The organism is Janthinobacterium sp. SUN120 (assembly GCF_030397735.1).
Lineage (GTDB): Bacteria > Pseudomonadota > Gammaproteobacteria > Burkholderiales > Burkholderiaceae_D > Janthinobacterium > Janthinobacterium kumbetense.
Window position 1 is genome coordinate 459,835 of record NZ_JAPUBW010000001.1, and the last position, 57,671, is coordinate 517,505.

The 57,671-nt window shown below is 52.9% G+C and carries 51 protein-coding genes and 2 pseudogenes (1 of these 53 running past the window's edge); 34 read left to right on the forward strand and 19 right to left on the reverse strand.

Features of this window, described 5'->3' with window-relative positions:
• Both O0879_RS02020 and O0879_RS02025 read left to right on the forward strand, forming a co-directional pair.
• On the forward strand, nucleotides 1-663 hold the 3' portion of the coding sequence (locus O0879_RS02020; RefSeq protein WP_289914403.1) for a depolymerase. It extends 375 nt beyond the left edge of the window; the window shows 663 of its 1,038 coding nt (coding positions 376-1,038); its start codon lies beyond the left edge, outside the window; its stop codon occupies nucleotides 661-663.
• A 442-nt stretch (nucleotides 664-1,105) separates the two neighbouring features.
• The gene (locus O0879_RS02025; RefSeq protein WP_289914404.1) at nucleotides 1,106-2,050 is read left to right on the forward strand and encodes a hypothetical protein; all 945 of its coding nucleotides are present in this window, start codon (nucleotides 1,106-1,108) and stop codon (nucleotides 2,048-2,050) included.
• 88 nt (nucleotides 2,051-2,138) lie between these two features.
• Here the strand turns inward: O0879_RS02025 and O0879_RS02030 are convergent, their stop codons facing one another.
• The 3 genes from O0879_RS02030 to O0879_RS02040 form a co-directional block, all read right to left on the reverse strand.
• Nucleotides 2,139-3,830, reverse strand: coding sequence for a serine/threonine protein kinase (locus O0879_RS02030; protein WP_289914405.1), 1,692 nt, complete (start codon nucleotides 3,828-3,830; stop codon nucleotides 2,139-2,141).
• A 7-nt stretch (nucleotides 3,831-3,837) separates the two neighbouring features.
• Nucleotides 3,838-4,386, reverse strand: coding sequence for a hypothetical protein (locus tag O0879_RS02035; protein WP_219890559.1), 549 nt, complete (start codon nucleotides 4,384-4,386; stop codon nucleotides 3,838-3,840).
• Nucleotides 4,387-4,574: 188 nt separating this feature from the next.
• Complete coding sequence (locus O0879_RS02040) at nucleotides 4,575-5,411, reverse strand: vWA domain-containing protein (RefSeq protein WP_289914406.1); 837 nt, start codon at nucleotides 5,409-5,411, stop codon at nucleotides 4,575-4,577.
• Nucleotides 5,412-6,291: 880 nt separating this feature from the next.
• Between O0879_RS02040 and O0879_RS02045 the strand changes: the two genes are divergently transcribed.
• Together O0879_RS02045 and O0879_RS02050 are read left to right on the forward strand one after the other, a co-directional pair.
• Entirely contained in the window at nucleotides 6,292-6,621 is a 330-nt protein-coding gene (locus tag O0879_RS02045; protein ID WP_289916130.1) for a GNAT family N-acetyltransferase, read from the forward strand.
• 502 nt (nucleotides 6,622-7,123) lie between these two features.
• A complete protein-coding gene (locus tag O0879_RS02050) occupies nucleotides 7,124-7,585 on the forward strand; it encodes a GNAT family N-acetyltransferase (RefSeq protein WP_289914407.1) in 462 nt (153 codons plus the stop codon).
• Nucleotides 7,586-7,791: 206 nt separating this feature from the next.
• On the opposite strand, the gene O0879_RS02055 is transcribed toward O0879_RS02050, so the two are convergent.
• Nucleotides 7,792-7,995 carry a cold-shock protein gene (locus tag O0879_RS02055; protein ID WP_289914408.1) on the reverse strand — a complete coding sequence of 68 codons (204 nt, stop codon included), beginning with the start codon at nucleotides 7,993-7,995 and terminating at the stop codon, nucleotides 7,792-7,794.
• Nucleotides 7,996-8,475: 480 nt separating this feature from the next.
• Between O0879_RS02055 and O0879_RS02060 the strand changes: the two genes are divergently transcribed.
• The 6 genes from O0879_RS02060 to O0879_RS02085 all read left to right on the forward strand — a co-directional run bounded on the left by O0879_RS02060 (nucleotide 8,476) and on the right by O0879_RS02085 (nucleotide 13,722).
• Complete coding sequence (locus tag O0879_RS02060) at nucleotides 8,476-9,669, forward strand: hypothetical protein (RefSeq protein ID WP_289914409.1); 1,194 nt, start codon at nucleotides 8,476-8,478, stop codon at nucleotides 9,667-9,669.
• Between the two features lie 388 nt (nucleotides 9,670-10,057).
• Nucleotides 10,058-10,603, forward strand: a complete 546-nt coding sequence (locus tag O0879_RS02065; RefSeq protein WP_289914410.1) for an HNH endonuclease — start codon at nucleotides 10,058-10,060, stop codon at nucleotides 10,601-10,603.
• 209 nt (nucleotides 10,604-10,812) lie between these two features.
• Nucleotides 10,813-11,250 (forward strand): GNAT family N-acetyltransferase, encoded by a 438-nt coding sequence (locus tag O0879_RS02070; protein ID WP_289914411.1) that lies wholly within the window; start codon nucleotides 10,813-10,815, stop codon nucleotides 11,248-11,250.
• A 54-nt stretch (nucleotides 11,251-11,304) separates the two neighbouring features.
• Nucleotides 11,305-12,129: a ThiF family adenylyltransferase gene (locus tag O0879_RS02075; protein ID WP_289914412.1), complete on the forward strand. Its 825-nt coding sequence runs from the start codon at nucleotides 11,305-11,307 to the stop codon at nucleotides 12,127-12,129.
• The gene (locus O0879_RS02080) at nucleotides 12,126-12,608 is read left to right on the forward strand and encodes a Mov34/MPN/PAD-1 family protein (protein ID WP_289914413.1); all 483 of its coding nucleotides are present in this window, start codon (nucleotides 12,126-12,128) and stop codon (nucleotides 12,606-12,608) included. Before O0879_RS02075 ends, O0879_RS02080 begins: the two co-directional genes overlap by 4 nt.
• The gene (locus O0879_RS02085; RefSeq protein ID WP_289914414.1) at nucleotides 12,601-13,722 is read left to right on the forward strand and encodes an HNH endonuclease; all 1,122 of its coding nucleotides are present in this window, start codon (nucleotides 12,601-12,603) and stop codon (nucleotides 13,720-13,722) included. The genes O0879_RS02080 and O0879_RS02085 overlap by 8 nt, the downstream gene beginning before the upstream one ends.
• A 663-nt stretch (nucleotides 13,723-14,385) precedes the next feature.
• On the opposite strand, the gene O0879_RS02090 is transcribed toward O0879_RS02085, so the two are convergent.
• Nucleotides 14,386-14,733 (reverse strand): hypothetical protein, encoded by a 348-nt coding sequence (locus O0879_RS02090; RefSeq protein ID WP_289914415.1) that lies wholly within the window; start codon nucleotides 14,731-14,733, stop codon nucleotides 14,386-14,388.
• A 1,731-nt stretch (nucleotides 14,734-16,464) separates the two neighbouring features.
• On the opposite strand from O0879_RS02090, the gene O0879_RS02095 reads away from it, so the two are divergent.
• From O0879_RS02095 to O0879_RS02135, 10 genes and pseudogenes are all read left to right on the forward strand, one after another.
• Nucleotides 16,465-16,830 carry a hypothetical protein gene (locus O0879_RS02095; RefSeq protein ID WP_289914416.1) on the forward strand — a complete coding sequence of 122 codons (366 nt, stop codon included), beginning with the start codon at nucleotides 16,465-16,467 and terminating at the stop codon, nucleotides 16,828-16,830.
• A gap of 1,475 nt (nucleotides 16,831-18,305) precedes the next feature.
• Nucleotides 18,306-18,590 carry a hypothetical protein gene (locus O0879_RS02100; protein WP_289914417.1) on the forward strand — a complete coding sequence of 95 codons (285 nt, stop codon included), beginning with the start codon at nucleotides 18,306-18,308 and terminating at the stop codon, nucleotides 18,588-18,590.
• A 173-nt stretch (nucleotides 18,591-18,763) separates the two neighbouring features.
• A complete protein-coding gene (locus tag O0879_RS02105) occupies nucleotides 18,764-24,550 on the forward strand; it encodes an NACHT domain-containing protein (protein ID WP_289914418.1) in 5,787 nt (1,928 codons plus the stop codon).
• A 55-nt stretch (nucleotides 24,551-24,605) separates the two neighbouring features.
• Nucleotides 24,606-25,574, forward strand: a complete 969-nt coding sequence (locus tag O0879_RS02110) for a DUF4917 family protein (RefSeq protein WP_289914419.1) — start codon at nucleotides 24,606-24,608, stop codon at nucleotides 25,572-25,574.
• A gap of 47 nt (nucleotides 25,575-25,621) precedes the next feature.
• A complete protein-coding gene (locus O0879_RS02115; protein ID WP_289914420.1) occupies nucleotides 25,622-26,833 on the forward strand; it encodes a HEPN-associated N-terminal domain-containing protein in 1,212 nt (403 codons plus the stop codon).
• A gap of 1 nt (nucleotide 26,834) precedes the next feature.
• Nucleotides 26,835-27,059, forward strand: a pseudogene (locus tag O0879_RS02120) (hypothetical protein); the annotation flags it as partial.
• A 517-nt stretch (nucleotides 27,060-27,576) separates the two neighbouring features.
• Nucleotides 27,577-28,398 carry a hypothetical protein gene (locus O0879_RS02125; RefSeq protein ID WP_289914421.1) on the forward strand — a complete coding sequence of 274 codons (822 nt, stop codon included), beginning with the start codon at nucleotides 27,577-27,579 and terminating at the stop codon, nucleotides 28,396-28,398.
• A gap of 201 nt (nucleotides 28,399-28,599) precedes the next feature.
• Nucleotides 28,600-28,938, forward strand: coding sequence for a hypothetical protein (locus O0879_RS02130; RefSeq protein WP_289914422.1), 339 nt, complete (start codon nucleotides 28,600-28,602; stop codon nucleotides 28,936-28,938).
• A gap of 222 nt (nucleotides 28,939-29,160) precedes the next feature.
• The gene (locus O0879_RS28565; RefSeq protein ID WP_354670176.1) at nucleotides 29,161-29,265 is read left to right on the forward strand and encodes a hypothetical protein; all 105 of its coding nucleotides are present in this window, start codon (nucleotides 29,161-29,163) and stop codon (nucleotides 29,263-29,265) included.
• A gap of 481 nt (nucleotides 29,266-29,746) precedes the next feature.
• Nucleotides 29,747-29,986 (forward strand): hypothetical protein, encoded by a 240-nt coding sequence (locus O0879_RS02135; RefSeq protein WP_289914423.1) that lies wholly within the window; start codon nucleotides 29,747-29,749, stop codon nucleotides 29,984-29,986.
• Between the two features lie 236 nt (nucleotides 29,987-30,222).
• Here O0879_RS02135 and O0879_RS02140 read toward each other — a convergent pair whose 3' ends face one another.
• Both O0879_RS02140 and O0879_RS02145 read right to left on the reverse strand, forming a co-directional pair.
• Nucleotides 30,223-30,627, reverse strand: coding sequence for a hypothetical protein (locus O0879_RS02140; protein ID WP_289914424.1), 405 nt, complete (start codon nucleotides 30,625-30,627; stop codon nucleotides 30,223-30,225).
• Nucleotides 30,628-31,099: 472 nt separating this feature from the next.
• Entirely contained in the window at nucleotides 31,100-31,468 is a 369-nt protein-coding gene (locus tag O0879_RS02145) for a hypothetical protein (RefSeq protein WP_289914425.1), read from the reverse strand.
• A gap of 295 nt (nucleotides 31,469-31,763) precedes the next feature.
• Between O0879_RS02145 and O0879_RS02150 the strand changes: the two genes are divergently transcribed.
• Nucleotides 31,764-35,951: an ATP-binding protein gene (locus O0879_RS02150; RefSeq protein ID WP_289914426.1), complete on the forward strand. Its 4,188-nt coding sequence runs from the start codon at nucleotides 31,764-31,766 to the stop codon at nucleotides 35,949-35,951.
• A 604-nt stretch (nucleotides 35,952-36,555) separates the two neighbouring features.
• Here O0879_RS02150 and O0879_RS02155 read toward each other — a convergent pair.
• Nucleotides 36,556-37,218 (reverse strand): SOS response-associated peptidase family protein, encoded by a 663-nt coding sequence (locus tag O0879_RS02155; protein ID WP_289914427.1) that lies wholly within the window; start codon nucleotides 37,216-37,218, stop codon nucleotides 36,556-36,558.
• Between the two features lie 235 nt (nucleotides 37,219-37,453).
• On the opposite strand from O0879_RS02155, the gene O0879_RS02160 reads away from it, so the two are divergent.
• The gene (locus O0879_RS02160; protein ID WP_289914428.1) at nucleotides 37,454-37,936 is read left to right on the forward strand and encodes a GIY-YIG nuclease family protein; all 483 of its coding nucleotides are present in this window, start codon (nucleotides 37,454-37,456) and stop codon (nucleotides 37,934-37,936) included.
• A gap of 259 nt (nucleotides 37,937-38,195) precedes the next feature.
• Nucleotides 38,196-38,906, forward strand: a complete 711-nt coding sequence (locus tag O0879_RS02165; RefSeq protein WP_289914429.1) for a DUF2971 domain-containing protein — start codon at nucleotides 38,196-38,198, stop codon at nucleotides 38,904-38,906.
• 122 nt (nucleotides 38,907-39,028) lie between these two features.
• Here the strand turns inward: O0879_RS02165 and O0879_RS02170 are convergent.
• Nucleotides 39,029-39,391, reverse strand: a pseudogene (locus tag O0879_RS02170) (OB-fold nucleic acid binding domain-containing protein); the annotation flags it as partial.
• 33 nt (nucleotides 39,392-39,424) lie between these two features.
• Here O0879_RS02170 and O0879_RS02175 point away from each other — a divergent pair.
• Nucleotides 39,425-39,745, forward strand: a complete 321-nt coding sequence (locus O0879_RS02175; protein WP_289916131.1) for a hypothetical protein — start codon at nucleotides 39,425-39,427, stop codon at nucleotides 39,743-39,745.
• Between the two features lie 425 nt (nucleotides 39,746-40,170).
• Nucleotides 40,171-40,299, forward strand: coding sequence for a hypothetical protein (locus tag O0879_RS02180; RefSeq protein WP_289914430.1), 129 nt, complete (start codon nucleotides 40,171-40,173; stop codon nucleotides 40,297-40,299).
• A gap of 291 nt (nucleotides 40,300-40,590) precedes the next feature.
• On the opposite strand, the gene O0879_RS02185 is transcribed toward O0879_RS02180, so the two are convergent.
• The 3 genes from O0879_RS02185 to O0879_RS02195 form a co-directional block, all read right to left on the reverse strand.
• Nucleotides 40,591-41,346, reverse strand: a complete 756-nt coding sequence (locus O0879_RS02185) for a RusA family crossover junction endodeoxyribonuclease (RefSeq protein WP_289914431.1) — start codon at nucleotides 41,344-41,346, stop codon at nucleotides 40,591-40,593.
• Nucleotides 41,347-41,361: 15 nt separating this feature from the next.
• Nucleotides 41,362-41,796: a lecithin retinol acyltransferase family protein gene (locus O0879_RS02190; protein WP_289914432.1), complete on the reverse strand. Its 435-nt coding sequence runs from the start codon at nucleotides 41,794-41,796 to the stop codon at nucleotides 41,362-41,364.
• A gap of 339 nt (nucleotides 41,797-42,135) precedes the next feature.
• Entirely contained in the window at nucleotides 42,136-42,429 is a 294-nt protein-coding gene (locus O0879_RS02195; RefSeq protein WP_289914433.1) for a hypothetical protein, read from the reverse strand.
• 224 nt (nucleotides 42,430-42,653) lie between these two features.
• Here O0879_RS02195 and O0879_RS02200 point away from each other — a divergent pair, with 224 nt between their 5' ends.
• A complete protein-coding gene (locus O0879_RS02200) occupies nucleotides 42,654-42,947 on the forward strand; it encodes a hypothetical protein (RefSeq protein WP_289914434.1) in 294 nt (97 codons plus the stop codon).
• Between the two features lie 370 nt (nucleotides 42,948-43,317).
• Here O0879_RS02200 and O0879_RS02205 read toward each other — a convergent pair whose 3' ends face one another.
• On the reverse strand, nucleotides 43,318-43,731 hold the full coding sequence (locus O0879_RS02205) for a hypothetical protein (protein WP_289914435.1): 414 nt from the start codon (nucleotides 43,729-43,731) through the stop codon (nucleotides 43,318-43,320).
• A 373-nt stretch (nucleotides 43,732-44,104) separates the two neighbouring features.
• Between O0879_RS02205 and O0879_RS02210 the strand changes: the two genes are divergently transcribed.
• The gene (locus tag O0879_RS02210; protein ID WP_289914436.1) at nucleotides 44,105-44,596 is read left to right on the forward strand and encodes a hypothetical protein; all 492 of its coding nucleotides are present in this window, start codon (nucleotides 44,105-44,107) and stop codon (nucleotides 44,594-44,596) included.
• A 354-nt stretch (nucleotides 44,597-44,950) separates the two neighbouring features.
• On the opposite strand, the gene O0879_RS02215 is transcribed toward O0879_RS02210, so the two are convergent.
• The 3 genes from O0879_RS02215 to O0879_RS02225 all read right to left on the reverse strand — a co-directional run bounded on the left by O0879_RS02215 (nucleotide 44,951) and on the right by O0879_RS02225 (nucleotide 46,462).
• Nucleotides 44,951-45,079: a hypothetical protein gene (locus O0879_RS02215; protein ID WP_289914437.1), complete on the reverse strand. Its 129-nt coding sequence runs from the start codon at nucleotides 45,077-45,079 to the stop codon at nucleotides 44,951-44,953.
• A gap of 694 nt (nucleotides 45,080-45,773) precedes the next feature.
• On the reverse strand, nucleotides 45,774-45,953 hold the full coding sequence (locus O0879_RS02220) for a hypothetical protein (protein ID WP_289914438.1): 180 nt from the start codon (nucleotides 45,951-45,953) through the stop codon (nucleotides 45,774-45,776).
• A 215-nt stretch (nucleotides 45,954-46,168) separates the two neighbouring features.
• Nucleotides 46,169-46,462, reverse strand: coding sequence for an H-NS histone family protein (locus tag O0879_RS02225; protein ID WP_289914439.1), 294 nt, complete (start codon nucleotides 46,460-46,462; stop codon nucleotides 46,169-46,171).
• A 243-nt stretch (nucleotides 46,463-46,705) separates the two neighbouring features.
• On the opposite strand from O0879_RS02225, the gene O0879_RS02230 reads away from it, so the two are divergent.
• Nucleotides 46,706-47,602, forward strand: a complete 897-nt coding sequence (locus tag O0879_RS02230) for an HNH endonuclease (RefSeq protein WP_289914440.1) — start codon at nucleotides 46,706-46,708, stop codon at nucleotides 47,600-47,602.
• Nucleotides 47,603-47,781: 179 nt separating this feature from the next.
• Nucleotides 47,782-48,498, forward strand: coding sequence for a hypothetical protein (locus O0879_RS02235; RefSeq protein ID WP_289914441.1), 717 nt, complete (start codon nucleotides 47,782-47,784; stop codon nucleotides 48,496-48,498).
• Between the two features lie 460 nt (nucleotides 48,499-48,958).
• Here O0879_RS02235 and O0879_RS02240 read toward each other — a convergent pair whose 3' ends face one another.
• On the reverse strand, nucleotides 48,959-49,585 hold the full coding sequence (locus tag O0879_RS02240; RefSeq protein ID WP_289914442.1) for an endonuclease NucS domain-containing protein: 627 nt from the start codon (nucleotides 49,583-49,585) through the stop codon (nucleotides 48,959-48,961).
• Nucleotides 49,586-50,752: 1,167 nt separating this feature from the next.
• On the opposite strand from O0879_RS02240, the gene O0879_RS02245 reads away from it, so the two are divergent.
• Nucleotides 50,753-52,417 carry a DNA internalization-related competence protein ComEC/Rec2 gene (locus O0879_RS02245; RefSeq protein WP_354670177.1) on the forward strand — a complete coding sequence of 555 codons (1,665 nt, stop codon included), beginning with the start codon at nucleotides 50,753-50,755 and terminating at the stop codon, nucleotides 52,415-52,417.
• A 188-nt stretch (nucleotides 52,418-52,605) separates the two neighbouring features.
• Here the strand turns inward: O0879_RS02245 and O0879_RS02250 are convergent, their stop codons facing one another.
• The gene (locus tag O0879_RS02250) at nucleotides 52,606-53,277 is read right to left on the reverse strand and encodes a hypothetical protein (RefSeq protein WP_289914443.1); all 672 of its coding nucleotides are present in this window, start codon (nucleotides 53,275-53,277) and stop codon (nucleotides 52,606-52,608) included.
• A 231-nt stretch (nucleotides 53,278-53,508) separates the two neighbouring features.
• The gene (locus O0879_RS02255; RefSeq protein ID WP_289914444.1) at nucleotides 53,509-54,432 is read right to left on the reverse strand and encodes a LysR family transcriptional regulator; all 924 of its coding nucleotides are present in this window, start codon (nucleotides 54,430-54,432) and stop codon (nucleotides 53,509-53,511) included.
• A gap of 151 nt (nucleotides 54,433-54,583) precedes the next feature.
• Here O0879_RS02255 and O0879_RS02260 point away from each other — a divergent pair, with 151 nt between their 5' ends.
• From O0879_RS02260 to dcd, 4 genes are all read left to right on the forward strand, one after another.
• Nucleotides 54,584-55,345 carry a TSUP family transporter gene (locus tag O0879_RS02260; RefSeq protein ID WP_034756294.1) on the forward strand — a complete coding sequence of 254 codons (762 nt, stop codon included), beginning with the start codon at nucleotides 54,584-54,586 and terminating at the stop codon, nucleotides 55,343-55,345.
• Between the two features lie 21 nt (nucleotides 55,346-55,366).
• Complete coding sequence (locus O0879_RS02265) at nucleotides 55,367-56,062, forward strand: HAD family phosphatase (protein ID WP_251348389.1); 696 nt, start codon at nucleotides 55,367-55,369, stop codon at nucleotides 56,060-56,062.
• A 58-nt stretch (nucleotides 56,063-56,120) separates the two neighbouring features.
• Entirely contained in the window at nucleotides 56,121-56,921 is an 801-nt protein-coding gene (locus O0879_RS02270) for an alpha/beta hydrolase (RefSeq protein ID WP_099667598.1), read from the forward strand.
• A gap of 133 nt (nucleotides 56,922-57,054) precedes the next feature.
• Nucleotides 57,055-57,624: a dCTP deaminase gene (dcd, locus tag O0879_RS02275; protein ID WP_034755486.1), complete on the forward strand. Its 570-nt coding sequence runs from the start codon at nucleotides 57,055-57,057 to the stop codon at nucleotides 57,622-57,624.
• Nucleotides 57,625-57,671: the final 47 nt, after the last annotated feature.

Genomic DNA, 57,671 nt, shown 5'->3' on the forward strand with positions numbered 1-57,671 from the left:
AGTGGCACCAAGGATACTGTGGTGTATCAGTCAGCTGTTAATGCCACGGTCGATTTTTTTAAGGGTGTTGGTGTGCCAAACATGAATCTGGTCTATGTTAATAAAGTGCCGTCCGGGCATGCGTTATTGACACCAAGTTTTGGCAACACCTGTAGTGCAAACAAGGCCCCCTTCGTCAGTAAGTGCACTGTAGGTAAGGCGGCATATGACCAACCCGGTGCAATACTTTCCCATATTTATGGGCCGCTCAATCCTCCGGCCAAGATGCGTACAGGCCGGTTGATAACGTTTAATCAGCGGGAGTTTGCCGATGCATCGACCAGTATGGCTGACGATGCATATGCGTACTTGCCAGCAAGTTGCACCCAAGGTATTAGCTGTAAAGTGCATGTTGCTTTTCATGGTTGCCTTCAGTCGGAGAAGGTTGTTGGCGACGACTTCTACGGAAAAAGCAGTTATAACGAATGGGCCGATAGCAACAACATAATCATGCTTTATCCGCAAGTGAACGATTCGCAACCGCTTAACCCCCAAGGCTGCTGGGATTGGTATGGTTACACTGGGCCAAATTATGCATACAAGAGCGCACCACAGATGAAGGCCGTTCAGGCGATGATTGAGCGGCTCACGTTATCCTCGTCAGGACCCATGGCGATGCACTGAACAGCGAGTGGCGAAGTATTCACACCCGTGATACATCTCATTACAAATGATGATTGGTGAAATATGGCGCAGTGCAGCATAATCAGCCTGTCTCCTCCAGTTCCTCCAAGAATTGGATTCAACCCGCCCCAGTTGGCGGGTTTTTTTTCGCCAAAGATTTCAGCTTCGGGGCGGATGCCAGCAGCCAGCAGGACGTTGGAGGAGTGGCGTCAACCGAACGAGCGCTTGATTACAGCCGTCAAATACTTCTTTTCCTGATTACGCCGTTGGTGTAATATTTTCCTCAGGAGAGAGGTGCATGCGTGCGCTTCTCGAAGGGTGGTTCCTTGGTTCTGGCCGACCAGTACACTATTCATACTCAATTTGATACTGAACTTCCTCGTTAACTACGTTCGATTTCTTAAACGGCCAGGTCATCTAATCGGACGAAGAAAGGTTGACGATGCAATTCACACATCAAACGCTCACCAGCACATCCAAGCGGTTCAGCGATTCCCTCAAAGAGATGGGTCTTGAACTGCCCTTTAGCTCGACTCAAAATACATGGGCTCAAATTGTCGTGGGGAAGAATTTCTCTGCCGCGGTAGCTTGCGCAAATGGACAGGGTCACATCTGCGCGGTGCCTATCACGGAGGAAAGTATCCAGGCGAAGCTTGGTGCGCGGAGTCGGGAGGTTGACAGCCAGGCCGCGGCCGACCTATTTGCGAAGGCAATTCGAGAGGACCTGCCAAAGCTTTCAATCAGCATGGCCAAACTTGTAACGTTTATTGGAGGTCGCGAACAGACCTGCCTCATTAGCGCCTGCTCGGACCAAACGGGGCTAGGAATTATGGACGCAAAAAATGCAGGCTATCTCCCGGTAAGCAATATGCGTTTCATCGGCGCCGAGGAGAACGAAGTAGCTTGGCTCCGTTCAAGCGCTGACTTGGTAGCCACTACCGTCAACACTTTGGCGGGAGTGAACACGCACCAGAGCCTTGAAATATTTGCCGCTAATTCTCGAGCGGGCAATGAGAAAGAGGACGAAGTTTTTGCTCAGCATTTCGGTGCCCGAATTGAACCCTGCAGCCAAGCTATTGTCGAGCAGATTCTGAAGTCCTTTGACCCTTTGTCGGCGAAAGAATGGGCGGTGGACTTTGACGATGTTCGGGACATCGTCTTTGATGTTTTTGAGCGTGAGCGAGGCGACGATGGGCACAATTGGTTGAAGCCAGAATGCGCGCTCGGGGAGGCAATGATTGACCATCTTGCGGCACGGCTCCGTGAAACCTTGAAGTGGCTGAGAGACCAGGCGAACGATGGGGCGGAAAGCGATTCTCCATTAGAGTCGTTAATGCAAACAGCGAAACTGTCGATGCGGAAAATTCTCAGCGTCCAGGTTAATTAACATCGACTCGTTCTATTAGGCTATTCCACGGTGAGTAAGTAAGCTGGCTCGTCATCTTGCCGTGGAACACTCGTTTGCGCAAAGGGAATTATTTAAACAAATTGGAAAGCCACGCGATGATTCCCCCTGACCTTTTCTGAGTGAGCGCTTCGTGTCGCGGTTGCATCGAGGGTGACGGCGGCACGGGGACTACTGGTGGCCTCGGAATGACCGTCGCCCGGGCTTTGGCAGGTGTCGGTGGGTTCTGGTGGCTCGGGCCGCCTGAGCACACTGGCGACGTCACTTTCCCTCTTGACGGGGGCGGAGGTGTTTGCTGCCGCATGCGCTCCAAAGCAAGTTGATTCGCGCTCAAGCTTCTTGGTGCCGCACTCGTGCGTGGCGGCGCCTTTTCTACGACAGGCTTAGAACTCTCTACGGCGAGTTTCTGCAACGTGCTGTTATTCGTTCGCGCTGGAATCAGGTCGGGCTTCTGATAAGGCGTCAACCGGTACTTGGCTTCCTTCTCGGTCAACACGGTCACCTGAGCGAGTGTCGCTGCTGCAATTGTCATGTGGTCATAGGCACCTTTCCGAAAAGCCTGGACCAAGCCGCGAACCGTAACCCAGCGGCCGACCCAAGCTTTGGTGGGCCTTTCCTTGCTTCTAGCTAACGCATCGCTCCATAATGCTATCGTTACGCTTTTTCCTCTCCAGTCGCCGAAATTCAGGAAAGCATATTCTAGGTAATCTGGGCTCACATGAACGATTTTTCCAACTAATTCAATCATTGACCCGATGTTTTCCTGAAATGCGGAGAAATTAGCCGCATCGAGAACGGTGTAGGGACTTATGTAACCGGAGCCAGTCGACGCGGCTATGGACAACTCACTCTCGCTCATCCGCTGCGGGATATTCCTGCGTGAGATGAAATCGTCAAGGCTTGGAATTTGCGCAAACTGCGCTGTACAAACGGTCGCGAAATTTTGGGCATCGCGCTCCAGACCAGGGATTTTGGCTAATTCCGCAAGGATGCGCGAACCGCCGGGATTCGCGAAATCGTTCGCCCTGCAAATGATGACACCGGCGCCGCTTTGTGACGAATCCCAGATGGAGGGCCTCGCGCACAGCGCACGCAAAGACAGGTTTAAAACAATGAAGGAGAACCGGTCTAGTCGAGCACTGAAGTGGGAGGAGTCACGCTTTGGGTGCTGATAGTCCCGATGGCCCAATTCCGCTCCGCCGAGCGACGCTATTTCCGGGACGAACATTCCGTCGTAGTCAATGAGCTGAAGTTGACGACCGCTGTCGGCCACCATGAGGTTGCCCTCCTGGATGTCTCCGTGAGCGATATTTTGCTCCTCAAGATACGCCGCAAGCTTCCCCAAAGACGCAATAAGGTTCGTTAGCTGTGTCGAGTCGTGAAAGTTCGACTCTACGAAGTCGCCTAGCGTTTTCCCCTCGGCCCACGCCATCTTTACGACCGGGTAAACACTTTGGTTCGCCTTGACGCCTGTCGGTTGGAAATCGAACCTTACGAAGTAAGGAGATGCCAAGGACGCGAGTTTCGACGAAATCCCCGCATATCTCCGTTCGATGCCCTTCGCTTCCTTGTGGAAGCAACGCACGGCATACTTAGTGCGATTTGTCTCGAGCGCATAGGTCAGGGCGAATCCACCAGACACGACGATTGGGGTGCCCATTCCAGAGGGCCGAATTCTCCCCGCAGCAAGTTCCGGGTCAGTGAACGCCGTTTTTGGGTACTGCAGAGCAATTTGGTACTGCTCGATGCTTGGGTATGCCATGGTTTGTTCAGGAAGACTCAACAATCAATCGGATGAGCGTTGAATCGTCCAGTTTCAATTTATTCTCCGACCGTAGTCGCAGGGTTAACGCGGAGAACTCTTCCTGTATCGTTACGGCGTCTAGGAGTTCTAGTGCCGATTCCCCGGAGCGCTGATTTTTGAGTAGCCACTGCCCTACAGCATCGGTCATCAGGTAGATTACGTCGTCTGGCAAAATGGTCCAGGTCTTGCTACTGTTCCGCTGGAAGAACCCTGGCTCTTTAACGAAAGAATTGTTCGGCGAAAGAGTCGACAGCAGCATCGGGTTCTCATCGAATTGCTCTGCCTGCTCATACGGGAAAGTGGACAGAAGGAGTCCATCGCGCACATGGACTGCAAGGCTATCGCCTACCGCCAGGACTTCGACCTCGCTGCCATTTTCCGCCAACTGCAGCGCCAGGAGCGTCGCAAAACTTCCGCGTTCAAATGCCATTTGTTTCGACCACGAGAGCGCAGAGAAATCGACCGTGGTGTTGTACGCCGTGATGGCGGTGCTCACCCAATCCCAGTCAAACATTTGGTTGGCCGAGTACTTGTCGACAAGGGCGCGCGCCCAACGCTTTGAGTCGTACGACTCCGAGGCGCCATCAGACAATGCGTAGCAGGAGAGCAATTCGTCGCATGCCCAAGCGTCCTCGTTCAGCTCGGGGCGCTCCAGGTCCTTCGGAACTGAAGCCGCGAAATCTTGACGTAGCCGCACAGGAATTAGCGCAACTGCGATGGGCGTGTTCCGATATCGAAAAAGTCTGCAATCTCGCCGGCCTCGGCATTGAAGATGTAGCCGCGCGATTCGAAAGAAACCTGCTGTCCCTTGTCCTGCACCGCTTTTACAAGATGTTCAGGAAGTTGGCTCGACATACGGAACAAGAGTTTCGCGTACTGGTCAGGTAAGTTCCCTTCACCGGCAGGAAATGACACCGAGCTACCGCCCTGCGCGCTAACGTGGAGGTTCAACAATAATACACTTCCATCGTTAGTCGAGAACTGTCTTAACGTGTCAGCTAGTTGTTCGGGGTCACCGTCCGTGGATTCGCCATCAGTGACGTGCAGGACGGTTGGAGGGTAGCTGTCCGGATGGCTGTCACACCACGCCGCGAGCTCTGCACCTGCGAGACGAATCGCTTGGCACATTGGCGTATCGCCGTTCGCCTGTGGCTCGAACCATACGGGGAATTTTACAGATTGCTCAATGACGCCGCCGGCGCCGTCGTCCACTTTTCGCTTGCGGTCCTCGACCCGAAGGGGGGCGGCCTCAATTGCCGAGATAGGATTCAGGATTTTGGCGCCGAGCGGACCATGCAAACTGTTTTGCGCGTTTCCGTTGCCGTAGCCGATAACGCCCAGCTCGAAGTAGTCACGGACACCATCCGCTTTCGTGCAGCGAGTTACCAAGTTCATAAATGTTCTATTGAGGACGTCGGAGACGAACTGGGCTTTTGTCTTTTCAGATGTTGACATGCGGTCACCCATGGAGCCCGACTGGTCTACAAGAAACAAGAAAGCAGTGGGCGCACTGCGCTGGATAGCCGCTTGGTATGGCATACGATGACTCCCTATGGTGTTGTGAAAAAACTACCCAAGCATTTTAAACTATTTCCTGAAAGAAAGTAATTTCCAGAAGAAAGTCGAGCGCAGTTCGTGGCATGGTTCAACTGCGTCCTCCAATCGGAACAGATGGCTATTGAGGTTGCTGGGGTCGGCGGCGCGATTATGCTGACGTCGCGCCCCTGCAGAGGTGGGGCACCGCCAACGGCACGCAAGGGACTCGTAAGTTAGATTGCAGAACGTTTTAAGCACTGCCCCGTTCCTTGCCATTCCGTAAGCTAGGGCTGACTACTTACATGTATGCTGCACTTGCGTTACTGTGATGATAGCCGCCAACGACGGCAGCCGGCACTGGCTGTGTAAAAACGCAAAAACACGACATTTTTATGGGTAGGGTGACCATTTTCTGTGCCGTAAAAACCGTGTAGCGGCCGTTCTGAACGGTCTATTTTTTTCACGCCGCATTTCTCTGCGTTTTACACAGCTTGGGTCAGAAGCAGACACAGAGAATCGATGAGTGGGAACGCATTTGAAACGTGTGCGACACTTGGAGCCACTAATCTCAAAGGTAACTATGAACTTGAATTTAGCTCTCATCGAACGATGGCTCACTGGCCGGAGCCTGGCTCGGGGTCTTCCGCTCCCGCTCCAGGACTCCGGTGGACTATGCGTGGAGGTCGGTAGTGCTAAAGAGACGCGCCGCCATGTATTCCTCGACGCTGGGCCGGCACTGCAAGCCTGTGCCGCGCAAACAAATGCGCCCCTTATCTTTTTGAAGGCAGCGGTTGCGCCTCATGTCTTGCGTGCTGCACTTCCAGAGTGCTGGAGAACTGAGGACGCAGCGTATCTAATGTACAGCCCGACGGCAATGCCTGAAATGGCGACACTACCTGCGGACTACCATATTTCTCTGGAGGTCGAGCATGGTGCTTACCTAGCACACGTCGTCCATGCAAGTGGCGAGTTGGCTGCTTCAGGTCGCGTCGCAGTGCATGCGGGATGCGCTGTGTTTGACCAAATCGTTACCGATGAAGCCCATCGCCGCTTGCGCCTGGCTACCGTGGTAATGCAAAGCCTAGATACGTTGGCCGAAAAGGCCGGTGCGACAGAGCGACTCTTGGTGGCAACGGAAGCTGGACGCGCCCTATACGAACGTCTAGGTTGGACCGTGCTTGCACCATGGTCAACAGCGGTGCTGTTTGATTAGCGTAATTTACCAAAAGAGCTATTGTTGACCGGCGGCTTTGGGGCGGAACCGTGCAACGATGGTAACCGTCCAAGAGCGGTCTTTCGAGTCGCACCTAGATGCTTTTTTATTACCTGTGAACCGATGATAAAAAAATCAATAATTGCTGGGTCAATCGCAATTCTCGTGAGCGTCATCGCTCTTTCACTCTGGATACACAAAAGCTCCATCGGTGTTTCGCTGCTGGGCCTTTTTGGGGTGACGTAACGAGCGGTAATCTTCTTTCCAACTTAGGCGCCTACTTTGAGGCGATTCCCGCCGCTCGTGGACGACTCTCAATTTTCGTATTGGCAACATGATATCCTTCATCTCACGGCCGGATTCGGCCAACTCCCGACTCCCAAGCCTAGGCTCTCTTTAATGTCATTTTTGCAGCCAATATTCGTTAGCTATTTTTAGCGTCACTTTTCCTTATGTTAATCCTTGAATTCCCAGCAGAAAACATCACACGGCATATGACGACATGGCCCGCAAGTGGCGCATGGAAGAAAAGCCGACTTCTCCTGGCATACTGTTTGCAGGAAGAGATTTCGATGAATTTCTCGCGATAGTCCAACGCGAGCCGACGGAATCGGACCCAGCTAGGGTGCCGTCACATCTGTATTTCCTTGTCGATACGGAGAGCTCGAAACTTCTTGGCGCCATTCATATTCGCCACCACATCAACCATCCGAATCTCATCGAGACCGGTGGCCATATTGGCTACGGCATCTGCCCAAGCGAAAGGCGCAAGGGCTATGCGACAAAAATGCTTGGCCTCGCCATTTCCGAAGCAAAAAACATCGGACTTTCAGACCTTCTTGTTACTTGTAAAGACGCGAACTTTGCGTCATGGAAGACCATCGAATCGAACGGAGGCATTTTTGAACGCACAACCAACGATGAAGGACAGCTTGCGCGCCGCTATTGGATTAAGGTGTTGTAGGGTCGAACTCGCCGCGTGCCTAGGACGCTCTGTTGATTTGGCACGTGCCAAAGTAAGTCGAAGCTAAGGGGCAGTGAAGTTTTGGACTCTTGCTGCTATCTAGCTGTTCGGCCAGCTGTTCAGCTACCAGCGCCGTATGTAGACCTAGAATATACCGACCAAAAACAAGTATTTTTGGTCGGACAAAATCAAATGGGTGCTTGAGCTTACGCGTCTTGGATATTCGAAGCCTGCTTTCCTTTCGGACCTTGGGTTATCTCGAACTGAACTTTCTGGCCTTCCTTCAGGGTTTTGAATCCGGCCATTGTAATTGCGGAAAAGTGCGCGAACAAATCTTCACCGCCGTCGTCTGGTGTGATAAAACCGAAACCCTTGGAATCGTTGAACCACTTCACTATACCGGTTGCCATGATGTGCTTTCAAAATTGAACTACATGAATGCCGACTTGTGGGGAGCTTGGGGCTACCTATCGGTCGGGTGCTTCGAATTCCCCTCAGAGGGATACCGAAACTATATTGTAGTCAAGTGCCGGGCAGGTATTGGAAATTTGTGCGTGTTGGTGCCGACTGCGATGGCGTGTTACTCGGTCGTACTCTTGAGTTTGAGGCTGTTCCAGAACGTCGCGACCTGGTGAGCTAGGTAGAAGATAAGCTGCATACCATCAGTACGGGCGCAGCAAAGACGCCCGGAGTCTATTGCTGGAGATTCAATCTGCACATGGTTCTGGTAAGGTAACTACTTGCTTGTGCCTACGATTCGGCTGCCTTGAGTTCTCTTTCCGGTTGTGGTAAAGATTGATTTTTAGGTTGTTGTTGGCGTCTTTGAATTAACGAACGGAGTCCGACAGCTGTACCTTTTTTTGCTCCAGGTGCAGGTCTAGGCCACCAGCATGACGTCGATAGAACATAGTGAGGACTTAGTGACCGCTCCCACCATCAAACGGGTTCGACAACGCCGACTGCGCTACCTTAATCCGTTTAAGGGACGCCCAAAGCCTATTCAGCTGAGCGGTCTGTTTCTATTTGACCCGGAAGTGTCAACGCGCCTTCGAGGCCAGTCTGTTCGTACGAGCTTCATCGATATGGGCGAAGAGTCGCTCTATAAGGGCCTGGAGCGTGCGGGCCGCATGGGCCGGGCCACCAAATCACTGAGAGATAAACTCATTGCTCTGCTTCCGCCTACAATTGGAAAAGCCATGGCGGATGCGTTCGACGCTCCTAATGCGTCCACTCATGCGTTTTCGCAAATGGGGCCGTGGGAGGCCTACCTTTTGGGCGCGATGCGTGACGAGAACGGTAACTCCACCGTTTGGCCAACATCCGCGCAGTTTCTTTATGATGTGGAACACGCTAGCCGCCCGGCGGCGGCACTTTGCGACGCGGGACAATTCCAAGCCGCCGCAGAACATCTAGCTAGCCACGCGCTTCTGCAGCGCTTCATGTCGCCAGAGGTGTTACACGGAATAGCTCAACCCGTCCATCCGAATGACCGTCTCGTGTTGCGAATTGTCGTCGCGCTGGAGGTATGGTTAAGTTTGCTTGCACTGTGGGATATCGAGGCGCGGCCGGGAGATGCTGACGATGCTGGCTCCTATATTGAACAGCTTCTGACGCAGGAGGAAACGACCAAGAATAGCGTCGCACTCTTATTTGACTGGCTTCTTAAAAAAGCGAATGTGGAAACGCCGACGGCGCTGATGAATGACCAGCGGCTCAGACGGTTCAGTGTCCAAGTAGGAACGCTCGGGGCTTGGAGCCGAGGGACAAACTTCCCAAGTGCCAGCTATGAAACTGCTATTGCCCGGGCTCTGCTCAGTGCCGAAGACGCCGCCACGTTCAAAATTCTCAGTGGCGCAGCACGTCAGCTCAACTTCCTGGGTTACGTTGCAGGGTATATCGAAGAAATCACGGGGCGGTTGGGAGGCGCCGCAGCCGCACAGGCCAGACTGCTCGGCCTTGGTCTGCCTTTTGGCTGCGACACCATTGAAGCGTGGATGCGGAGCCGATTTCCGGTTTGGCTGCAATTTCATCGAGCTAACCTCGTCGTGGAGGTGCCAGCAGCGACAGGGGCAGTCAGCCAGTAAACCGCCCCTGGAAGCTGCCCCAAACCGGCAACCTACTCGTCGTCGTCCCCGTCGTCACCTTGGTATCGGTCATTGTTAGGGTTCAGCTGGTCCGAGCGGTTGTCCTGACTGTAATCGTAACTCTCGTTGTTTGGATTCATGCTATCGCTGCGGTCGTCGTTTGCGGTTCTGCTCATTTGTAACTCCATTTGGTAGTCGTCGGTGAAATTGCCGACAAAGACGATTTTGGTGCAAGGGCCACGGAATGTAACTAGGACGGTTTGGAAACACCGAAGGTTCGTACTCCAGTTCTTTAGGGAATTTCCACGAATGGCAGATTTGCTCTGGGGTAGAACTGGACGCATCCAAGGCTTGCTGAGTATATAAAAATGAGTTTGGGGAGACATGTATGTCTACAAAACGCCTTGAACGCCTTATGTTTGTCCAGGGTGGAAATTGCTTCTTTTGCAAATCTCCTCTGCCTAAATCGGATGCTAGCATTGAGCACCTCTTTGCCAGCGCCAACGGTGGCGGCAACAATGAAGAAAACTGTGTTGCCTGTTGCAAGTCCCTGAATGCAATCTTTGGGAGCATGTCGCTTAAGAACAAATTCCAGGTAGTTCTCAACCAGAAAGGCAACTTCAAGTGCCCAGGAGGTCTCGATGTTGATGGGCTTGCGGTCGATGCGGAGATAGTTAAGGCCAAGTTGCCCCATGCTGCTTTGTCAAATGGGTTTGCCAGAAAGAATCCCAAGCCCGACAACTTCGCACTAGTTGTCGCCAATCTTAAACTGCGGGGTAAAGCACGCCCCCGTACAATTAAAACTCTGGCTAGCAGTATTGCCAATCTTTTCCCGAAAGGGATAGCCAAAGATGAAATTGAAGCGATTATTGAGAAATTGCAGTCAACGGGAGCAGTCTCTCTCAGTGAGGGCAAGGTCTCATACGTTCTTTGATTCGCTGGTGTTGAGGCGGCGACCCGCCGTGTATAGGGCGCTCAAGCACGCGGTCGTCCCTTTGAAATATCCATACTGGCCAGGGTGGGCGCATCTCCCTAATCCCATGTTGTTGCACAAGCAGCTCAACCAAGGCAGAGCTTGCACATCCATCGTTCGGCAGTTCCCGGTCCAACATCACACCATTGCACTATAACGGCGTGCGTGTGATGAACACCGACCCGCAAGTTATGACCTACCTGAACGCGGGCCAGCCCGAGACGGAGGAGAACACGCACGCTGCTATCGCCCGCACTGCGCGGCGCTGGGCTGGCTGGGGGTATTCGTGGTGGGCCCTTATGCGCAAGGATAACGGCACTATGGTCGGCATGGCCTGTCTGCAGCACCTCGACGGCGACAGCGCGAAACCGCACGAAATCGGCTGGCGCCTAGTACGTTCCGGATGGGGGAAGGGCTATGCCAGTGAAGCGGCGGCGGCCATCGTCAGGCATGCATTTGATGTGGTCGGCGCGCCGGACGTGGTGGCCGTGGCCCATCCCGACAATGCCGCTTCCATTAGGGTGATGGCGCGCCTGGACATGCGGTATGTTGGAAGGGAGCAGCATGACGACCTCGATTGCGTTGTGTATAGATTGGCGTGCTCATGAGAACGCTGGCAGTACTCGCGAAATCGTTGAAGTCGTTGAACTTGAACAGTGCTTATGCGCGAGCGTGGCGGCGCTTCTGCGGCGATGTTCTCAAAACATGTCGTCGTCATCGGGTGCGGGGCTATTGGAGCCGTTATCGCCGACGCTCTCGCAGCGACAGGTGTGGGTCGACTTACGCTTGTCGATTACGATGACTACTCTGAAGATAACGTATTTCGACACATTCTCGACCCAATTTGGATTGACGTTCCGAAAGTGCACGGCCTTCAATCTAAGCTTGAGCGGCAATACCCTGGCCTCAAAGTTACCCCGCTTACCATTAGTGGACAGGAGTGGCTATATGGTGCCGACCTTGGCGATGTGGATGCAGTCGTTTTTGCGCTAGGCCTACCAACACTTGAACAGGCCTTCTCCCGCACGCTGCGCAAGAAAAAGAAGCAGTTGCCGATTCTCTTCACGTGGCTGGAACCGCTTGACCTGGGCGGACACTCTGTACTGAGCTGGACGCAGGGTGAGGGTTGTCTGAACTGCCTCTATCGCGACGACGAAGGAGTTCCAAGCCTTCAATCCCGTATCGCATTCCTTGCCCCCAACCAGCCGGTCTCCAAGACGATTACTGGCTGTGGTAGCGTGTTCGTGCCATACGGGGCTTTGCAGTCCCGGCGTACAGCGCTGATGGCCGCTGAGCATCTCCTTTCGGCGCTCTCGGGCACGACCGGTCCTTCATGCCGATATTGGGCCGGGGACGGCGAAGCCGCTGCCGGACAACATCTGCAAACCACACCATGGTGGGATGCCGCACGAACAACCGTACCCAGCGATGCGCAATCGAAGCGCGCATTCGGCCGGCCATGCAAGCACTGCAGGGAGGCCAAATGAAATTGGTTTTCCGTGTTTCAAGCAATCAGCGCCTTATCCTTGTGGAAGAGGCAATCGAACAGATGCTAGCGTTTCGACAGCGCTCCTGGTGGCAATCGGAGGCCGGCGGCGTCCTCCTTGGGCGCCATCTTCTTGACACGGACGACGTTGTGGTTGACGAGGTCACAACTCCACAAAAGAGTGACCGCCGCAGCCGCTTCGGGTTTTTCCGTTCGAAGAAGCACAGCACAATCGCGCAGGGTCGATGGTCAGAAGAGGCAAGCACGGTTGCGTACTTGGGCCTCTGGCACACGCACCCAGAACCGGACCCAACACCGAGTGGCATCGACCGTCAGGACTGGAAGCAAGCGCTGTCAAAAGACACATTTCACGGGGACATGCTGTTCTTCCCGATAGTTGGCATAGAGAGAATTCGCGTGTGGGCAATGACCACCAATGGAGCATTTTTCGAATTGAAAGAAGAGGAAAAAAATGGCTAGGACCCAAGCACGAGCTGCAATCCCACCTGCGACAAGGCATGCGCTTTGGATTGCCGCTGCAGGAAGATGTCAATTCCGGGGCTGTAATAAACCTGTCTCCCGTGACTTCCTGACGAAGCGAGCCGCAAAAATCGGTGAACTGGCCCACATCGTTGCCGACAGCCCGGCTGGCGCTCGCGGCGTGGTGGGACTTTCAGAAAAGCTTGCTGACGATGCGAACAATCTAATGCTCGCTTGCTATGACTGTCACGCACGCGTGGACCGCAATGGGAAAAACAGCGAATACACCGCGGCCCAGTTGCTCGCCATGAAGCGTGAGCACGAGGCGCGCATCGAGTTGATATACAGTGCAACTGGGGTGATGGACAGCCTGCCGATACTGATGTCGTTCCCCGTCGGGACCCATTCGCCGGTATTCGACGTGCGCCAGGTAAACTACGCGATGCTCGAGAATAGCCGATTCACGCGCGCTCCCAGAAGCCCGCACATCCACATCGACCGTGCAGACTTCGATATCCTCGACAGCGCCGATGATTTTTGGCCGCGCGCTGAAGCAGCGCTGCAGACGATTTTTGAGCAGCGTATTCGCCCGGCGCTGACTGGGAAGAACGGCCCAACGCACCTGACGATTGCTGCATTCGCACCGATTCCGATGCTCATGAAGTTGGGCGCGCTTCTGGGAGACAAGATAGAAGCGACGGTACTCGATTTACCGGTCGAACGATGGCTATGGGATGTTCGGCCGGAATGTCCAGCTCCGAAATACAAATTTGACGTTCCCGAAAAGCTCCCTCGAGAGGTTGTGGTTGTCGTCAATATTTCAGGTGTCGCCACGCGCCCGGACCTCCAGATGCCGGTCTTGGAATTCCGTGCTGAAGCGCCCAATAGGGGAGTCATTCGAACAGAGGCGCACGTGCTCGAGTTCCGCCGGCAATTCAACGCGTTCTTGAATGCTCTCAATACCGCTGGGGTTCGCTTGCTGCACATTCTACCTGCAACCCCGCTGAGCGCAAGTGTCGAGATTGGACGGATGCTGCTACCGAAGATTTTCGAAGAGGTTCATGCGTGGGAGTGGCAGGCCCCAAATTGGAAGCAGGCGGTGCGTTTGAAGTGAACGAATAATCAACTTCATCGATAAATTCGACTTTGCTGGAACTGGAACACGAAACCGCTGTCTATTACTACGCAAATCACGCCCGCCATGAAGCGAAGGCATCCAGTCTTTTAACCCCAAAATTTTAGCGGACCCCTAGCAAAGAGACCTGTACGACGAAACGGAATAAAAGCGGTTGCAAGCGCCTTCGACGCACCGCTGCATAGGTTGTCTGGCACCCACAGTTCGGTACAGCGCCGAAAAAGGCCAACGCGCACAGGTGGCTGCCTACCCAGTCCTGCAGTTGCTAGCTCCAAGTCGCCTCGATGTAGGTGCAGTTCCCCCCAGCACCGCCTCGAACAGCTAGGTGCTGCCGATTTCGCCGTTACCGCCATAGGTCACGCCGACGCTTTGGCCGGCATATTCGATTAATAGGCGCTATCCCGGCGTGCGGGTTTGCTGCATCTACGTCGTCAGTTGCTGGCGCTAACGACGATAGTGCTCGTAGAAAGCGCAGTACTTTTAGACGTTCGATTGCTTGGCCTTTTACAAGAGGGCTTGAAATTCATATTTAACGTATAAATAATATACATATTGCTCTGCGGCACCAATCGAGCATTCTTGCCGCAGTAAGACGTTCCGCCCTCTCGCATTTTCATTCCGTAGGGAAAAACATATGAATAATCAGCAGACCTCTCCTCGCGCGATTCGCTGTCGCGTCAGTGTCTCTTTCGTATCCGCCCCATCGTCATGATTGATGGAGACGATTACGTACACGTTAGCGTAATGGCTTTCCATTAGGCCCTCAATTTTTCGCGCAATTTCTTCAGCCTCGGGTCGTGTATATTTCTTGGCTTGCTCAAGCACCTTCATTTTGTAAGCATAGCAGGCCTGTTTTCGCTCCCCCTCCGGAAGGTCAAGCCACACCTCGACTGCGTCAATTATGTCAGTTAGCGTAACCGTGCCATCGGCGGTGACTCCGCTCACATAGTGAGAGTCGAGGGTTCCGTTTTTCATTACATAGATAATCATAGACGCCCTATTTGAAATATGATTTGTGAGCAGTTCGTCAAGCCTGCAGGTGCACAGCCGGTTTGACATTGTTCGCAAAATTTCTGCTCGGGAAGGTTGGGTATCAAGGTAATAGTTCTCTCGATGGAAAAACGTGAAGTTAGTTCATCTTTCTTCAGGTTCAAGCTCAACTAAAAACTTCCATTTGCCAGTCCCGTCCTCGGTGTCTTCCCACGTACCGCAGAACTCGATTAGCTCGCTAGTCCGAGTCAGGTAACCTTTCACTGAAGAATTCCCATGGTAGCCGCCCGGATAGGTATATCTAAATTGCCCAATCGTCTGTTGATACTCCAAACTTGCAAGCAGCGAAACTGTGCCCTCGCATTCGTCTCCATCGTTGGAAAATACTACGTTAACTCGCCCGTCCGCTTCAATAAAACGGACAATCGACGCATCGTATCTCTCTCGACCCTCCTGTTCCCACATAACGGCCCCCATCATTTTCATCGCTCCAATGTCATCAAGAGCACCAGTCTACGCAGCGGAGATGCCGACGTCGAGCGCGAAATAACTTTGTAGATTTCGCAGATGCCCGTGCTGCAAAGTTATTTTCAGGTTGCCAAATTTTGGATTTTCTGCGTCTTGCCGGCGGCAAGCGCAACACCAAATTCGCAAGCGCTAGTGCTCTACGTTGCTGTTCCCATACGGACTGTTGGCTTTGCCAGCTTGGGACGGTACTGCCATTGTCAGCGCGTCGTTCCGCTGGAATTCTGGCGGAAGACTGTCAGATGCGAAGGGGATTACGGCGCTGTGGCATTGGACTGAGCCCTGATGGGCCAGGCAAGACGTGACGCGCGACGAAGGCATGGCAGCCGCATGGTGCGTGCCGGCGGGAACGATAGACCCTATAGAGCGGGGTGTGCGCAAATCTCTGGAGCCTTTCCGACCTAGCCCTCTTACTTCCTCAATTGCAGAAAATTTCCCCCATTTCACACGGAATTTATATGGCTGACATTCCCACCAGGGCTTTAGCCGGCGCCAATGCTGGCTCTGCCCGCCTGGGAAATGAAATGCCACCAATTATTGACGGTATCGACTATGGACGAATTTCGCGCCTGGTGAATCCCCTTGCAAGCCCCTTCGAAGGGCCGTCGAAGCCCAAGCCGGTATGTACGGCCCAGCACCTGTGACAGCTGGTCAGCCTCGTTCTGATATTTGGAACCCCATGTTTCATCGCTCTTATATTTGTAGGCCTGCGCGCCTACCACCGAAAATTTTCGTTCGTCGTCAACGACACTGGCCCGCCTGCAGATGACCGGGCTCGCGCTCCCAATTTTTCGGAACCGTCGCCAGTGGGGGGCAAGCTGGCAGACGTGACGCCGGAAAAATTCCCGGAGTCTTCGCAGTAAGCGCCGAGGTCAAAGGGGGTGGCGAATCACCACGCCCTTTATGCTGCTGGTAACACTTGTGTGATTGCAACCTTGTACGCGTAATCAAATGCCGCCGGCCAAAATCTCCCGGCCAGTGTTCAGCGGACCGCTGATTTGGCGTAAGAGTGCGATTTGAAATCCGACCCTTCGACGCCAATGACGACGCCATTGACGCCCAGCACCACGCCGGCCGGGTTCGTGGTGGACACGAACGCTCGGGTAGCGCAGGGTATGTCCACATGCGATATGATGTAATCGAGTAGTCGGCAGCGCGTATATGCAGCCGGCCGAATCTAAACCGCTTCTGCAGACGAGGATGCATATGGAAAACGAGGTATTTAGGTTGTTGTCTGACGCGCTGTCTATGTATCTTGGCACACCAAGCCCCCATGAGAGCCAAACCGGAGCGCGTTTCAAGGCACCGCATAAAGGTAAGGCGACCGTCTATCACGAGAAAATCGCGATTGGGAATCATGCCGAGGTTGCATTCGAACCGGTATCGATGGCTCGTCGCCTGCAGATGACAGAGGGGGAGTTGCGGGCTTTCCTGTCAGAACTCCGGATATCGACCGGAAGACCTGTATTGCCAAATCCTCAGTTTGATTGGCCGCGTGTGGGAGTCGAGTCAGCGGCTCACGTCGCGTTAGTTGCTGATTTCTTGCGACAACGGTTGCAGACCATTCCATAATTGGCCTGATGATGGCAGCGAGCATATGCCTGAAAGTTGAGATATCAATGCCTACCTGCCAAGCCAGATTTGAAATGCGGCTTGACCGATGCGCGCTCTCGTCAAGACACTACATCCGGGAAAAGCCGTATGTAACACTCAGGTGGAGCCGAGCCGAGTAGCCGAAAAATTTTCTCGCTACCAATGCGTTGGCCTCCGCAATTTACTAATCACATAAAGTTACTCGCAAGGGGAGGGGCGTGAAACGCTACCCCCTTTTGCTGCCACGACTCCGCGCTGGCCGCTGGCGGTGCCAAGTGCCGGTGAAACCGTGCGCCCGTGTTTGAACTCCGACGTTTCGGGAAGAGCAAGCGGTGGCCGGTGGCGCCCAGTCAGGTGCGATTGCTCACGAACTTGGGGAGCCTAGCCGGTGCGCTGAACGCCGCAGCGCCAGGCGCCCGGACTTGGTCGCATTTCAAATGAAACCAAGGCGCAACGGCAAGGGGGTGCTATTCCTGCCCCCTTTTTTTATTAGCTGCCCCGTTCTGGGGAGCGTCATCAACCTGTGCTACCAGCTCGGAACAAACTCTTCACGTGAAAATATTAAGGCCGCAGCCGCGCGCCCGGCACCATCTGCTGGGCCAAAACCTATGCCGAGTAGGCTTCACCCTGGCGCCAGCGCTGCTGGCCTGCCAATACCGGCGATGTGCCGGTATTGCTTCCTTCGAGGGCTGCAGCACCAAGCCTTGCCGCGATTTCAACTCTAAGCAAGCACCCGCTGGTTTGCAGGGGACTTAAAGTCTCCCGCAGATTTGCAACCCTCTTAAAGAAGGTCCAAAAGATATGGTTTATCGCTTTCCCCTCTGGCCTAACGCACCACCACCCCAGCCGCAGCCGATATGCAAGGCTGCCGGGAAATTGTCCGATACCCCGCGCATCTAGTGTTTGAGCTCCCTCGTTTCGGGGAGCACAAGCGGCCGCCGAACTACACCAACCGAACTTGCCCATATTTCAAATGCGACCAAGCCGTGACGGTACGGGCGAAGGCAACGCCACTGCACCATCGCTCATACTTGCGATATGATACGTGCAAAATAGATAAGGATTCTTGGATGGCGCACTACATGGAGTTCGTGAAAGAGTGGGTAGGCATGGGCTTCGCATTCCCTTTTCTGTTCTGCTTCACTTTATTTGGTCCATTTTTTCTGCTATTCATAGGTGATTCGAGGCGTAAATTTATCAAAAAAATAGTCATATTTTTGGCCACTTGCATGTTCTTCTCCTACTTCTTTCTTTGCCTTGCCAGCGGCATTTACTTTGGCAAGTTTTATGGGCTGGGTGGCTGGGGCATACTATTTGGCTTCGTTCTTTTTGTTGGTAGCGTGTCCGTGTATGTTTTCATAGAGAATTTCGTCAAAAAATATTCCCGCGTTAGCAATTAATGTGTTCCGAAGAGCAGTCCGATTTGCCATACACCTGGCGCGAGTCCGCTGGACATGGCTAAGCGCTTCTCGAACCCTTTCGAAACGGTTCCGCTACCCGCGCTCAACACCTGGCTGGTGCGACACACCGCCACCGTGGGCTTCGTGCCGCTTTGGCACGGACTGCGCCTGTTGGCCGCCGACGCCTCGTCGCTGCGCTTTGGTCATCGCGCCAGTCATGTGCCGCGCGCCGCATCGAGCGAGCAACTCGCCTTCGGGCTGTACCTGCCCTGTCCGGAACGGATGCTCACCGCGTCACTGCACAGCGTCCACGAGAACGAACGGCAGATGCGCGCCTAATGTCTCTGTTACTAGCATTAGGACATGCAACGGAGATTGTGATGCCACACGGCCATTTCAGTGTTTGGCCAGAAAGCACAGTCGGCAAGTTGTAATTTTTTCATCCGTGGAGTATCGTCCGCAATAACCTTCAGTTACCCGTCGAGTATCCGTTCAAGCACCGACCTTTGCAGATGAAAAAAGTCAAGACTTCCGCAATTCCTTACACTGGTTATAACTACCAGACCTACCAAGGCATGTCTTGGTTACTCGATTGGCTCGCGAACCCTTCTCGATTTTTGAAGATGAGGTTCGAATGCAATGACAAAGATTTGGCGCCGCAGGGGCTGGAAGACATCGTGGCTTGGCGTAGTGATGGAAAACTAGATTATGCACAGGTGAAGTTCACGCCAAATAACGACGACCAGAAATTGTCTTGGGACTGGCTCCTTAAACTGCCGTCGACAAGGAGGCCAAGGTCATTGATGATGAAGTGGGTCGACGCGTTGAGCTCCGTCGACCCGGCGAACGTTGGCCGGGCTAGGCTAATTACCAACCGCGAGCCGGACGAAGAGTTCGGGCGTTGTCTTGAAGGCGCAAAAGTTGATTTTGATACGCTGTCAGCGGACCGTCAGCGAGAGGTTGTGTCTCAACTCGGTGATGAATCTGCCGCGCGCCGGATTTTCGGCGCCCTTGAGATTGAGCACAGCAATACAGGCTACTTGGCACTCCCTCGGGTAATGATGGGCGAGCTTGTTAAACTGGGATATGACGAGACTTCCTTTCATCGATTGTTTCACGAGTCAACCCAGTGGGCGACTCACGATAATTTGCCTGCTCCTAATGGGGACATTACGCTAGATGTAGTGCGGTCAGTATTGTCCACTCTTCGTCCCGAGCCAATTTCGCAGGAGTTTGAGGTCCCGACCGGATACCGACCTCCGGATACCACGTTCCATAGCGACCTGCTCGAGAAGCTCTCCAAGTCCGATAGTGACAAAAACCTTCATGTGCTTTGGGGGGCACCAGGTCGTGGCAAAAGCACCTACCTCAGCTACCTGACGCACACACTGGATGAGAAGGCTATTCCCGTAATACGGCATCATTATTTCTTGTCGACGACAGATAGGTCAACTGACCGCATGCGGTTGTACGCGGTTGCGAATTCGCTGCTCGCACAGATAGCTCGCCTTCGCGATTCGGACCATGCAAGTACCCGTCATGAGGAGTTGCGGCGTGAAATCACTGAGTGCGCTGAGGAGTTTCGAAAAATCGGTGTCCCATTGGTCATCATCATCGATGGTCTCGACCATGTTTGGCGACGCGAGAAAGACATGCGACCATTAAACGAGCTCTTCGAACAGCTAATCCCGGTTCCCGCTAACAGTCATTTGATAATTGGCACGCAACCTGTTGTCGACGAACAGTTGCCATCGAGGTTGTTGGCATGGTTGGCGAGGGACAAGTGGAGCGAATTGCCTCCGATGTCTGTGGAGTCCATCCTGGCATATGTGGTTTCACTGGTTCGGTCCCGCAGGTGGATGCGCAATAAAAACATCAGACAGTCTGAGGAGTTGCGCGCTTGTAGTGTCGCATTACACCTGCGTACAGGAGGCCACCCGCTTCACCTCATTTTTTCGATTGAGGATTTGCTTCGGAGGAGCAATCCGCCTCGTGAGTATCTCATTCAAAATTTGCCAGCTTGTCCTGACAATGACATTCGGAAGTACTATGAAGAGCTTTGGTTGAAGCTCAGCAGGCCTCAGCAGGATTCCCTTCATTTGATTTGTGAGCTGCCTTTCTATTGGCCAGTAGACGCATTCGCGGAGATATCAAACAACCATGCAGTGGTAAGCACCGATGGCATCACGCACCTCTTGTTCGAGTGCGCGGTGGGCTATCGACCGTTTCATGAGAGCTTGGCGGTTTTTGTTACAGGCAAGACGAAGCACAATGAACGAATTGCGAGCCTTTTGCCTAAAGTTGAGGAATGGCTTGCGTCTTCGGCGCCAGCAGTCATTGGGAACAGTTGGCTCTACTCGCTCCGAGCCAAGCGAGGGGACCATGCCCAGCTAGCGCAGACGTTAACTCGCGAGTGGGTCTTGGAGCGCCTTGTTGAAGGTTACCCAGCGGCCACCATCGAGCGTCTGCTTCGGGAGGCCGAGCAGTACATGTTCGATGATGGCGAGCTTGCTGAAGCTTGCCGGCTAAGGTCCATAAAGCATCGGGTAAATCAAGGCCCTCAATTTCAAATAGATGATATGCAGCTGCTCCATGCAATGTGCTGGGCAGTCTCTGTTGACGAGAGTCTTCTCGATGAGACAATCGCAAATGCGGCCCTGCTTTCACCGATGCGCCAGGGTAGCTTAAGTCGTGCTTTAAGTTTTAACCGAGACCCGCGGGCGAGCAAAATGGCAAGGCGTGCCATCAATAGATTTCAATCCGAGTATCGGTTCAAGAATCGGCAACACAGCTCACGGGCCGACCAAGACTTCCAGTTTCTTCTTGAGCGTTTAGCCGCGTCCGGCGCTCTCAGGATTGAGTATTTCACTGAGCCAAGCGTGCTGGACGATGAGCCACGTGAACGTCTATTAGCAACACTAACGGGACTCGTTCAAGCACAAGACTTAAGTGCATTATTTATCCTTCATAAGCATGCTTCGACGCTAGGTAATGCAAAATTAATAGAGCAAGCGATATTGGAAGTCGCTGTTGAGACCGGGGTGAAGCTTCATGCCTGGAGTGAAAGCCGATTGTTCTGGGCCAACAGCGTGGCTGTACTTCATCTTGCATTAACGGGAAGAGGTTCCGACGATGTCTTTACCCGTGATGCTCTGCCGAATGCGCCGACAGAGTGGAAGGATAACTCTCAGTTTGAGGCGGGGTTCGGTAGCCTGCTCATACATTCGTTCTTCAGTTCCTTGGCCTTGCATTTTCTTTCCTCGGCAACGGTCTGTATTTTGCCGCCTTTGAATTCGCATGGTAATCCGGAGCTATTGATGTTTCAGTCCGCAATGGAGCGAGCAGGGGAGACCGCAGCAATTCTTCTGAAATCTCAAGGGCGAGTGGATTACGAGTTTATATTTGAGCAGACAAAGCATGTCCCCATCCTTTCTGGGCACGATTATGAAAGCATGGACCGATATCAAGGAGTCAAACGTGCGCTCCATCAAATCGCGATAAGGCTTCAAGTATTTTGTATGGCGCAGAACGCCACCGGTCTGATTTCCCCCCAGTCGATTGCGCGTGCAAAAGAGTGCAAACACTTTTCCGTTGCTCGTCTCATGGCAGACGCGGCGGACGTACACATCCGATTACTTCAGCCAGAATTATTGGGTGATTTGGTTACTTCTGAGCTTTCTAACGTCCAGGCGGCGAATCGAGAAATCGGCGAAACGATTGAGTCCCTAATGGAGCTCGCTCAGCTTTGCCTTATCCAGCGTAGCCGAGACGATGTTCGGAGAATTTGTCACAGCATTTGGGAGCTTGTGCTTGGATATGGAAAGCATAAGGACACTTCGATATTGGAGCTGCTAAATGCCATTGAGCACATGGCGTTTGCAGATAAGGAGTTCGCGACTGAGCAGCTCCTGTCAGTTTCAGGTGTAATTGAGAAGGTCACGACATTTACAGATGGTGATGAGACTCATAATGTTCATCGATACGTTGCTGAAGCGCTTCGGGAAGGTAGTCCGCCGTTTCTCGCGAAAAAATATAGCTACCACCTTGAGCGAGGGGAGTGGTACGAAGCGCAGGAAACGATTCGCGAGGCCTTGAAAAATATTAATCACGAGTCTCCATTCACTGCGGCGTTGGCACGCACAGGGTTGACTGAGAATGAGATGCCTAAGTCTTGGCGAGCGAGCGAAAGTGGAGACGCAGCACATTCCATCTATCTGGCGTCCCTAGATTTCCTTGGCCTCGACGTGACTATCGAAAAGCCTGATACTTACGCGTCTCCCGAGAGTAAGCAGTTTGAGGCGGACTTTAAACAATACCGGCCGTCGGACTTCGCAAAACTCTTGAGAGACATGCGCGACTCGGGACATTACTTCGAGCGCGAAAGTCTCAGGTCCTGGTATCAGTACTGGACGCAAGCTGACCATAGCAACCTGGTGAAATCTCTCCATAAGTATCTGGACCAAGATAACGATTGCGATGCGGAAGTACGTTATGTACTCGACCAATTGTTCGATAGTACCTTGAGTTTGTTTGGCCGTGATAGAGCGTTCTATATCGCCGTCTTGGCGCAAGTAGAAAATGGCGGCTGGTCAAGCTGGGGGATGAGCGAATCGCGTGATGCATCGAGAGCACGACTAAGAAAAGTGGCCGAGATATATCCCGAACGGGCGTTGGAATTCGTCGCCGAGAGCTGCACTAGGCCGAACAAAATGTTTGGAAAAATCGTGGAGCCTAGCTATACGATTCCGGGTGTCAATTTGATTTATTTCCTAGTGCAAGCTAAACAAGTTGATTTGGCGAAGTCGTATTTGGTGAGCATGGTAGGCAGCTTAAGGGATGAGACGCAAATGTTCAGTTTGCCTCGCCCCGCGTGGTCCCTTGCACAACCACTTTCAGATGCCGAGCTTCCATTGCAGCTGTTAATTGCCCGCTTAAAGTCGGGCGTTGCGACGACTCGGTTGTGGGCGATGCAGGAACTCATTGGGCTGTTACAGTCTGAGGATACGCGAAGTATCGTTGAGAGCGTGTTGCAGGCCCATATTCGATTGATTCGCCTCGATACAGAGCTCATTGAGGTTCTAGGGCTACTCTGGGTAGCTCGGATTGAAGGCCTTGAATTTTCTCGGATTCTTGATGTTGGGGAGATAGTTTCAACCTTGAGCGTGGAACTGTGCGACATGTTGGAGCTCACGTACAGTCGGCGCCCAGTTCTCCTCGCTCCACAAGGATATCGCGCTGGTCGTGATTTCTTTAAGGTTGATGGTCTCCCTGAGAGGATTGGCCTTGACTTAGGGCGTCTTCAAGATGCGATTCGGTTTCCCGCGGTATCTCAGGCCAGCTTTGAAGCTGAACGACTTGTAGACACGGTCCGTTACGATAGCAGTGTTCGATTCTTCTTTGGGGCCGAGCGAGGACAGATGAATGGCGCATTACTGACTAATGCGACACAGATTGCGAGGACTGCATATTTGCGCTCTATCTCTGTTGCCCGTGAGTTCACTGGATTCTCCGTAGAGAGGGTGCTAGATTGGAGCAGCTCCGCCATCCCATTTTCTCCTCTATTCATGGGTGTACGTTCCGTTAGACCCAATTTTTGGTTGGCCTTGCGAGAACTGATTTTGCGAAATGAACTATTTGTCTCCGATGAAGTGTTCGGAAAATTCATTGATTCGATAGGTGGCGATGATAAAGTGCTAGGAGCGCTAAAGGTCCCAATATATCGGTCTGAGAATGAGTTCGTGTTACTTGAGATTAGACTCTGTGCATACCAGGCCAACATGAATTTTGAAGAAGTGCTTGCAGAGTTGCCCGCCGATGACGAGCTCAGTCAATTGCTGAGGCCTAGTCTCTTGGGTGATGAGGGGCTTTATTGCTGTGAGCATTCATCTAAGGTTATGGAAAAAGACCGTGCAAGAATGCTTGCGGTCTCATTTATGGTAATCCCTCATGCATACCTGCATCTTGAACTATTTCAGCGAGGTGTCTATCTGCCGATTTCTTATGAATCGGAAGAAGAGTTTTTTGTTGTCCCCGAAGATTTTGGGCTTTCGGTAATTTCTGCTCATGGACACGTTGGTGACATCTCGTACTGGAATACCGAATGGTCGCCTACTTACCCGAGCACGAAAGGACCCGGCTGCGGAACATTGCTGACAATACAACGTGATGCTCTGCATTCGTTGGTTCGTCCGGGTGAACTGTTCGGCTATCGCTGTACGCTCGCGAGGTATCGAAGAGACTACAGCTATAGCGAATTCGAAGAGAGTTCGAGAGATGAGTATTTCTTTAGTTTTGTCTAGGGAGGTTCGGGATTTCGATTTCTCAGTTTGATAATTTATCTGTGCAGGAGACTCTATGCTGACGTACAACGAAGCCTTGGAGCGCTTAGAAGAAGGGGAGCGCCCTTCAGTAATTCTTGGGAATGGTTTTTCCAGAGCGTGGAGGAACGACATCTTCAACTACGCGAACCTGGTCGAAGCAGCAAAATTTGGCGCTCGGGATGAGAACATTCGTTCGTTGTTTCAGCGATTAGAGACGTACGATTTTGAAACCGTTATGAAGTCTCTGGTATCTGCACGCACTGTGCTTGAAAGTTATGGAAATCAAGACGACTTGATTGCTCAAATTCGAGTTGATGAACAGGGGCTCAAGGATGCGCTTATTGCCGCGATAGCGAATACTCATCCAGAAAGACCGCGGGACGTCGCCAATGCTCAGTACGGTGCGGTACAGTCATTCCTACACCGCTACTCTAGCGTGTTCACTTTGAACTATGACCTTTTGCTTTACTGGGCGCGTAACATTGAAGTCGGACACCAATACAGGACTGACGATGGGTTCCGGCGCGAGTCAAAATGGGTCGGTTACGGAACCAAGCAGGACGTTCACTTCCTACATGGTGGCTTACATATTTTCGATAGTCCTGGCGGAGTTAAGAAGCATACCTTCAACGCAGGCGGCGGCATAGTCGACCAAGTGCGCGAGAACCTAAGGGAAGGCCGTTTCCCACTCTTCGTGTCCGAACCCACGTCTGCACGGAAATTGGCTCGGATTGAACATAACCCCTATCTGAACTTCTGCTACCGCGCGTTATCTTCCGTAAATGGGGCGGTATTTGTCTTGGGCCATTCAATTGATGAGAATGACAAGCACGTCTTCGATGCCTTGAGGCGCAGTTCCGCAACTCAGATTTTTGTGAGTTTGTTTGGTGATGAGGACTCTGTTGCAAACGTCCGGTCGAGAGCGAACGCAATGGCGTTCCTATCGGGAGGGAATCGTGAGGTAGATTTCTTTGACGCCGCGACAGCTCCGGTTTGGGAATAGTCAGTACGCATGTTGAATCTTCTTTTAATCCATGGAGACTGAATGAAATGGGACTCGTGAAACAAGATTGGCTTGATTCGCAGGAGCGGGGGTGGGATGCCCCCGAGAAGTGGGTGTGCGTCGATTGCGTTGAGGACCCATACCTTAAGAGCGTTATCGAAGAAAATGTAGAAGCGACCGAGTGCAGCTATTGCAGTAGTTGCGGGCATGAAGAGCTGGCAGCGCCAGTCGAAGTTGTTCTTGAGGCAATCGCTGGAGCTGTTTATTACGGTCATAACGACCCAACGCAAGCTGGCACCCCGTTCGATGAGGGTGAATTCGTCGCACCCTTGAAGAGTACCGTTGATGTTCTTCTTGGTCTTCCCTTGAATTGTAACGATGACCTCTTCGAGGATATCTGTTCGGCGTTCCATAATTCAGACTGGGTTCGCAGTGCTGGCGGACACTGGTCATCCTCTCATCCCCACGAGGTCATGCAGAGTTCATGGGGAGATTTCGTAGGTGCTGTGAAACACCATACGCGATTTCACTTTTATCGGAATTTTGCCGACCATACCTATGAACGAGAGGAGCTTGCGCCATCCGAAGTGTTATTGAAGCTCGGGCGGATGATTGTTGAAGCTCGGCTTTTGAAAGTGGTCCCTGCGGGAACTGCCCTTTATAGGTGCCGTGTCAGAAAGGCTTGCGATAGTTGGCCATTGGATGCAGCTCAGCTCGGGGCACCTCCTCCGGAAAAGGCAAGTGCTGGCCGGATGAATCCAGCAGGCATATCTTATCTATACACCGCCTTTGAAGATGGGACTGCGTTTGCAGAGACCATATCTCATCCCCCATGCAACGTCGTACTCTCAACCTTTGTCATGACTTCGCCCCACACTGTCATTGACTTGAGCAATCTGCCTGCTGTTCCGTCGATTTTTGATGCGGAGCACTATGAATTGAGGGAGTCACTTCTATTCCTTGAGGATTTCACGTCTCAGATATCTCGGCCGGTTACGAAAGATGGGTCGGAGCATATTGACTATGTTCCGTCTCAAGTTGTCTGCGAATACTTTGCACAGGCATTCAGCGCCGAAGATGGCGGCACTCGTGTGCAGGGAATTATTTATCCGAGTGCTGTGCGGCCAAGCGGACGCAATCTCGTTTTCTTTCCTAATCCTACGCTATGGGCTGTTCAATTTTCAGAAGTCAGGCTTCACGAGATAGAACAGCTTGAAATTAAGGATTGGGCGGAGCTGTGTAGTGCATTGAAGCTGTGAGCCGGTGGGCGAGACTAGCAATGACCTCAATCCTGGGTTGAAAGGCCGCGATATCCGCGAAGCGTTCAACGAGCAGAATTACCATTTGCTGTTGGTGGCCAACAAGTTCCAGACTGGCTTTGACCAGCCGCTGTTGTGCGGCATGTATGGGGACAAGAAGCTGGGCTGTATCCAGGCGGTACAGACGCTGTCCCGCTTGAATCGCGCAGCGCCAGGCAATGATACCCTGGGCGGAGTTATGCCATGACCACCTAAGTCGGTGCGCCGACTTAGGTGAATCAGTTGGGGACGGCGGCGCGCACTTGCAAATCGGCGACTTGGTGGTCAAAATTGCGCGCCATTATCCCTACCTATTTTTGCAGCGGCTAGCTGCCGCTCCTCAGAGGTTGCCACACAACGTAGACGCCAAGTAGCTTGGCACCCATCAGCGCCCTGAGCTGCTGCTCGACCAAGTTGGGCCCGCAAATGATGTCCACGGTGCCGGACTAACCTTCAATGGTCACAGATATCACACCCTGGGCAGTTTCCGGGCGCTGGTGAACCGTGACAATGCCGCCACCACGCGCGAAGTCTTCCATTGTCAAACTGGTTCAATATTTCAGCGGGAAGGAATTTCATTGCGAGCCTCTGGTCTAAGAGTGCAAGCGGATGTCCAACGGTAAGTACGTCGAATAGCAGTGAGGCGCAGTTGTACGAACAGGTACGCTCCCGACTCCTTTTCCGCGACGGCCCGCCCGACTGGTATGAGCGTCCGCTGGTATGCCATTCTGTTGTGTTTCGAACGGATTTCTGAACTGGACAGCCGGCACGCCGACGCTTATGCTTGCAGCATTCCCAGACTATGCCAACTGGCTCCGATGGGCACCCTTGATTCGACCATGGAGATTTCTTTCACTGTGAACGCATTGGAACTGACTGAGCTCGTACCTCTTGGCGGGAAGCTGACTGCATGTGAAGCAGGCTATGAACTGTCATTCTATTTTCCCGGTCCAGACCTGCGTTACAACGGTACTTTTCTCAAAATTAACGATGTGCTGCTCCCACAGTATATTACAGCCTGGGAAGTGAACTGGCGCAACTACCAGTTTATGCGCAGAAACCTACCTTCGAGTACCTTTACGAGTGAAGGCGAGCTTGGAATGAAAATTGATGCCAGCGGTGTAGGGCTCTACAAGCTGAGAATTACTACGGACGACGAGCTTGCTACCATGCTCAGCGTGTTCCAGAACGCGCTGGCTCGTGGTAAGGAACTTCAGAGCGATATCTGCAACCGGGTGGGGCGCCCACTCATGCCAGTCGACCGCAAGCTCGCATTATTTGCTCAGTTCAAGGCCGGGGACTCCTTGGGCCGCAGCACCAATCCAGCGGTAGTCTTTGAGCTAGCGACGGCATTGGCGCTGGTACGCTCGAAATTCCGATTTGAAATCAACAGCTGCCGGCATCACGTCCGGCACTGGTTCGGGAACGCTGCGGCCGAAGAGTTCATGAGCGACGTCAGGCGGCACGGACTGGATGTGTTCTGTGAACAAGCAGATTTCATCATTACTTGGCGTGGACGGAGCTAAACGTTTCGAATGAGAATTGCCGTGCGGATATGTGACTCATAGGCTGCACCGAATGCGCTTGGAACCCATTCCAAATTGACTCGGTCAGACTGCCAGTTACTTCGATTTAGTCTTGCTCAACCAGCTAACTACCGCGCCAACACCCGCCCGACAAACTCGCTTCCACCCCGGCTGGTCGCAATCAACGCCCGGACATCCGCTTTGACCACAGTCTCATCCACGCCCGCAGCAGCGTCCGCCGCCATCACGGTCGTGTACCCGCCGCATGGATTCGAGGACATCGACTTGGCGCGGCAATGGGTGCTGACATTCGTCACCTGGTACAACGGCGAGCAGTTGCATAGCGGCCTATACTTCGTGACACCAGAACAGCGCCACAGCGGCGTAGCCGACGCCGTTCTGCGGCAGCGGCGGGAAGTCTACGCACAGGCGCGGGAGCGCCATCCGTTGCGGTGGGAACGGCCGCCACGCGCGTGGCAGGTAGCCGACGAGGTTTGGCTTAACCCGCCGTCCAAACTTGACCAGCGCCACGCCACATGACCTGCTGAGGAAAGGACAAAATAGACGCATTCTAAAATAGATTTATGCGACAACTATCTTGACGTGTACCGAGGCCTTCGCGCCCCAAACTCTGTCATGCCAAGACTTGTGCCGGTACTCAGATTTCGCAATCAGCTCGAGCAGCTCATCGAATAGACCTGCAGAAAACAGCGCGCTCAGGCCGGTACCTGTGGTCGACACAGATTTAATGAATCTCGTCAAGTGGCGGAGGTCGGGGGCATGTTGAAAAGTGCGGTTTGGGGGCGTGGTTATATGAAAGAAGCAGTCAATATTTTGGTGTTCTACGCAAGCTGTTTAAGAACTTAGGATTTCGGAGTGGCAGCCCGGAGTTGTGGAGACTAGGGCTGAAGTCTCAAAGCTGACGCGAACGTCTGCTTTGGGGCGCTTCCTGCCTGTGGTGGCCACCGCTGGATTTCCAACCGGCCAACCTGCTATGCTGAGCCGCACGGCCCGGTTCGGCTTAGAGCTGACTCACTTTGAAAGGTTGAATCATGATTAAAGCTGTAGTTAAGTTTTGGGGTGCCACGCAAGATGAATACGGAATGCCCATCCCGTATCATAGTTACCTCGTCGTTGCTTCACCCTGGCATAGCGCAAACGATGGGGTTGCATCTGTAGTACCACTTTCAGCAGGAGCCCCACTTTCGAAACTTCATTACCCCGTTCTGAAGGGAGGTGAGCGAGCCTCATTTGATGCTGCTCTCATAGCACTCAAGAGTGAACCGCAGAATGAGGGGCTTACCTTTCACGTACATGAAGACTTACAGAACCCATCAGAGGAGTAAATATGACTTATGAAACATTTACGGGCAAGCAGGAAGTAACTGCCGTTGATATTCAAACAATGGCTAGTATGACCATGACGGACTACAAGGAATACCTTAGAAACGGCTTGCTCTACGTAGACCATCATGATGTGTTGCGCTCCGAGCCGGCAGGTTACCCACTGGCGACAAGCAAAGCGCAACTCAAAGCGCTGTTGGCGTACATCAAGGAGCTTGAACCAAAGATTGGCAGCTCGGAGTAGCGAGGTCGCCGCCCTTCCAGAGCCTCTATCACTTCAAACGTTAGGTACAACACAGGCATTCGAACATCGGCTTGGATGCATTAGAGGACTTCACGTAGGTAAGGCAAAGAAGACTGCACCCTAACCCCAAAGTAAAAATGACGAAGCCGCCTGAGTGCGGCTTTCGTTTAGCTTGCGCCTGCTTGGTACGGATGTGGTCGTACTATCATCGCCATGTGCTCCTGTTATGAAGCAAGTCAGGGGGACGCAGATGGCGGAACCTGCCATCCAACCAGTTCCGCAGTTCGGCGCATTACCCACTTGGCCTCTGGCTCGGTTACCCAGCCCGTTGCAATCAGCCGCGGCAAATACTGGTCGAGAATCTCAGTCTCCGACATGTGTGAGCGTTTCCCAGCCTTGGAGTCAAGGGACGATACGGCGAGTTGTTGCGCAAGGTCTTCGCAGTTGTTCCAGCGCTCGAGTAGTTCCGGCGGCGAGCAGCCAGGGCTGTAGAACCGGCCTTGGTACCGATTCATGGAGAATTTAGGCTGGGCGCCTGAAACGGCGCCTAGGTTGCTTGGACGTGGGAAATCTAATGGCAGCGCAGCAAAGAGTGCCGCTTCCGATTCGTCTTGCGGCTCATTGCCGAGTTCAATATTCATAGTGCCTTTTGCATCGATATTAGCCTCTCGCCATGATACTCCAGCGTTGACTTGTCGGCCTAGAAGGCGGAGATGAATACAAGCAATGGCCAAGTCCGGCGAGACTTCTGAGTACGGTGCCTTCATGAACGACATTGGTCTGAACTGGCGGAACTCGCATCACCATGGGCTTACAGGAGAAATATTGGGTCAAATTTCTACCAACATCTACGAGCGATACATATTTGTTCCTGCGGGTACTTGTCGTGAACAAGGCCTCGAAGCGCCCCAGCGAACCATTCTTCCAACTGGGCCGCGACTATGGGGCCTATGACCCAAAAAAACAGTCGGACGCCGTGTTCTTTGAGATGATGAAAGCCAAGGTGTTCGCGAGTGCTAAACGTCCCGCAGTATGGGCATGGCACGACTAGCGCGGGGCTTAGCTATCGCGATGAACGTGGGGCCGTCTCTTTTTTGACAATCGCCGGGCCTTCTACGGCTTGTCGACAGGCCTCACCACATGAAGGCCAACAACCTCGTTGTGACTACGGTCGGCACGACTTTTGATTCGTTTGATTTCGGCCGCCTTGTCGTGGTACTCGTTCTCGAGTTTCTGCATGCGGTTTAGCATAGCTGCCTGCTCTGATATGGAGACCCTTAGGCGCTGTTCTAAGATACGGTTGATTTGCTTCAAGTCCTCGTTGATTGCACGCATGTCGGTAGGCACGCGTACAGGAAGCTGGTCAGCGGCAGCGTCTTTTTCACAAATCGCTTGACGCACATTTCGATAGCGACATTTATCATAGCCAATCAACGTACGTGAGACCCCTGCCTCTATAGACACCGTTGTAGGATTCGACACTGAAAGCCTCAGTCCTGCTGTTACGCTCTTGCACACCGACGACCTTCAGTTTCATGCCACTAAACCCATGACTTGTCCTCGTCTCATGCCGTGGGATACATCAAAGGGAGTGGCGACGGTTGCTAAAAAATATGAGGGGTACCATTACTGCGATGGCTGCACATGGTACCCACGCTGAGCAAAATACCTTAGGGCTCATTTCAATTTATGGTCAAACTATTAATTTTAAAATCTCGCTATGAATTTGCAGATTCATTATCGAACTTTCGGGTACTATTTAAATAGTTAAAATAATTTGTCAACGAAAAAAATGGCTGCAATAGATTTCGGAAAAATTCGCACTGCCCCGACTGGCCCGCGAGATGCTTTTGAGGATTTGGCCTGTATTTTGTTTAGAAAAACAGCTTGCGTAGCTATGAATTCTGAATATGTTCGGGTACGAGGCTCCGGCGGTGACGGTGGTGTAGAAGCTATACTTATCGAGCCAACAGGAGTGAAGTTTGGTATCCAGGCGAAGTATTTCTTTAAGCTGGGTACGTCAGAGCTTGGGCAAATCAAGGTATCGTTCCAAACGGCTATTATTAACCACCCCCAGCTGGCCGAATTCCACGTCTACATCCCATTTGACCTCACCAACGTAGTGGCCGGTGGCAGGCGAGGAACCAGCGAGCGCAGGAAATTTGACGATTGGAAGGCCGAGGTCGAGTACGAGCGGTTAGAGTTAGGTTCGCCTATCAAAGTTGTTTTGTGCTCTGCGGCAGACATCAACCAGAAGATTTTGGAACTGGATACAGACGGCGGGTTACGCCGCTACTGGTTTGATGCGGACACGCTCACTGAAGATGTGATTCGTCGAGGCCTCTCCATTTCGGAAGCGAAGGCTGGCCCCCGGTTTACTTCGGCCCTTGATGTTGTCACGAATGCGTACAAGATGCTCGACATCTTTGGCGGTACCGCTGATATCTATGATTTGCTCGACAGCGATTACGTGCCATTAGTTCGCGAGTTTATCCGGGAGCTCCCAGGGACAGCTGAGAGTCCATACGCCTGCTTAGTCGAGGAAGAAGGCACTTTGCTCAAGGGGCTTGGTGATTTGGCCGATATGTTCGAGGCCGTTCACTTCCGCCCTTCCGACCTAAGCCTTGCTGCGGCAGCAACATCGGCCATCGGTCGCGTACTGCCATTGCTGCGCCTGGCGGAAAGTGTCCAGCTTAAGAAGCTGCAAGACGCCCACGGTGCAAATGCAGACAATGTGCGATTCCGGCAATTTCAGGCGGAGCACATGGTAGCTTTCCCGGCTGGCGATTTAGATTCAACCAGAAATACGATAAGGCTTTTGAAACAGCTTTCGGGCTTTTTGGAGTCCGCGATGTTCCGCGTTGGCGGCGCGAACACTTTGTTGATGGTAGGTCCAGCAGGTATCGGAAAAACACATTCACTAGTCAGTGCTGCTAAGCGGCGGTTGAAAGTGCATGCGTTATCAGCAGTTCTATTCGGGGACGACTTTGCTAGTGAGGAACCATGGCGTACCATTGCCGGCCAGCTGGGGTTCGGCGCAGGCGTTGGCCGTGATGAGCTTTACGGAGTCATGCAGGCGGCGGCTGAGCACACCGGCTTTCCCTTCCTAGTGGTGATTGACGCTTTGAACGAGAGCCCAAATCTGCAGAAATGGAAAACCCTGCTACGTGGCCTCATTGCTGAAATGAAGCCGTTCTCCGGTATTCGACTGATTGTGTCCACCAGAGACACGTATCGTTCACTTGTTGTGGATACAGAATTCCCAGGATTTGCATTCGAAAATACCGGATTTGTGGGAAAAGAGATTCAGGCACTCCAAGCTTTCTGCGAGTACTACGGAATTACGTCGGAGATTACGCCAATCTTTGCGGACGAACTCACCAACCCGTTGTTTTTGCAGCTCGCGTGCAAAACTTTCCGTGAAAGCGACGCGCAGCGTCTTGATTTTTCCTTGCCAGGTTTCGTCAGCCTCATAGAAAGCTATTTTGGCATTTGTGACAAGGAGCTGCGAACAAAGCTTGGCTACGCTAACCCTAAAAATTTGGTTCGCGCCGCTCTCACCTGCATCGTGGATTTATGCCAGGAGGAACACAGTCCGTCGCTAACTTGGGAGGCGGCAAATGCTGCTATTCGCCCTACATTGGATAACGAAGTTAAGTCCCAAGAGTTTTTGGAGGGGCTGCGTCAGGCCGGACTTCTCATCATCGTTCCTAGCTCGAATGAGTCCGTCGAAGAATACGTTGTTCGGATTGGATTCCAGCGGTTTAGCGATGTTTTACTGGCGCTTGCAATTGCCGAACGCTCAGCCACCTCCGGCACCCTCAGTGGCGAAGCATTGAGTTCTGCCATCAATAAATTTGGCGATGCTGACATGGGCGTTCTTGAAGCAATAGCCTGCGTATTGCCAGACAGGTTTGGCGTCGAATTACCAAATATCGAAACCAAATTTACGGAAGCGCAACTGCTGGAAGCTTTTGTGAACTCTCTCCCGTGGCGTTCTCGTGACGGGCTCACCGCTGAGACCGAGCGTTGTGTGTTGGCTGCTCTAATGAGTGTACCGGACCTTTGGAAGTTAGTTTATCCGACACTTTTTAAGATAAGCCTGATACCCAATCACCAATTGAACGCGAACTATCTGCAGAAGTTTTTCGTACAAGATTCGCTGACGCAGCGTGACCCGTACTTGTCCTTGTTTGCACGAGAAAGCTTCGTAGGAAAAGGGGTGATTTATTCGGTTCTTAAATGTGCACAGTCCGCAGATATTGGTCGGTTTCCTGACGCCAGCTTGGACCTCCTCGCAACCGTACTCGCCTGGCTAACCTCGGCGAGTGACCGCCGCGTTCGTGACCGGAGTATCAAGGGGCTGACGCGCTTAATCTATCACAAGCCCGCGCTGGCGCAGCCTCTGCTGGACCGCATGAAGAACTGCCGAGACGGTTATATATTTGAAGGGCTCACTATGGCAGTTTATGGTGCTCGACTGCTTTCTCGCGGCAGCGATAGTGATGGCGCATTTTTGTCTGCGTTGGACACGCTCATCCAACCGGAATACGACACGCCCGATATCGTTGTGAGAGACTGCGTAAGATTGCTAGCCAAAAGCCTGCCACTCGACTCTGACGAGAAGCTCGCATTGGCGGTGGCCACATATCCACGTCCCGTGGCGCTACCTTCGAACTGGCCGGTTCTGAAGGACTTGGAGGAGTTCCTGAATAATGCTGAAATTCCGCCAAATCTCAAGATGCGTCCGACGGGAATGTATGTCGACTTTTCTCAGTATCAAGTCCGAAGCCTTGTCGAACAATTTGACCTTAAGGCTGCGGGCATTTCGTATGAAAATATTTTATCTTGGTTCATGCTGGAGCTGGTTAAATTGGGGTATGCAAGAACGCAGAACGTAATCGCCCATGACCACATGCTTCTGGGCGAATTTGGAGATGGGCGCGGAAAGCCGGCCTACGCTGAAACGTTGGGTAAGAAATACTATTGGATTGCGCTTCATCGTCTGGTCGGAATGTTGCAAGACAACGTTCCGCCGGCAAAAAATTATGACGGTTCTCCTAAAAAAATTGCCTATTACTCGCAGGATGTGCGGAAACTTGACCCCACCGATTTGAGAGCGTTTGGTTTAGAACGCGATTACGACTGGTCCTTGCTTGGTGACTCCCGGTATCCGTTCGAAGTGCAGCCCGAGGACGATAGCGTGTGGGTGAAGGGGGCTGGTGATGTCACTCCTATGGCCGAGTGCGTGTTCAGACGCGACGATTTAGGCACTGAGTGGTTTCTGCTCAATTTTTACGCGGCGAATAGGGAAGAAGCAGAAGGGATACGCACGAGTAAGAAGGGTTACAGAAGGGTGGTGTGTAGCATTGCTTCGATTTTTACGGACCGTAATGAATCCTGTCTCTCAGAGAAGGAATCGGACACACTCAGTCGTGCCTTTCAGTCGCAAGGAACTGAGTATAAAGGCTTTTTAGCGGAATATCCGCGTTCTGATTTTTATGTAACTAGAGAAGCGACCGGAGAGTTTAGTTCAACGTATTCAACTTATGATAAGCCAGTGAGAACATACGGACTTTCCACGTTGCGGTTACTACGTGGAAGCGAATGGGAATACGATTCGTCGAGCGATGAAGATATCTCCTCTCTAAGTGTTCCGGCTCCTGACATCGTCAAAGCGTGTAACCTCTCATGGGATGGGCATTCTGGATGGCTTAACGCCGAGGGTCAGCTCGTTGGTTTGAGTCTAGAAGACCCATCCAGGTCCGGATTCTTTATGCGGCGAGATGCTCTTGATAATTATTTGAACCTAACGAATAAGGCGATATATTTTCAGCAATGTATTTTCCGTTCGCGCATTAATGGATTTTCCGGCGGTGGGCATCAGTCCGATACATGGGAATATGCAAGCTACGACGGTGACTTAAAATTTTTATTTAAAGATGTAAAATTTTACCCTGACTAAAATAGATTCGTCTTGCGGCTCATCGCCGAGTTCAATATTCATAGTGCCTTTTGCATCGATATTAGCCTATCACTATCATACTCCAGCGTCGAGTTCTCGGCCTAGAAGGCGGTGATGAATATCCTCGAGTGGTAAGTTTGGGTTGCGGATTCAATCGGCCAACGCAACACACAGTTCAAACCGTTGAGCCGGTAATCTAGTGTCTTCTTGGGGGCGGTCGTTTAGTGGTTTAGTTCTTCTCGTGGTTGGCCAAGCTAAGCTGGTGGCACACTTCACTTGGGCATTAAAACCATAGGTGGGCTCACAGCGATAGAAAGTGAATATGTGGAAAACTCGCAGGTATATCGGCCATTCGTTCGGCATTACCGATGGACTGGTTTGGCCTATTCAACTATGGAACTGGACTTGTCATCCAAGGCGGCGCCCAACCCGAAGCTGCGCAGGCTGACTCGCCGATGCCCGCGCGGTTGGCAGTCGCGGTGGCGCACTTCCCACGACCGGCCTAGTTGCCCGGCAAACCGCCGGCAATGCATCCAATGATTGCTGCTCCGTTATATGGTGCTTAAACCTGCTTGTTCCATCACGTTTGGCGAGAACGTTCAGCTTAAAAAAGTTCACGTTGCTTGACAACAGGTAACTTCGGTGCCGGCTCTCCATACATCAGGTCGGCCGGATACGGCTGAAGATATGTCCTCGCGCGTTCTGTGTCTTTGCAGCCAAGCCACTCGTCGTATTCGCTGGTTGGGACAATGACTAACGAACGCTTCTCCTCGCCTGGTCGGTGGAAGCGGCTCATGAAGGGATGGTCGTCGGCGTTAACGGTCAGCTGGGTGAACGAAAATGTTCGCTGCCCTTCCTCCTCGACCCATTCCCGGTAGAGGCCGGCGACGGCAAATGGTTCGCCGGTGGCCATTCCGATAGACCAGCGCACATGCGTTGGTTGTTCCCAGTTTGGTTCGAAGAAGCGGACCATTGGGACGAGGCAAAGTTGAGACTTTGCCCAAGCCGACTTGTACGTCCTCAACTGGCCAACGGTCTCGGCACGGGCATTCATCGTCGTGAGGCGCTGGCCGGGTGGCATATGTCGCTTCGAGACGAACCCGTATGTGCCAGTCAGACCTCTGCGATTGCCGGCTTCGTCATGAACGATGATTGGACCAACGTAGTCCTGGTAGAGCTCATCATGCCAATCGTCGCTGTCCTCCATTGACGTGCGGAAGAAGTCAAAGGCCAGTTGCCGTGAAACAGTCACGTAGTTGACGCACATGGTGTTCTCCGAGTTGAATGCATATGTTCGACTTTATCCGGCATTCTGGCCGGAGTGGCACCTGTCGTTTGAGCTTACATGCTCACATTTCTTGGCGGAAAAGATTGAGCATGTTAGTCCTGGGATAACGTACAATTGGCCGCGGTCGGCCAGAAGCGGAACTTCTTTAGACCACGAAAATGGGGTTCCGATTTACTGTAAATCTGGAATGGAAGGAACAGCTTGAGGAATCTAAATGACCATTTCTTCGAAAAAGAATTCTAAACGTGTTGAGCCTCTAAGGCTTATTGAGCAGCAACTAGAGCTAGTTAGCAAAGACGACATCGACGCACTCCCGAAAGGTATGCGTGGAATATATGTTCTCTACTGTACTCAGGCGTCCGAGAATCCGAAGAAGCCGCATCGAAATGTTGTGTATGTTGGAATGTCTGCTAGTGGCATAAAGGGACGGCTTCGAGCCCATAGAAGGCAAAAAGGTGAGTTGTGGGACACGTGTTCTGTCTTCGCTGTTTGGCCAAATATTAGAGAGGAGGAAATTCGTGAGCTTGAAGGGATACTTCGCCACATTTTCCGCTTCGACCCAAACGCGCAACAGTTAAACACTCAAGGACGATACCAAAAATTGGCAAGAACTAAGAAAATTGAAATAAGCGATGCATTTCGCAAGCAGGTGGAGTACTTGCCCAAGGACGATGCAGTACCAGACTCCGGAAAATAAAACCCATAAGCAGATAGTTGCGGCAAAGCACTATCGGCAGCATCCGTCCAGAAGCAGCCGTTCTAGCAATTGCCCAGCATGATGCGCATCATGACGGGCAATCTAACCGCTGAGCTGGGATAGTAAATTTTAGGAAAACATGAATTACACCACTGAGGCAATGAGGGAGGAACGGAGAGTAAAGCTCAAGGAAAATAAGCCAAGGTATAAATTTCTGTCAATGAGGTATCTCCGAAGTCTAAGCCAGAAGAAGATATGGATGTCCGACCCAAAGAGTTTCAAGGACCCATTTGACGTGAATTGCAATATCAAAGATTTAACTTTTCAGGGGCAATTTTCCGATGAAGCAAGGCTGCGTAAAGCTTTTTCAGAAATCTTTTTGGATAATTCAGAAGTCGCTAATCATTGGTTCTATGACGACTGCTTTACCCAGACTTTAAAAGACTGGATTGCAGGTCATACATCGCAAAAAACAGTTATCGAGGATTTCAAACGCCGCTCTTCGGCCTTTGGTGTGGCGTGCTTTGCTCAGGACTGGGATGTTCCTTTGATGTGGTCGCACTACGCTAGTAGTCATAAAGCATTCTGCGTAGAGTACGCCGTCAACCCTTTGAACTTCGCCAACGCCAAGGAGAATTTGACTATGGCGCAGTACAATGTACGGTACGCTACAGATGTTCCTGCCGCTTGCCTCAGCGAGCTACTTTTCACTCCTCATCAGGTCCTAGCGAACATTATTGCAGTGAAACATGCGGATTGGTCGTACGAGAAAGAATGGCGCCTAGTACATTTCACCGATAAGGCAAAGTTTGTCCCAATGCCCAAGCATATGCAAATTTCTGCTTTGATAGTTGGGCTAAGATTTGATATGACGGGAATTGAGGCCGTAATTTCAAAGGCGGCAAGATTGAAGGTACCTGTTTACAAAATGACCCGTGACCATAGCCAAATGCTGTTGCAACCCGTTTAGCACGAAACTCAAGTTGCGCCTACTGAAATCGCTTTAGAGTGGGCTTGTGCCGATATTGGTTTGGGACAGCAGCGGCGAGCCGCCGAATGCCATCTTTGGATGGATTCTTCCGCAAGTCGCATTCAATGAAAATTCCGAGACTTTGTGTCCAGCTCCCCGAGCATGTGGCTCAGGTCCGCAAGCCTCTTGGCAACCAGGTGCCGTACGTTGCGCTCGCACTGCCACACGCCATAAACTCCCAGTAGCTTGGCGCCCATCAATTCCTTGCGCTGCTGCTCCACCAGGTTGGGCCAGCAAATGACGGTCACCGTACCGGATTCATCTTCAATGGTCACGAATATCACACCTTTGGCGGTCTCCGGCCGCTGGCGAACCGTGACGATGCCGCAACCTCGGGCGAGCCTGCCATTGTCAAACTGGTTCAAGATTTCCGCAGGTAGGAACTTCATTGCAGCGAGTCGCGGGCGCAGGAGTGCAAGCGGGTGAACTATGCGCGCGAGCACTTGAAAAACGGCATGATGCACTTTGCCAAGGGACTTCGAGGCCCAGATAGTCTGCTCAAGGTGCGATACCTTCCAAACGGTCGAATTGACTTTCTCAGCGTCGATGAAATGGCACGATTGACCGCAAACCAGACGCATCAGATGCGTAACGTGGACTTCGGGCGAATGCTTTCGGAAGACACAGTCTATGCCAATCACGCCGATGAATTCCCCAAAGACTCGGTTGGCGAGTACTTCCCACATAAAGAGGGCGGCACCGGTGACAAGCAGAAGATGCGGGCAATGAAACGGAAGAAGAAGGCGACCCAAGCGTCGAAGAAACGGAACCGTCGTTAGATTCACCGCGAACCATCGGTGGCTCCGCAGTAGCATCTGAATAATTCGACGCCATTTCCCCGTCTCCGCTGTTCAGCCGACGATTAAGGCAACAGGCGAGTGGTCTTACCGTCACCTTCCAGTTGCGCGCGTCGTACAATATCTTCTTGGTATTCGTGTCTTCCGCTACCGCCGCAGAGAGGACGTCTACCTAGAAGAGCTCGAGAGGTCCGACGGAACAGCGAGATTTCGACTTCTTGTCCTTGTTAGCACTCCGATAATAGGTTCGCTAGGCCCTCGGGCCATCTTCGATACTTACGCTCCGGCCTGTCGTAATATAGGTTTCGTCTGCGCGCTGGCTTCGCTAAAGCGGTCGTCATGCGGAGCGCGCCCGACGGGGTGACTGCGCCGATTATGAGTGTCCGCCAGCGCCGCAAACGATGCGCTTGGTCCGCCATGTCGCGTCAACCGGCAAGGTGCGTGTCCTGGTGACCAATCTGCTCAATGCCGCATTCTTCCCGGCCACCGTATTCGGCGACTTGTACTACCGCCGCTGGCCCATCGAGGAGCCTTAAGGGCCTAAAGCACCGTCTCAACCTGGAGCATTTCACCGGCCTGTTCCAGCTGGCGGTCCTGCAGGACTTCGCCGCAAAAGTCGTTTGCGACAACCTGCAAGCACTGACCGGGCGGCTTCACACGCTAAAGCCTAAGAGTTTAGCTTTTTGCCCCAGTAACGTTGGTCGAAGAAAAGACCACCGGTTAAGATTGGTTAGCCCTCCATGACCGGATACATGAATCAGGCCAGTGGCAGTCCACGCAGCGAAACGAAGCTCCTGCAACACCAGGGTTTTCGGTAGTCTACAACTTCAAATCGGCCGTAATAATTTGCGCACTCCGAGTCTATTCAATCCTGCGACGAACACCCGTCGCTTAAACTGGTCGAGCGTTAGGATGATTTGGGGACCGAAATTTCCAAGACGTGTCCGATGGAAGTCCCAAGTCGAGTTCACCAGAAAGGAGTCTGCTTGACCTCCGAGTTCATGTATGCGACGAGCAGTTCGGCGATGCCTCTTGCGCGCTTGAAGGGCAACGCATGCCGCTAAAACTGACCGCAAGTCATCGAAATCCACGTTCAGCGCAACGCACATTGCACCCCAGTACCTAATAAAAATCAGGTTGTGTTTTTCTATGCAGTCATCGTTGGAGAACTGGACCTCAAGCCTAAGGAGGCTGTAGGAAAGCTGTTCATTTCGGGACATCCAAAAGGTGTGAACGGAGCCGATTTGAGCGTCGTCGACGAGTATCCCATTCGCCCCAGTCAATGCATCAAGTATTGGTTTCGTAATGTTGTCGATGTCGCCAACCTTGTCTGTCTCCTGGCGCTCGACGCCATGCAGATACCAAGCGAACTCAATCTGAACGCTACCGGAGATAAGCCATTTGAAACGCGAAAGCTCAACATGGATGGCATCGACGAGTTCCCGTTTACGCACTCCCTGAGACTGAACGCTTACGATTTCATCGAACTGAAGCTCCAGAGTGACCGACGCAGTCGCAAGTTCCTCAACGAGGTATTGATTATCTTGGTCGCAGTTGGAGGTTCTAATAGAAATGGAAACCATGATGGCAATGCGTCTTCACTTTGAGTTTTTTAATACATAGAATAAGCCGACCAAGGCGACGACGCCCAAAGCTGTGTGAGCCACTTGCGAGCTGCTGGATTTGCCGTGCATCGCACGATTTACGAAACTTTCGCAGTTGTTGACCACCAAATCGTAGGTTGACTCGGCTTGCCGTAATTCTGCAATTGCACGTTGTGCCACCTGCACGTTGTTGTTCGGCCCGTTGTTCGGTTCAAGGCGTATGGTTCCATTAGGTGCGTATCGGTTATGGAAATGCATGTAGGTTGTAACCTGGTAACCGCTGTCCATCAGTTCCGCTATGTATACTTCACCGTCGAAGGTACTTCTGCCCAAGACAACCGCGTGATGTTTTGGGCCATCCATACCTAATTCTTTTGTAATGGCGCCGACAAGCCGGCAGCCAGTGACGTCAATTTGTTGAAGGTGCATGAATTGGTTTACGTTTCACGAAAAGCGAGGTTATATTGTAATTCCAACTCCGAAAAAAGCCTTCAGAATTGAGGGCGTTGTCGGATTATGTTAGCACAATCGCTATTTGTAATCTGTGTCAGGTGGGGTACCCTGACTTTTCGGACACTCTGGTTTGGTAAACTTCACCAACTGGAGAACATATGACACGCTCAACAACATACACACCGGAGCTTCGGAAAGTAGCTTACTGCCAATTACGTTTGCCATGTCCCGATGTATCCCGTCCCGCAAGTCAAAGACTTTGGTGATTTCCGGGGTGGGGACCCATTGGGGCGTCATCTATTAGATTGCCGAGGGCTAGCTTGCCTTCCAGGTTGCCCAGTTCGCTTGAATCCATGTCGTAGCATCTACCCGCATGACTTTGTCGCACGCGTGAAGCATATCCTCGATTTTGTCGCCACTTGCTGGTTTCACCAGCGAATGCTTTGCAGCGTATGCATTGATGAAATCGACTACCTCATATCCTTCTTTACGACTGACTCGCCCCGAATCGGCTTTGCCTGTGATGTTCGGGTTATCACCAGGCGAAGCAATCCAAGTGTAGGGATATGCAGCCCGCTTTGTAAGGCTAGTTTTCGTTACGAGACTCATAAGTACTTTCTTTGGTTAGGGAAAACGTGTTCAACAAGTATCGCATCTTTTCCTAGACATTACGAAATTTTTGCAAATAGAAAATACGACTACCGACATTGCTCGTAATTAAGTAGTATTGGCCATAGCCGAGCGGCTCCTAGAGTGACTGGAAAAAAGTCGCCTCTGAGGGGCAACGATTGTGTATTGTATTTACTATGAAATCACTTAAAAGGAAAACACTAATGCAGCAGATATCAGAATTTGATAAATTTTCCGACATTGATGAAGGACGTCGGCGAGATGAGTATTTCAACCCAGCTCCAGAAGCTTGTGACTACTGCGGCAAGCCACTAGATGACGAGAAATATTTTGTTGACGGCAAAGAACGTGACTCTGTTCAGTGGGGTTGTATGTGCACAGATTGCTGTGCTAGTCGGGGGGAAGGGGTCGCATACGGGAAGGGGCAACTCTATCTCAATCAAAAGAATGGTCGATGGCTGCTGGTGGGGGGATTCCCAGACGAGACGGAGTTGTAACGACAGCTTGCCGGGCTTCCAGAGGCCCGGATATAGAGCCATTTAACAGTGCATACACTACGCCTACACCGATTTGCCTTCGGGCGATGGTAAAGAGCGATAATTCCTAGTGCCTGTTCAGTCTGTAGGATGGGTATGAAAATCCTTTAAAAATCAAAGATTTAAATTTTATGAAATGTGCATAAATCTTCCGAAAAGTCATATTCGCTTGTAAAATCCAATATGCATCGTCGATGGTTGGCACAAGCAAACGTTGTGAAGTTGCTAGCATCATTTCACGGTTACAGCGCCGATTGGCGCGCAAGCATCTGCCTTATAGACTCACCACCGCGACGACTTTCCGCCACTACCGACCGGACATACGACTTAACTAAGTGCTCATCCTGGCCGCCGCCATAACGGCAGCATACGCGTCCAACACGTCGGCGCCGGCGATATCGTAGCCCCATCCATTGGCGATACCAGGTAACGCCGTCATGCCGGCTGCTAGCGCAAAGTCCGGCCTCTCGACCGCGAAGTCCCTGGCAGCACGAATGAGCGTCCGTGGGTCTGACGGGCTCTTGTTCGCCAGCTCGATGGCGAGCTCGAAGAAGCCCGCATCCTTGGCCGCAGCAAACCACTTCCCCTCCTGACCAGGCTGGCTCGCAACCAAGTCACGCAGAATGGTCTCCCCTGGCCCGCCCTGGTTTTTCTTCACGATGACCTTGAATGTCGCCAGATTGGTTGTCCACGTAGCGCGAGGTTCGTCCCAGTGTCCTCCTGAGTGGAAGTGGGCAAGCAGCACATTACCCTTCCTGATGAACCGCCCGTTTGAGGGGCGCAATAGCGACGGCGTGGGAAAGGATGGAAAGGCCGGCGCTGGAACCCTTGTCGGTATCGAAAAGGCCCAAACGCTTTTGGGGCGTACGTGCAGATGTGGATGCCGGGTTGGCTTCCGGCGCGCGAGTCCGTCCTGCGGAAGGACATCCTCGCCTGCGATGGAAGAGCGAGGGTGGGTAAATCACGTGTTGTGCAGCATTTGCGTTTCCACCGCCGCGTAAGGTTCCCCTAGCAATCGCAATGAGCCAAAAGTTTCCGCGCGTGGAAAATGGGGAGAATTTATGGCAATAAATGCAATAGAATGATATGCAGCCTTTGGCCCCAACCTTGGAGAAATAATGAAACTGCTCGCATTAATTATTGCTTTGCTCGCGCTAGTACCGCGAATTTCCGAGGGTCAGGTAATGGGGCCGCAGTATCTGGTCCAAGTCGGTGGATTAGCTATGAGCTGCAAGGCGAATTCTGGAGTGCAGGTCGCTATCTATGTCGACTATTCATTGGACAACATCGGTGTTGCGAGGACGGCGCCTAACGGAGCGCCAATCATCGTCTTGAACCCCAATGTCATAAGCCGATATTCGCCAATCGTGAAGCAATGGTGGTTCGCGCACGAGTGCGCACATCACGCATTAGGTCCATGGAACAATGAAACTAATGCGGACTGCTTTGGCGCGAAAGAACTGGTGAAGTTTGGCATTCTAAACAACAATTCTCAACTTCAGTCGTTCGTGAACGAGCTGGCCAGCCTTCCAGGCTCGCTGCAATCGGGGCACCTGCCAGGATATGAGCGTGCAATGAGAATTGCAAGTTGCGCACTCGATTTTTCGTAAAATCGCCCAGCCTACCTGTTTATGGCCGTCGCCATGGCATGCCATGTCGATGGCCCCGTCCCAGGTCGGCCCTACACAGCGACACTAAGACGGAATTGGGCTGCGGTTTCTTCACCGTACAATGCCGGTGCCATCCGAGGCCGAAACGGTGGGTCTAGTTTCCGTCTTCCTTTCGCGGGCCATAGTCTGGTCACCTCGGAAGCAGGGGCGGGTTAAAGGCCTTCCCGGCACACAACGTGTGTTGCTTTTGCAGTCCTACGTAAAAAATTCATTCGCCGGACTGCTGTGCCAGGACCCGCCCGACGAAATCGCCGCCCGCAGCACTGCCTGTAATTATAGCCCGTACATCCGCTTTCACCACAGCACAGTCTCACCCACTCCCGCAGCGCCGGCCGCCGTCATCATGGCCGCGTACGCATCCAGCACGTCAATGCCAGTGACGTCGTAGCCCCATCCGTTTGCGATGCCGCGCAGAGCCGTCATGCCCCTTGCCAGCGCAAACTTCAGCCGTTCCACCGAATAGTCCCGCTCCGCGCGTATGAGTGTCCATGGTCTGAAGGGCTACGATTCGCCAGCTCGAAGAATTCTGCATCCTGAGCTGCAGCAAACCACTTGCCTTCATTCCCGGTTGGCTCGAAACCCGGTCACGCGGTCTCCCTTGGCAGGTGCGGGTATTACTTTACGGGCCTTGAATGTCGCCAGCTTGGTCGTCGCGAACGTCACTTGAATGGCGTAGCGTGAATGATGACCGGCGCCAGCTCTACAATAAATAGAATGACGCCTTCGGCGGCAAGTACTGGCGTGGTATTCTGAACATCTGCGCTCACTGGCGGCGTCCCTGATTGCTTGATTGGATTGAAACTATTTTAGCTAAAGCCCTTATGGCAGATGCTTAGCGCGGACAGCGGTATTTGGTGCCTCATAGTTAGAGCGTGCGCTGAACTGCCGTGGTAGAAGGAAATGATAGAATTTTTCGTGACCGAATGATTTCTTGGAACCCAGTCAACGTATCTTCTGTCACCAAAGTACCAATCCCTCTTCCAATCAATATTCCATCAATAACTTCAGTCGTAGGATGGCCGTGTCCATTAGTTTTGCCAGCCCCATGGAGAGTCGGTATCAATCGGTGACTCAATGGTTGGAATGTCGCTTGAAGATGACGAAAGGCGGCGTTACGTTACGACTTGTTAAACTTCCCCTGCTTTGCTTCCAAGAGCAGCATTTCGAAGTAGGCCGCGCCGGTAGCGTCCACTTTTTGCTGTGACCAGTCTTCGCCGATTCGGGCTGCCTCGAATCCGAGGCTTTGCAACTTGGGCGCGACGGTGGCCTCGCCGCCGGAGAAATCCGCTGGCTCCAATGGGCCTTCGCTTGGGTGCTGGAATCCGAAAGCAGCCCCAAGGATGGCCTTGGAATCACAAAGCTCGCCGTTTGCCGGATTTCGAACCAGAAAGTCGCGCGATTTTCCGAACCCATAGCGAGCAAGAAATGCGGCTCGGCCGAGTAAAGAGAACTCATCCAGCGCACTTTGGCTGCCGATGGGCTCTGGAGGCGGGCGAGGTCGGAGGCCACGAATTAGTTCGCGATACGAAACTGCTCCTTGTCCTTGCCATCAAGCCAGCGTGGTGCGCGACCACGGCCCGTCCAAGTCTCACCCGTTTCAGGGTTCTCGAACTGCGCTGCGACCGTGCCCTTGGCTTTTGCCGGTTTCGAGCGAGTTCCGGAGGATAGGTCTTCCACGGTGATGCCGTACTGTTGCATCAAATCCTTAATTTTCTGGATTGCACCACTGAGCTCATCTTTGCGGGCAGCTTCTGCCAATGATTGCAATTTTGCGATTTGTTCAACATACTCTGCATACGACGTCATGGTGTCTCCAAAAGGATAGGTGGTTCAAATGGTTGAATATACGCAAAATCTAACATAAACGTAGGGAAAAGGATGATTTAGAACGAATTTCATCCTAGCTGGTTGGGGGAAATGGGATGTTGTACAATCGGCACAAGTACGCATATACTGACTTTTACAGTCTTTGTGATTTGCATTCATGACTGTCAACCATCGGCCAAGTGCAGTCGGGCAAAGTTTTGAATAAATCTACATTACTAATTTATGCATTGTATTTTCTGTAGGAGTGATTCCACTCTGTCAAAGAGTCTGGAACACATTATGCCAGAGTCCATAGGCAGCAAGAGACGTTTACTAACTCTTGGGGTCGTATGCGACCAATGTAATAATTACTTTGCTCGAAAGGTCGAAGAACCCATACTTAATCATCCATCGATGAGAAATATCAGAGCGTGGCATCAGATTCCAAATAAGAAAGGGCGAATTCCATCTCTACTTGGATATATCGGTGGAACAGACATTGCTATCGGATTTCGTCGTGGACGCGATGGGAAGCTCGAAATCGAACCGGAGCGGTTACGCGACAAGGGCCGCGTGTCTGCGGAATTTGAAGAGGGCCTCCCAAACGGCTTCCTGTTTCCGATTGAAATGAACCTTCCGAAGCGCGAGATGTCTCGATTCCTGTGCAAAATGGCATTAGAAACCGTTGCTGAAACATTTGGTAAGGATGATGTCGATAAGGTAATTGAATCGAAATTCTTTGACAATATCCGGACATACGCCCGTTATGGAAACAACTTCGCAGAGTGGCCGTATTCCGAGAGACGAATTTACCCTGAAACGACTTTGATGCGTCATCCTGATACAAACGACTGGGTACCTGTTGGCTTCGGTTGCACAGTGTTTACGACAAAGCACTTAGAAACGCTATTCGTCTTCTGTTTTTATGGCACTGAGTTTGTTATCAATGTTGGTGGTCCTTCAATACATGGATATGACGAATGGTTGATGAATCATGGACACATCAGCCCGATGGTTGAACGTCTTGGTTGTCGACTTGTAACCGAGGGTGAAGGTCTCTTGCAACGTCATTTTCTTCATGGGAATTTTGAAATTCGCAACGGATTGGAATTTGATAAACTTCACGGAAATTGCCCATGATAGGTCTCTGACCGAGAATGACTTTCAGTAACCGGCCAATAACCGTCACTTGTCATCAAGCATTCGTAATACGACAAGAAACTGAATAGCCATGAACCGATGTGCATATTGCCTTTTCATGCCATTTTATGAGTTTCTAGGCTACACGAATCACAAATTATTTTATGAGGAGGGTAGACTTGAAAATTTTGGCCAATAGTGCTGATGAGATTCGCCAATTGGCCGAGATTGCAGCCAAGCTACTACCCCTTGATTCCGCTCGATTGAGCGATGAGTACTACTATCACAGCTTGACACTATGCGTCATTGACGCTGTGTTCTCGATTGGCGTGCGCTACGGTAGCGTTCAGAATGTCGTGGAACGTTACTGTCAAAATTTTGGCTTGCTCAAGTATTGCAGCGTTCGCGGGGCCATTCCTCAACGCAGCGAACAAGAATCGATAAGTACATTGTGCGGTCACTTTGAGGAAGTCGGTGTTGAGGCGATGACCTCGATATTTGAAAACCGACAAAGGACTTCGGCGCGCAATGGAATCCTAAAGTCAGAAGCAGTGCTCCGATTCGCGCAAGTGTTGCGATTCTATCAAATTGAGCACCTTCAAGATTTTCAGCGCGCGAATATTAGCGCAGCGCTTGAACGGGACATCCGACTCATTCCAGGGCAGAAAAGTGGTATTTCATTTCAGTACATCTCGATGCTCGCAGGCTCGGATGAATTCGTGAAACCTGACCGAATGATTCTCCGTTTCTTGGAAAATTCGCTGCAGCGGAAGGTGGATGTTGCGGAGGCGCAACCACTACTTTTCGGCATTGTGAAGCAACTGAAGGAACTACAGCCGCACATCACACCGCGATTGCTTGACCATGAAATATGGAAGTTTCAACGTGCAGTTTAGGAAATTAATACGAATCGCCCCATTGCTTATACTCCCAGCCAGTCAAGCTGACTTGAAAATCCGGGGTTTGGCAAAAAATCTACTGACTGTTGTTGGGGTGACGCTGCCAACGGCGGTACAGCTATCAGAACGAATACAGAATCATCGGTGATACGAAGTCTATCGGAGATGCACCACTCGATATATCGGTCGGAGATATGTTGGAATTTTGTATAAAGGTGCCGGCGAATACCCTCAATGAGAAACTGCAGTTTTCCAGTTTTCCAGTTTGCCTGTTTAGCGTGACAACAAGTGAAGCCACTCCTGGCACCGTAATCGCCACGGGCCGGCGGCAGGACCCACCGTACACAGGCGCATCGCAGCAGTCTCAAGCGTTGCATTGGTCAAATATCTTTCTCGTTCATGGTTGAATGTTGAGAAGGACGCAGGCCGTGCTTGAGCTTTCATGTAAACTGCGCGGCTAGATGGTGGCTTCATCAAACGCGAACTGCACTCGGTAAGTCACAAGCTTCAGACCTGGAATTGCCATAGCCGCGTAGCGCACAGGCTCTGAAAACCCACTCGCAACTAAGATGGCCCGCGGCGGCTTTCCGTCTTGTCGGGCATACCACCCCATGTATCGGGCGATTTGGCCAATCGATGAATCCTTGGCTTCACCTGCTTTCAATTCTATGATGACAGTTCGCCCGTCGCTGTCGCGCGCGAGTAGGTCTAACCGGCCGACATCGTTCGACTCTTGGCGTGATATCAGCGTCAGCCCGGGTTCCAACACCTCCAGATGATTGAGAATTTGGTCCTCAAGGTCGCGCTCGAGGCTGAGGCTGCTTTCGACGTACTCCGTCAGTGCTTCTGGCGTTGACTCGTCGACAACCGCTGCGGCTAACTCGCTGGCGTCAACTGAGCCATCGAGCGTGAATACTGTGTGCTTGGCTTTGAAGTCTGGAGAAGCACGGCGGCCGGCGTCCAACCAGAATCGTGCGTGCGGCTGACTTGACGCTTTATTCGCCCACCAGGCACCGTACTGCTTAGCGGAGTTTGGCAGTCCGCCCTCAACAATCGTATCAAGTTCAACAAATGAGAGAGTCACTCGTGGCTCTTTGCTTGATTGGAGTTGTGCAGTTAGCCGGGAGTATCGGGACATGCTGGCCTCTAAATCTGCATATAAGCGTCAATATCGATAGCATAGCGGTTCTGCCCTTCGGTTGACAAGACGAAACTAGTAGCTTTGTCTTGGCTCTATTGGTAATGACAACCCATTATGTATCCCAGTCCAAACTTCCAGCGCAATATCGCTCTATCTCCAGCGCGCTTCTGGCAATTGGTGCCGCAGTCACCTTACCCCCAATCGCCGCCAGCACACTGGCGCGCCAGCCGTTGCATAATTTCCTGTAGGCATGGAAATCCATGCTCTTGATGGCATTGTTTGAGGGTATGGCTGCCGGCAAGTGGAGTTCGTAGATGAGTTCGCGTATAGGCATTGAGATGACCGATGGGGGAGGGGTATCTCTTATGGCGACACTTAGACATTAAGAAATATGCCGCTTGCCTCCAGATACTTTTATACGCTCGGACGTGCCTCCGATGCTGAGGCCTGGGGTTCAACGGTTCTTGAGAAAACAACTGCGGGGGAAAGTGACGGTAGTAGTCGAAGAAATGCATGGTATCAGTCGTATTGGCCGGCGTCTCATCGTCCTCGCGCGGCATCTTCCTGATTTGCACCGGGTGCAGCCCGAAAAGCCACTAGGTATCCTCTGCATTCTTCAATGTTATTGCATATGAATCGTGGCACATAAGGCTGCGAACTCACGCAATATCCGTTCTGCCGGAATCGGTTCTGCATACCGAGACAGCGCCACAGCGCGCAGATATCCCCACGCCGACCGCCCAGCGATGCAATTTAACGGCGGTGGTAGTCAGCATAATGTAAATTAACTTTTAAGTTACCGAGATAATGTCAAAAGCAGAGTAGCAGCGGTTTTGGTATTGGTGAAATTGAAATATTGTGTCGAGATTGTGTCTTATGGCCGACGCATGAGATACATCAGATATGCGGTTTCTAAATTTACACAGTGAGCGATTAGTTTTTCAAATCAGTGAGTTGATGTTCCAGTTACCGACTTTGGTACGATTGATTTCGCAACGTGGTTACCGACTTGGTGTCGAAGTTGGCTCAGTTACCGACTTAATGTCAAGGTTACCGACTCAAATGTAAAAGCACACCCAGTCGGACTGGCAAGTATTCAACCGCACGGGCGTGAGCCACTTGATCTCTATCTCGGGTTTGCACATCACGATGATCGCGGGACTGTTCGCCCTGGGTGCGGGCACGTTGTGGCGGCGCTCGTTTTTTACCGACTGGCAACTGCCCTTGCGGCTGCCGGCGCAAAAGGTGGCGGCGCTGGCCGGCGCGCTGGCAGCGTTCCTGTATGTGCTGTTGGCCGGCTTCGGCGTGCCCGCGCAACGTACCTTGTATATGTTGCTGGTGGTGGCGCTGGCCCTGTGGCTGGGGCGCATCACCAGCATAGGCCACGTACTGTGCCTGGCGCTGGGCGTCGTCGTGCTGCTCGACCCGTGGGCCGTGCTGTGGCCCGGCTTTTGGCTGTCGTTCGGCGCCGTCGCCACCATGCTGTATGCGACGGCAGGCCGCACCACGGTGCCCTTGCCGCAGCAGGCGGGACGCTGGCGCCGCCTGCGCGCGGCCGTGGCGCTCGGTGCGCACACGCAGTATGTGGTGACGGTGGGGCTGGTACCGCTGACGATGCTGCTGTTTTCGCAAGTCTCACTGGTTTCTCCCGTCGCCAATGCGCTGGCTATTCCCGTCATCAGCCTGGTCGTCACGCCCCTGTCTCTGGCTGGCAGCCTGCTGCCGGCGCCCCTTTCCGATGGACTGTTGCTGCTGGCGCACGCCATCGTGCAGATGCTGGCACAGGTGCTGGACTGGCTGGGTGCGCGCCGCTTTGCCGTGTGGACGGCGCCCGCGCCGCCAATGTGGAGTTTTTGCTGGGCATTGTTCGGCACGGCATGGCTGCTGGCACCACGCGGATGGCCGCACCGCTGGGCGGGCATGCTGGGCTGGTTGCCGTTGCTGACGGCCTTGCCGTCCAGCCCGCCGCCGGGCCAGCTATGGGTGACTGCCTTTGACGTGGGACAAGGCATGGCCGTGCTGGTGGAAACGCACGGCCACCGCCTGCTGTACGACACGGGCCCTGCCTACAGTCTCGATTCCGATGGCGCCAGCCGGGTCATCGTGCCTTACCTGCGCGCGCGCGGCATCGCCAGGCTGGACGGCGTGATCATTTCCCACAGCGACCTCGATCACGCGGGCGGCGCTGTGTCCTTGCTGGAAAATATAGACGTAGGCTGGCTGGCTTCGTCGCTGTTCGACGGCCACCCGGCCGTCGAGGCCCGGCGCCAAGCCCGGCTCCCGCATCTGCATTGCGTGGCGGGCCAAAGCTGGACCTGGGAAGGGGTGCATTTCGCCATGTTGCACCCGCTGCCCTCCAGCCATACGGACATCAGCCTGACGCCGAACGCCCGCAGCTGCACCGTGAAAATCACGGCAGGCAAGCATGCGATCTTGCTGGCCGGCGACATCGAAGCGGCGCAGGAGGTGCAATTGCTGGCGCGCTCGATGGAGGGCGAACTGGCGGCCGACGTGCTGCTGGCGCCGCACCACGGCAGCGGCACGTCATCGACGCCGGCGTTTTTGAGCGCCGTCCATCCGGCCCTAGCCATTTTCCAGGTGGGGCACAGAAACCGCTATAAACATCCGAAGGCGCAGGTGTATGCGCGCTATGGCGACATGGGCATTACCCGCTTGCGCACGGATGTGGAGGGGGCGGTGGTGCTGGCGTTTGGGGACAATATTGATGTGACGCAGTACCGCGCCAGCCGGCCGCGGTACTGGCATGGTATGTGAGTGGAATTAATGACTGGAGTCTTCTAAAACGTACTGTATGGCTTGTATAAATTCACAGTTTTAGGAGTTATTTTTTCGTCGGAATGCTTGGGCGGGCATTGTTGGTAGGTGTATTTTTGCAATATTTTTTGATAATTCTCATCCCTGCGCGCTATTGAATACACATAGGGAGATTTATGTTGCCCTTGTCAAAAAGTTGGATTTTTCCCTAACAATAAATTATCTATCTGTCGCATGCTTAATTTCTTTTTATGGTTCTTCATCAGTGAATTTTTCAATATGAGGCATCTAATGAAAAATTTTGCATAGCTTTCTTCGCAATTTTTGTATTCAAACTTTCTCCCGGTGCTCGAGGTAAATTTACTTATATTTTTTCGTGAATATTTGTCATATATGGGGTAGAGATCGGGTAGATGAAAATGCAGGTATTTTGACGAAAGCGAAACCTTTCCTATCTCCGCTGCTTGGCTGAGTACGCGTGAAAGATAGGCGTGCGGGGCCAATATTTTAGAGATGGCATTCAGATCGACGCTGGAAAATTCCAGAGAGATTGGAAGTTTTACCATCCTGGCTTCATTGATGAGAGCATCAAGTTCGCCATCCTTGATTATTTTTGAAATGGCCGTTGAAAATATGATATTGCTCTTCTTTTCTTTTTTCGAGGTCCGTTCTAGTGCTGCAGCATAAGTGCGTCCAATAATGGATAGCTTTGCATAGATAACACCAATATCAGTATGTTTCGGGGATTTTTTGCACATCTCATATAAAACATTGTTCAGGTAGTCATCTTTTTGAGGTGACGTGGCCTGGGCTATCATCGCATTGATAATATCCGAACTGTATTTTTTCATTGACGGCATAAGATTTATTATTTATTTAAATATTAATGCTATCAATATTGTTGATTTTCTGCAAGATTTTTTATGGGGAACTTAATGGTTGTACATGCGGTACACGTATTTCACGAAGAACTGACTGCTATTAAAAAGCAATAGTGGTGAAATGTCGCTATATCTGCATGCAGCCGACGAAGCGTGCGATAGCATATGAAGTGAAGAGTTTTTTTTGCACGCCTATTTTGAAAATAGACATCACGCTACGCGCTCATCCGGTATCTCCATCCCCCTTTTCTTTACATATTCGAGAAACAACCGCGCCCCCTTGGCCATGCGCGAGGTGCCGTACACGGCATGAATGCTGGGGTCCAGCTCCTTCGATGACGTCAGCCGGTACGCCGTGCAGACCCTGCGCAGGGTGCCGTTGGCCACGGCCGGTTCCGCCAGCCAGCTGGCCAGGCGCACGATGCCGGCGCCTTCCAGAGCCGCTTGAAACGTGGCGATGCCGGAGGTGAAGCGGAAACGGGGCTGCACCTGGTAGCGCACGTTGCGTTCGCTGGAAACGAAATGCCAGTCGCGCAGGATGCGGGGGGCCGAGTGCATGATGATGTCGTGGCCGGCCAGCTCTTCCGGTTCCCCGGGCGCACCCATGCGCTCTATGTAGTCGGGCGAGGCGTACATGTAGCGGCGGTAATTCCACAGTGGGTAGCCGATCAGCTCGCTGGACTGGGGAAAGGCGCCGCGGATGGCGAAATCGAGCTTTTCCTGGATGGGGTCGATGGATTTATCGGAGAAATGGATGTCCACCGACACGTTCGGGTAGTCGCGCGAGAATTGCGCCACCACTTTCGGCAGAAAGCCCAGCGAGAGGATTTCCGGCGCCGACAGTCGTACCCAGCCTTGCGGCGAATTGCTCAATTCCGCCAATTGGTCTTCCGCCTCGGCCTGTGTTTCCAGCAAGTGCTTGGCCGACGCGTAATACGTTTCGCCAGCCGTCGTCAGGGTGAACTGCTTTTGCGTGCGCAGGATCAGCTCGGCGCCGATGGCGTCTTCGAGGAACTGGATGGCGCGCGTGACGGCCGACGGCGAGCGCCCCAGCATGCGCGCCGCGTGGATGAAGCTGCGCTTTTCCACCACGGTGCAAAAGGCGCGGATCTCCCACATCAGTTTCATCGACATCGCGCGGCTCCCGGCAAAAGAGGCCAGTAGACCGCACGGGGCGCATTCCGTCAAGCGTTACGCCTGATTGCGTTTTCCGCAATATGAAGTTGCATCCGGAAAAATCCACGGCGCCTATACTGCCGCTGTCGCCCATTCCTCACTGCCTATCATGCTGACCATCTCGCTGCTGTGTTTATTTGCCTTCTTTGCCGGCCTGATCGATGCCGCCGTGGGCGGGGGCGGGCTGATACAGCTGCCGGCCCTGTTCAACCTGATGCCGAACATGGCCTCGACCTCCTTGCTGGGCACGAACAAGCTGGCGTCCGCCTGCGGCACCACGTTTGCCGCCCGCTCGTTTGTCGGCAAGGTGCACATCCCTTGGCTGCTGGTGCTGCCGGCCGTAGCCAGCGCCTTTGTCATGTCCTTCATCGGCGCGGCCGCCGTGTCGTATGTGCCGCAGCAGGTGGTGCGCCCCATGGTGCTCGTGTTGATCATCATCATGGCCATCTACACCTTCATCAAGAAGGATTTCGGCACGACGCGCGAAGCGCGCCCCATCGGGCCGCGCGAACGCATTCTCGCCATCGTCATCGGCGGCGCCATCGGCTTCTATGACGGCCTGTTCGGGCCGGGCACGGGCAGTTTCCTGATTTTCCTGTTCATCCGCGTCTTCGGCTTCGACTTCATCCTCGCTTCGGCCTGCTCGAAACTGGTGAATATCGCCACCAACGTGGCTGCGCTGGCCTTCTTCATTCCCGCCGGTCACGTGGTGTATGCCGTGGCTGCACCGATGGCTGTGTGCAACATCCTGGGCGCCCTGACGGGCACCTGGATCGCCGTGCGCCGCGGCGCCGCCTTCGTGCGCATCCTATTCCTCGTGCTGCTGGTGCTGCTGATCGTTAAATTGTCCTACGACATTTTCTTCAAGTAAGTTTCTGAACGACAACAAGCCATGAAAACTATCCAGGGCGTGCTGTGGGACAACGATGGCGTGCTGGTCAACACCGAGCAGCTGTTTTACGAAAGCAACCGCGACTTGCTCTTGCCCTACGGCATAGACCTGACGCCGAAGCAATTCTTTGACTGGTTCCTGGACAATAACTATGGCGCCTGGCATGTGCTGCTGGGGCAGGGCCATGAGATCGAGCTGGTCGAGCGCTTGCGGGCCGAGCGCACCGCGCTGTTCGCGCAGCGCCTGCGCCAGGCGCGCCAGCTGGCCATGCCCGGCATCGGGCAAGTGCTGGCGGCGCTGCGCCCGCACGTGGCCATGGGCGTGGTCACCAGTGCCTACGAGCAGCATTTCCGGATCAGCCATGCGGCCACGGGCTTGTTGCGCCACTTCGATTTCGTGCTCACGCGTGAAATGTATGGGGAAAGCAAGCCGGCGCCCGACGGCTACCAGCTGGGCTTGCAGCGCCTGGGCCTGGCCGCCGCCGACTGCGTGGCCGTGGAAGACTCGCCGCGCGGCTTGCGCGCCGCCAATGCGGCCGGACTGGAATGCATCGTCGTGCGCAATCCCATGAACCGTCACCACGCGTTCGACGATGCTTTTTGCGTCGTGGATTCCAACGCCGAGCTGGGCGAAGTGCTGGCGGCGTTCGTGCCCGGCATGGCCCATGCGCCCCGGCAATTAGAGTCCTTCCTCTGATACGTCTTGCCGGCATGCCATTACAATTGTTTATCGCATTCACCGGCACCGACCCACGATGACCCTCCCGCAACTGCACTTTGCCCATGCCAACAGTTATCCAGCCGGCACTTACCGCAAGCTGTTTGGCTTGCTGGGACAGCATTACACCGTGCAGGCGCTCGACATGCATGCGCACGATCCCGAATACCCCGTCAGCACGGGCTGGCCCGAGCTGGTGCGCGAGTATATCGACGACCTGGAGCGCCGCTACAGCGCGCCCGTGATCCTCGTCGGCCATTCGTTGGGCGGCATGCTCAGCGTCATGGTGGCCAAGCAGCGTCCCGACCTGGTGCGCTGCGTGGTCTTGCTCGATTCGCCCGTGGTGGCGGGCTGGCGCGCCTTGCTGGTGCGGCTGGCGCGCAACACGGCACTGGGCGAGCGTTACTCTCCCGCCCGTTTTTCCGCCCGGCGGCGCAAGCTGTGGCCCGATGCGCAAGCTGCGTATGAGCATTTTGCCGCCAAGGACATGTTCGCCATCTGGGCGCCGCAAGTCTTGCGCGATTACATCGACAGCGGCCTGGCGCCGCATCCGGACGGGGTGCAGCTGCGCTTTACGCGCGAAGTGGAGACGCAGGTCTACCGCAGCTTGCCGCACCACATCGGCGGTCTCGTTAAGGACGGATTTCCAGTGCCCATCGGTTTTATCGGCGGCACGGAATCGGTGGAATGCCGCCAGGCGGGCTTGACGGCCACGCGCAAGCTGGTCGGCAAATTTTTCCGCCAGGTGCCGGGCGGGCATCTGTTTCCCATGGAAAACCCGGAACTGACGGCGCAAGTGGTGCGCGAGATGATCACCTCGCTGTTGGCTAAACACTAGCCGACTGGCAAGGATTTTCAGCGGGCAAGGGCCAAAAGTGGCGGATTTTCGCGTAAAATCCTGCCATCCGGGCCACGCCTGCAGCAGGCGTGCGGCCCCAGCCATTCCGATATTCTAGAAAGATACCCCTGCGATGACGATTAAAAGCGATAAATGGATACGCCGCATGGCGGAAACAACGGGCATGATCGAGCCGTTCGAACCGGGCCAGGTCAAGGAACGCGACGGCAACCGCATCGTTTCCTACGGCACGTCCAGCTATGGCTATGACATCCGTTGCGCCGACGAGTTCAAGTTGTTCACCAACATCAATACCACCATCGTCGATCCGAAGGATTTCGACGCGAACAATTTCGTCGACGTGTCCGGCAAGGGCTATTGCATCATCCCGCCGAACTCGTTCGCGCTGGCCCGTACCGTCGAGTATTTCCGCATTCCCCGCAACGTGCTGACGATTTGCCTGGGCAAGAGCACCTATGCGCGCTGCGGCATCATCGTCAACGTCACCCCGTTCGAACCGGAGTGGGAAGGCTATGTGACCCTGGAGTTTTCCAACACGACACCGCTGCCGGCGAAAATCTATGCCAACGAAGGCGTGGCGCAAGTGCTGTTCTTCGAGTCCGATGAAGTGTGCGAAACGTCGTACAAGGACCGCGGCGGCAAGTACCAGGGCCAGGTCGGCGTAACCTTACCCAAGACCTGATTGCGGTGAAGGGAGGGGCGCCAGCCGTCTTTCCCTGTCTTTACCTG

What these genes read in the sequence shown, in the direction of transcription:
- O0879_RS02125 (WP_289914421.1), top strand. Translation starts at nt 27,577, where the DNA reads ATGAGCGTCCGCTGGTATGCCATTCTGTTGTGTTTCGAACGGATTTCT.
- O0879_RS02175 (WP_289916131.1), top strand. Translation starts at nt 39,425, where the DNA reads ATGCACTTTGCCAAGGGACTTCGAGGCCCAGATAGTCTGCTCAAGGTG.
- O0879_RS02060 (WP_289914409.1), top strand. Translation starts at nt 8,476, where the DNA reads ATGACGTCGATAGAACATAGTGAGGACTTAGTGACCGCTCCCACCATC.
- O0879_RS02110 (WP_289914419.1), top strand. Translation starts at nt 24,606, where the DNA reads ATGCTGACGTACAACGAAGCCTTGGAGCGCTTAGAAGAAGGGGAGCGC.
- dcd (WP_034755486.1), top strand. Translation starts at nt 57,055, where the DNA reads ATGACGATTAAAAGCGATAAATGGATACGCCGCATGGCGGAAACAACG.
- O0879_RS02080 (WP_289914413.1), top strand. Translation starts at nt 12,126, where the DNA reads ATGAAATTGGTTTTCCGTGTTTCAAGCAATCAGCGCCTTATCCTTGTG.
- O0879_RS02075 (WP_289914412.1), top strand. Translation starts at nt 11,305, where the DNA reads ATGCGCGAGCGTGGCGGCGCTTCTGCGGCGATGTTCTCAAAACATGTC.
- O0879_RS02230 (WP_289914440.1), top strand. Translation starts at nt 46,706, where the DNA reads ATGCATTGTATTTTCTGTAGGAGTGATTCCACTCTGTCAAAGAGTCTG.
- O0879_RS02100 (WP_289914417.1), top strand. Translation starts at nt 18,306, where the DNA reads ATGGCTAAGCGCTTCTCGAACCCTTTCGAAACGGTTCCGCTACCCGCG.
- O0879_RS02135 (WP_289914423.1), top strand. Translation starts at nt 29,747, where the DNA reads ATGACTTATGAAACATTTACGGGCAAGCAGGAAGTAACTGCCGTTGAT.
- O0879_RS02095 (WP_289914416.1), top strand. Translation starts at nt 16,465, where the DNA reads ATGGAAAACGAGGTATTTAGGTTGTTGTCTGACGCGCTGTCTATGTAT.
- O0879_RS02190 (WP_289914432.1), bottom strand. Translation starts at nt 41,796, where the DNA reads ATGCACCTTCAACAAATTGACGTCACTGGCTGCCGGCTTGTCGGCGCC.
- O0879_RS02200 (WP_289914434.1), top strand. Translation starts at nt 42,654, where the DNA reads ATGCAGCAGATATCAGAATTTGATAAATTTTCCGACATTGATGAAGGA.
- O0879_RS02085 (WP_289914414.1), top strand. Translation starts at nt 12,601, where the DNA reads ATGGCTAGGACCCAAGCACGAGCTGCAATCCCACCTGCGACAAGGCAT.
- O0879_RS02255 (WP_289914444.1), bottom strand. Translation starts at nt 54,432, where the DNA reads ATGTCGATGAAACTGATGTGGGAGATCCGCGCCTTTTGCACCGTGGTG.
- O0879_RS02055 (WP_289914408.1), bottom strand. Translation starts at nt 7,995, where the DNA reads ATGGCAACCGGTATAGTGAAGTGGTTCAACGATTCCAAGGGTTTCGGT.
- O0879_RS02265 (WP_251348389.1), top strand. Translation starts at nt 55,367, where the DNA reads ATGAAAACTATCCAGGGCGTGCTGTGGGACAACGATGGCGTGCTGGTC.
- O0879_RS02105 (WP_289914418.1), top strand. Translation starts at nt 18,764, where the DNA reads ATGAAAAAAGTCAAGACTTCCGCAATTCCTTACACTGGTTATAACTAC.
- O0879_RS02260 (WP_034756294.1), top strand. Translation starts at nt 54,584, where the DNA reads ATGCTGACCATCTCGCTGCTGTGTTTATTTGCCTTCTTTGCCGGCCTG.
- O0879_RS02165 (WP_289914429.1), top strand. Translation starts at nt 38,196, where the DNA reads ATGTCCGACCCAAAGAGTTTCAAGGACCCATTTGACGTGAATTGCAAT.
- O0879_RS02090 (WP_289914415.1), bottom strand. Translation starts at nt 14,733, where the DNA reads ATGATTATCTATGTAATGAAAAACGGAACCCTCGACTCTCACTATGTG.
- O0879_RS02050 (WP_289914407.1), top strand. Translation starts at nt 7,124, where the DNA reads ATGGCCCGCAAGTGGCGCATGGAAGAAAAGCCGACTTCTCCTGGCATA.
- O0879_RS02030 (WP_289914405.1), bottom strand. Translation starts at nt 3,830, where the DNA reads ATGGCATACCCAAGCATCGAGCAGTACCAAATTGCTCTGCAGTACCCA.
- O0879_RS02045 (WP_289916130.1), top strand. Translation starts at nt 6,292, where the DNA reads ATGGCGACACTACCTGCGGACTACCATATTTCTCTGGAGGTCGAGCAT.
- O0879_RS02160 (WP_289914428.1), top strand. Translation starts at nt 37,454, where the DNA reads ATGACCATTTCTTCGAAAAAGAATTCTAAACGTGTTGAGCCTCTAAGG.
- O0879_RS02215 (WP_289914437.1), bottom strand. Translation starts at nt 45,079, where the DNA reads ATGACGGCTCTGCGCGGCATCGCAAACGGATGGGGCTACGACGTCACT.
- O0879_RS02025 (WP_289914404.1), top strand. Translation starts at nt 1,106, where the DNA reads ATGCAATTCACACATCAAACGCTCACCAGCACATCCAAGCGGTTCAGC.
- O0879_RS02115 (WP_289914420.1), top strand. Translation starts at nt 25,622, where the DNA reads ATGGGACTCGTGAAACAAGATTGGCTTGATTCGCAGGAGCGGGGGTGG.
- O0879_RS02035 (WP_219890559.1), bottom strand. Translation starts at nt 4,386, where the DNA reads ATGTTTGACTGGGATTGGGTGAGCACCGCCATCACGGCGTACAACACC.
- O0879_RS02250 (WP_289914443.1), bottom strand. Translation starts at nt 53,277, where the DNA reads ATGCCGTCAATGAAAAAATACAGTTCGGATATTATCAATGCGATGATA.
- O0879_RS02065 (WP_289914410.1), top strand. Translation starts at nt 10,058, where the DNA reads ATGTCTACAAAACGCCTTGAACGCCTTATGTTTGTCCAGGGTGGAAAT.
- O0879_RS02270 (WP_099667598.1), top strand. Translation starts at nt 56,121, where the DNA reads ATGACCCTCCCGCAACTGCACTTTGCCCATGCCAACAGTTATCCAGCC.
- O0879_RS02155 (WP_289914427.1), bottom strand. Translation starts at nt 37,218, where the DNA reads ATGTGCGTCAACTACGTGACTGTTTCACGGCAACTGGCCTTTGACTTC.
- O0879_RS02225 (WP_289914439.1), bottom strand. Translation starts at nt 46,462, where the DNA reads ATGACGTCGTATGCAGAGTATGTTGAACAAATCGCAAAATTGCAATCA.
- O0879_RS02040 (WP_289914406.1), bottom strand. Translation starts at nt 5,411, where the DNA reads ATGCCATACCAAGCGGCTATCCAGCGCAGTGCGCCCACTGCTTTCTTG.
- O0879_RS02185 (WP_289914431.1), bottom strand. Translation starts at nt 41,346, where the DNA reads ATGGTTTCCATTTCTATTAGAACCTCCAACTGCGACCAAGATAATCAA.
- O0879_RS02210 (WP_289914436.1), top strand. Translation starts at nt 44,105, where the DNA reads ATGAAACTGCTCGCATTAATTATTGCTTTGCTCGCGCTAGTACCGCGA.
- O0879_RS02140 (WP_289914424.1), bottom strand. Translation starts at nt 30,627, where the DNA reads ATGAATATTGAACTCGGCAATGAGCCGCAAGACGAATCGGAAGCGGCA.
- O0879_RS02195 (WP_289914433.1), bottom strand. Translation starts at nt 42,429, where the DNA reads ATGAGTCTCGTAACGAAAACTAGCCTTACAAAGCGGGCTGCATATCCC.
- O0879_RS02070 (WP_289914411.1), top strand. Translation starts at nt 10,813, where the DNA reads ATGAACACCGACCCGCAAGTTATGACCTACCTGAACGCGGGCCAGCCC.